This is a genomic window from Arhodomonas sp. KWT2 (genome assembly GCF_041949875.1).
Lineage (GTDB): Bacteria > Pseudomonadota > Gammaproteobacteria > Nitrococcales > Nitrococcaceae > Arhodomonas > Arhodomonas aquaeolei.
The window spans coordinates 1-55,659 of the sequence record NZ_JBHFPQ010000046.1; the positions used below are offsets into that span (position 1 = coordinate 1).

Below are 55,659 nucleotides of genomic sequence, written 5' to 3' on the forward strand. Positions count from 1 at the left end.
GGCCGAGCGCGGCGGGATGATCGGTCACGGCGGCGTCGTGGTCTTCGACGACACCGTGGACATGGCCGAGCAGGCGCGCTTCGCCATGGAGTTCTGCGCCATCGAGTCCTGCGGCAAGTGCACTCCGTGCCGGATCGGCTCCACCCGCGGGGTGGAGGTCATCGACCGCATCCGTGCCGGCACCGACGCCGACGCCAACCTGGCCCTGCTCGGCGATCTCTGCGACGTCATGGAGCAGGGCTCGCTCTGCGCCCTGGGCGGGCTGACCCCGTATCCCGTGCGCAGCGCGCTCGAACACTTTCCCGAGGACTTCGGGACCCCGGCCGCCGCTGCGGCGGGCTGATCCGGCAAAGAGGTAGCCATGGCTGTCGTACAGGAAACGGACTACGGAACCCCGGCGAGCACCGACGCCCGCACGGTCACCCTGGAGGTGGACGGCCACAGCGTGACCGTGCCCGCCGGCACCTCGGTGATGCGTGCGGCGATGACGGCGGACATCGCGATCCCCCGGCTGTGCGCCACCGACAGCCTGGAGCCGTTCGGCTCCTGCCGGCTGTGTACCGTGGAGATCGAGGGGCGCAAGGGCTACCCCGCCTCCTGCCACACCAACGTCGAGCCGGGGATGGTGGTGCGCACCCAGACGCCGGCGCTGGAGAAGCTGCGCCGCGGGGTCATGGAGCTGTACATCTCCGATCACCCCCTGGACTGCCTGACCTGCTCGGCCAACGGCAACTGCGAGCTCCAGGACATGGCCGGCGCGGTGGGCCTGCGCGAGGTGCGCTACGGCTACGACGGGGCGAACCACCTGGACGCCCCGGTGGACGACTCCAACCCGTATTTCAGCTTCGACCCGAGCAAGTGCATCGTGTGCTCGCGCTGCGTGCGCGCCTGCGAGGAGGTGCAGGGCACCTTCGCGCTGACCATCGACGGGCGCGGCTTCGACTCCGTGATCAGCGCCGGCACCGCCGAGGATGACTTCCTCGACTCCGAGTGCGTCTCCTGCGGCGCCTGCGTGCAGGCCTGCCCCACCGCGACCCTGCAGGAGAAGACCATCGTCGAGCATGGTCAGCCCGAGCGCAGCGTGATCACCACCTGCGGCTATTGCGGCGTGGGCTGTTCGTTCAAGGCGGAGCTGCGCGGTGACCAGGTCATCCGCATGGTGCCCTACAAGGACGGCCAGGCGAACCACGGCCACTCCTGCGTGAAGGGGCGTTTCGCCTGGGGCTACGCCACCCACCCGGACCGGATCACCACACCGATGATCCGCGAGCGCATCACCGACGCCTGGCGCGAGGTGAGCTGGGAGGAGGCCATCGATTTCGCCGCCGGGCGTATCCGCGGCATCCAGGCGGAGCACGGGCGCGGGGCGGCCGGGGCGATCACCTCCTCGCGCTGCACCAACGAGGAGACGTACCTGGTGCAGAAGCTCGCCCGGGCGGTGTTCGGCACCAACAACGTCGACACCTGCGCGCGGGTGTGCCATTCACCCACGGGCTACGGTCTGAAGACCGCCTTCGGCACCTCCGCCGGCACCCAGGACTTCGATTCGGTGGAGGACTCCGACGTCATCCTGGTCATCGGCGCCAATCCCACGGACGCCCATCCGGTGTTCGCCTCGCAGATGAAGCGCCGGCTGCGCGAGGGCGCGCGGCTCATCGTGGTGGACCCGCGCCGCATCGACCTGGTGCGTACGCCCCACGTCGAGGCCGACTACCACCTCCAGCTCCGCCCGGGCACCAATGTCGCGCTGGTTAACGCCCTGGCCCACGTGATCGTCACCGAGGGCCTGGCGGACGAGGCCTTCGTCGCCGAGCGCTGCGAGTCCGAGGCGTACGCCGACTGGCGGGAGTTCATCGTGCGCCCGGAGAACGCCCCGGAGGCGGTGGAAAGGGTTACCGGCGTGCCCGCGGAGGCACTGCGCGGTGCCGCCCGGCTCTACGCCACCGGGGGCAACGCCGCGATCTACTATGGCCTCGGGGTGACCGAGCACAGCCAGGGCTCGACCATGGTCATGGGCATGGCCAACCTGGCCATGCTCACCGGCAACCTGGGGCGGCGCGGTGTCGGTGTGAACCCGCTGCGCGGGCAGAACAACGTCCAGGGCTCCTGCGACATGGGTTCCTTCCCCCACGAGTTCCCGGGCTACCGGCATGTCGCCAACGACGAGGTGCGCGGGGTCTTCGAGCGCGAGTGGGGCCTGTCCCTGGACAACGAGCCGGGGCTGCGGATCCCCAACATGATCGACGCCGCCATCGCCGGCAGCTTCAAGGCGCTCTACATCCAGGGCGAGGACATCCTCCAGTCCGATCCGAACATCAAGCACATCGCCGCCGGGCTGGAGAACATGGACTGCGTCATCGTCCAGGATCTCTTCCTCAACGAGACGGCGAGCTATGCCCACGTCTTCCTGCCCGGCTCGACCTTCCTGGAGAAGGACGGCACCTTCACTAACGCCGAGCGCCGGATCAACCGGGTGCGCCGCGCGGTGGCGCCGCCGGGGGGCATGGCGGACTGGGAGATCACCCTGGCCCTGGCCAGGGCGCTGGGCTCGGAGATGGACTACGGCCATCCCTCGGAGATCATGGACGAGATCGCCCGCACCACGCCCACCTTCACCGGCGTGACCTACGAGAAGCTCGAACGCCTGGGCAGCATCCAGTGGCCGTGCAACGAGGCCCATCCGGAGGGTACACCGACCATGCACGTGGACACCTTCGTGCGTGGCCAGGGGCAGTTCATGCTCACGCCCTACATCCCCACGGAGGAGCGCAGCAACCGCAGATTCCCGCTGCTGCTCACCACCGGGCGGATCCTCTCGCAGTACAACGTTGGGGCCCAGACCCGGCGCACGGACAACCGGGTCTGGCACGCTGAGGACCGCCTGGAGATCCACCCCCACGACGCTGAGCAGCGCGGCATCGGCGACGGCACCCGGGTCGCGGTGCGCAGCCGGATCGGCGAGACCACGCTGCGGGCGCTGATCACCGACCGCGTGCCGCCGGGGGTGGTCTATACCACGTTCCACTTCCCCGAGACCGCGGCCAACGTGGTGACCACGGAGCAGTCCGACTGGGCGACCAACTGCCCCGAGTACAAGGTCACCGCGGTGGAGGTCACGCCCAGCGTCACCGACTCGGAGTGGCAGGCGCACTACCGCGAGCACCGTGAGCGGACCCTAGGCCTGCCCGCCGAGTCCGTGGAGACCGCGGACGGCGCCGTGGTCGCCGCGGCGGGGGCGGGCCGATGAGTGCCGGCCCGGTGACCGGACGGCCCGGCCGCGTCCCCGTGGACGTGCCGGTGGTCACCGACGACGCCGCGGCCGGGCCGCCCCGCGCGGCGCCGTATCGCGAGGTCCCCGTGGCCCGCTGGTCCGGCGGGGCCCCGGCCGAGGGCCGCCGGCGGGTCCCCGAGGAGGTGCCGGTGGCGGTGCGGGTGGACTGCGCGGACTACGCGGTGATGCTCGCCAGCCCCACGGACCTGGAGGACTTCGGCGTCGGTTTCCTCTACACCGAGGGCGTCATCGACGGCCCCGGGGATATCGCCGCGCTGTCGCACAGCGAGCACGACGAGGGCATCGTCCTGCGCGTCGAGCGGTGCGCCGGTGCCACACCGATCGCCGAGGTCCGCGAGGGCGGGCGCCGCATTGCCGGCGCCACCGGCTGCGGGCTCTGTGGGGTGGAGGCCCTGAGCGACGCGGTACGCCCGGTGCGGCGTGTGCCCGCCGCCGCGGCAGTGGACGCGGCGGCGGTGCATCGCGCGGTGGCCGGGCTGCGCGAATGGCAGCCCCTGAACGCGAGCACCGGCGCGTTGCACGCCGCGGCCTTCGCCGCCGCCGACGGCACGATCGTGATCGCGCGGGAGGACGTCGGCCGTCACAACGCGCTGGACAAGCTCGCCGGCGCGCTGCTGCGCGACGGCATCGACCCCGGTGACGGCTTCGTGGTGATGACCAGCCGCTGCAGTTACGAGCTGGTCCAGAAGGCCGCCCGGCTGGGTACCGGGACGCTGTGCACGGTCTCGGCGCCGACGGGGCTGGCCATTCGCCTCGCGGGCGAGGCCGGCATGACCCTAATCGCCCAGGCACGGGGCGATGGCTTCAGTGTGCTCACCGGCCGCGTCGCGGATGCCGCCACGGGTGGGCGGTGATCCGCCCGGGCAGAGACGGGACCACCAAAGGACGCCTTATGCATACCGACAAGCTCGTGCGCATGGCCAACGAGATCGCCGCCTACTTCGAGGCCTATCCGGAGGATCGGGCCCGGCGCGAGATCCTGGGCCACATCCGGGCCTTCTGGGAGCCGCGCATGCGCTCGGCGCTGGGCGAGCACGCCCGCGCGGGCGGTGACGGGCTCCGCCCGCTGGCGCACTGGGCGGCTGAGCAGTTGTAGCGGCGCCCCGCCGCAGGCCGGTCGTGGCAGCCCGGGCGGTCCCGCCGGGGCCGCCGCTGCCGGTCGTTCAGGGGGAGACAACAAACAGGCCACAGGCCAACCAACTGCCAAAAGCGCAGCGGAGGAGAGAGATCATGAGCGGCACCGACGCAGGGTTCCTGTCGAAGGAGCGCATCACCGCCCCACGCAACTTCAACCGATGGCTGATACCGCCCGCCGCCCTGGCGGTGCACCTGTCCATCGGCCAGGTCTATGCACTCAGTGTGTTCAATCTGCCGCTGACCCGGGTCGTCGGCGTTACCGAGCAGACCCCGGCGGACTGGCGTCTCACCAGCCTTGGATGGATATTCAGCATCGCCGTGCTGGTGCTCGGCCTGGCGGCGGCCTTCGGCGGTCACTGGGTCGAGCGGGTGGGCCCGCGCAAGGCCATGGCGGTGAGTGCCGTGACCTTCGGCGGCGGCTTCCTGGTCTCGGCGCTCGGCGTACAGACCCACCAGCTGTGGCTGCTGTATCTGGGCTACGGCGTGCTCGGCGGTATCGGCATCGGCTTCGGCTATGTCTCGCCGGTCTCCACCCTGATCAAGTGGTTCCCCGACCGGCGCGGCCTGGCCACCGGCATGGCGATCATGGGCTTCGGCGGCGGCGCGATGCTCGCCTCGCCCATGTCCGTGGCGCTGATGGACTACTTCTCCACGCCGGACTCGGTGGGCGTGGCGGGGACGTTCGTGGTCCTCGGCATCGTCTACTTCATCGCCATCGGTTTCGGCGCGCTGATCGTGCGTGTGCCGCCGGAGGGCTGGAAGCCCGAGGGCTGGGACGGCGAGGTCGCCGGCGGCTCCGGCAAGGCGAGCCTGGTCACCGACGGCCACGTGCACATCAACCAGGCGATGAAGACCCCGCAGTTCTACCTGATGTGGGCGGCGCTGTTCCTCAACGTCACCGCCGGCATCGGTGTGCTCGGCCAGGCCTCGGCGATGAGCCAGGAGATGTTCCCCGGGGTGATCACCGCCGGCGCGGCGGCGGGCTTCGTGGGCATGCTCAGCCTGTTCAACATGGCGGGCCGGTTCTTCTGGGCGTCGCTGTCCGACCGCATCGGCCGCAAGACCACCTTCAGCACGTTCTTCATCCTCGGCATGGTGCTGTTCGCGCTGGTGCCGCAAACCGGGCATCTCGGCGCGGTGACGCTGTTCGTGATCGGCTACATGGTGATCATCAGCATGTACGGTGGCGGCTTCTCCACGATCCCCGCCTACCTCGCCGATGTGTTCGGCACCCGGTTCGTCGGCGGCATCCATGGCCGCATCCTCACCGCCTGGTCGGCGGCGGGCGTGGTCGGCCCGACGCTGGTGAACTACATCCGCCAGTACCAGATCGACCAGGGCGTGGCCAAGGCGGACGCCTACACCATCACCATGTACATCATGGCGGGGCTGCTGTTCGTCGGCCTGCTGTGCAATCTCAAGATCCGCCAGATGGCGGACCATCACCTCATGGACGAGGAGGCCGAACCCGTTCGTCCGGCCCGTGGTGGCCCGACGGTTGCGGCGAGTGCCCAGAACTGAATAAATCCCCGGAGGAGGACTACCCATGGCCAACGGCAATGGTGAACACCGTGTACAGCTGACCGTCACCTGGCTGGTCGTGCTGATTCCGCTCGTCATCGGGGTCGCTTCGACCCTGTCCAAGGCGGTCAAGCTGTTCTGAGACGTCGCACACCCGGCGGGGCGGCACCGCCGCCCGCCGGGCCGTCATCACGAAGGCGCTCGCCTGCGGGCGATCGCCGCTTGGCATGCACAGGCGCCACCGGCGCCCGGAGGGGCCGACCAGGGCATCCATGGACATCCGACAGCTCGAATACCTCGCCGCACTGGCCCAGGAGAAGCACTTCACCCGCGCCGCGGAGCGGTGCAACGTCACACAGCCCACGCTCTCGGGGCGGATCCGCCAGCTCGAGCAGGAGCTCGGCGTGCCCATCGTCGAGCGTGGCCAGCGCTATCACGGGCTCACCGCCGAGGGTCAGCGGGTGCTCAAGTGGGCCCAGGTGATCCTGGAGTACCGTTCATCGATGATGCAGGACCTCAGCGAGCTCAAGGGCGGGCTGAGCGGGCGCCTGGTACTGGGGGTCATCCCGTCGGCGCTGCCCATGGCGACCTCGGTGACCCGCGCGGTGCGCCGCGAGCACCCGAGCGTGTCCTTCACCGTGCACTCGGCGACCTCCAACGAGATTCTGCGCGACGTCCAGGAGTTCCATATCGACGCCGGTATCACCTACCTGGACAACGAACCGGTGGAACGCGTGGAGACCCTGCCGCTGTACATGGAGCGCTACTGCCTGTTCCTGCCCGAGCACCATCCCTGGGCGGGACGGGAGCAGGTGACCTGGGCGGAGGCCGCGCAGCTGCCGCTGTGCCTTCTCACCCCGGACATGCAGAACCGCCGCATCATCGCCAAGGCGTTCCGCAGCGCGGACTGCAATCCGGAGGCGGAGATCGAGACCGACTCCGTGGTCCATCTCTGGGCCCAGGTCCGCTTCTCCGGCTGGGCCAGCGTGATGCCGGAGTACTTCAGCGAGCTGTTCGGGAGCGATAGCGGCATCCGCGGCATCCCGCTGCACCAGCCGGATGTCGAGTACGCCGTGGGTCTCGTGGCGCTTGCCAGGGAGCCGCTGTCACCGACCATCCACGCCCTGTTCGAGGCCTGCCGGGCCAACGAGCTGCTGCCGCTGGGGGAACCGGCGCCGCCGGTGGAGCCGGACGGCCCCGGCGGCCTGCCCGTGGGGGGCTGACCGCCGGGGATGCGTGGCGGGCCTGGCCGTGACCTTTCAGTAGGTTGTTCACTCGGGATCTACCCGGAAGACTGGCGGTGCGAGTCAAAACACTCCGCCAGGAGGTCCGCGTGAACGACCATGTGTGTTGATCCTGCTCCAGGGTAGAGAATGGAATTTCGGGTAGGTCGTGCGCCACGGGCGTGCGACATTCCGGGCCGGTCCCGGCGGCGTCGCACACGGCCTGCCCGCCCGGGATCCCGTCCGTGACGATGTCGGCTGTCGGGCGCAGCCCACCTTGTATGTCTCGGGGTTGAGGGGGTACACAGCCTAGCCGCCGAACGGTACGCGCAGCGTCAGGCGTATATCCCGCCCGGGGGAGAGGGCGTAGCCCTTGTAGGTGTCCAGGAAGGCGCGATAGTCCTCGTTGAGCAGGTTGCTCACGCTCAGGTCCAGGTGGATCACCCGGTTGCCGACGCGTGGCGAGAAGCCGGCGCTCATACCGACCAGCGTGTAGCTGTCCGTGGAGGCGCTGCCGAACGGGGCGTCGTCGAACTGCGAGAAGGGCTCGCCCGGGGCCGCGTCCTTGCTCGCATAGTGGCGGACGGTGACCGAGGCGTGCGGATTACGCAGCCAGCCCCGGCTCGCCGGCGTGAAACGGGCGCCAACGCTGATGTTATCCGCCGGGAGCAGCGGCAGGTCATCGCCGTTGTCGTCACGCTCGCCGTCCACCATCTCGGCGGCCGCGGTGAGCGTCAGCCACGGGGCCAGCGTTTTCTCCACGCTGAGCTCGACGCCATGGAGTGTCGCATCCGCCTGCTCGTAACGGAGCACCGGCAGGCCGCCGTGGGTGCCGCCGGTATCCTGGAGCATGATGTAGTCGTTGATCACGTTGCGATAGACGGTCGCTGTGGCCCTCAGTCCCGGGGACTGCCAGCGCAGCGAGAGGTCCGTGTTCAGCGAGGTCTCCTCGTCCAGGTCCGGATTGCCCTCCTGGTAGGCGGCCACGCCCCCGTGCTGGCCGGCGACGTAGAGCTCGAACAGCGACGGTGCCCGGAACCCGCGCTCCACGTTGGCGGCGAGCGAGAGCCTGTCGGTCATGCTGAGGACCCCGCCGAGCGAACCGGTGGCGACGCCGTAGCTGTTTTCTTCGGCATCGCGGACGCTTGCCGACGGCGCGCGTGTCCGGGAGGCGCGGGCCTCCGTGGTGTGGTGGTCATAGCGCACCCCGCTCTGCAGCAGCAGCGGGCCAAGGCGTTTCTCCTCGAAGGCGAATACCGCCGCGTTGTGCACGTCGCCGCCCGGCGAGAGCTGCGTGCTCCCGCGTGACTCCTGGGTCTTGTAGCGGTATTCCACGCCCACCGTGCCTCCGTCCAGTCCGGCAATGGCGCCGTGTTCGCCCTCCAGGCGGGCCGTGTACTGGTCGAACTCGATATCGATGGTGTGATCGAATCCGGCGGAACGCGGATAGCCTGCCGCGTTGGAGCGGCGCTCGTTGTTCTGCCAGAGCAGCTTGGGCTTCCAGGTGATGTTGCCGATACGGGTGCGCCCGGAGAGGCTGAGCTGTTCGTCGTCGATGTACTGGCCGATCCCCTCGGCGCCCGCTGACGGGGGCTTGATGCCGGCCGGTGGCGGCAGCAGGAAATTGTGCTCGTCGTTCCAGCGCGTGTAGCGCAGGCGCCACTCGCCGCCGCGGTCGTCACGTACGCCCACGGCGATATCGCCGGCCGCCTGTTCGAAGTCGGTGTAGTCGAGATCGCCGGTGTAGGCCGCCGCATCCTGGTGCTCCGGGCTCGGCGGCGGCGGGAAGTAGGTCGTCTCGTCGGGGGTTTCGATGTTGCCCGCGTCCCGCCGGATGACGCCCACGGAGATGCCGAACCGGCCGTTGCCGGCGCCGGCGCGCAGGCCCGTGTCCCACTGGCCGTTATTGCTGTAGTAGCGGGTCATCGCCTCGCCGTGGAAGTCGGTGTCGTAGTCGATTTCACGGGGGATCAGGTTGACCGCACCGCCGAGGGCGCTGGAGCCGTAGAGCACGCTGGAGGCGCCGCGAACGACCTCGACACGCTCGAGCAGGAATGGATCGTAGCTCGGCATGTGACGTACGCCGTACTGCTGGTGATCCAGTCCGACGCCGTTGGACAGCATCCGGATGCGTTCCCCCGACAGCCCGCGGATGACCGGCTTGCCGGCGCTGTTGCCGGTGGCGATGTTCTCCACGCCCGGCAGGTCCGCCAGCGCTTCCCCCAGGTTGGCGTCGCCGTCCGCCACGATCGAATCGGACGTGACGATGTCCAGGCTCGCGGCCTGTTCCGACACAGCCCCCGGCACCGGGGTGCCGGTGACTGTGAGGGGATCAAGCTCCAGGGCGGAGGTGCCTGCCTCCGCGGCCGTGCCCGGCAACGGTGCGCAGGCGGCCAGTGTCACGGTCGCGACCGCATGGTGTACGGGTTTGCGTAAAGGTAGCGGCATATCGCCTCCTTTTACGTTATATCGTATCGATAGTGGGTTTTTTGCCGCTTTGTCAGGCTTGGCGCGGGAGCGCGTCCAGGCACAGCAGGACGCGTGTCCGGCCGCTGCCCCGTAGCGGCGGCGATCGGTGAACCAGTCCGTTTCCCAAGTTCCCGGGGAAACGCTCGCCCTTCATGATGGCGACGTCCGGCGCTGACAGGCGCCGCGGGGCGTGCGTACGGCAGATCGCCTCGTTCGACGCCCCCGCGTAGAGCGCGCTGCGCGCGACCTCGTCGTTGCCCAGCCACTCCGTGCCCGGACCCCGGTAGGTGCACACCAGGCGCAGGCCGACCTGGTCCACGTGGAAGCGGCGGCAGCCGTCGCCGGTGCTTGTCTCGAGACGCAGCGCGATGGCGTCCGTATCGATCAGCCCGGAGAACAGCCGGGCTAGCAGGGCGATGTCCTCGACCCAGTTCGGACAGGCATCGGGGTCGAGTCCGCGCGCCGCGAGTACCCGGGCGATCTCGCCCTGACAGCCCGCCGTGCTGACGCGCCGGCGTACGTCCGGAAGGTCATCAGGGGCCAGGTGCGTGAGCTCGTCGTGGAGTGCCGCTGGCACCTGACGGTGCCAGACGCTCATGTTGACGTCATGGTGCCGTACGACCGCGAGGTCCGAGGCGTCCATGGCGGTCACGTGAGGCCGGCGCAGAGCGTTCTTCGCCGGCGGGACGATAGCGGAGGTCAACGGCGTCATTGGTGACGGTGCCCATGGTGATTTAAATACGTTATATCATAACATTTGGTGTTCGGTTAAGAGCCGGGACGTGGCGGCAGGAGCCGGGGGCGCGGCCGCCCGGCAGGGGCGTGCCCCCGACGGCGGCGACTATGTGAGCCCGATCCTTGCGGTGACCCGTGCCTCAGGCAATGGCGATCGGGCGCAGCATGGAGCCGGTCGCACCTTCGATCCGGGGCGGCAGGGCGATGAACAGGAACTCGTATACCCCGGCGGCGGCAAGCTCCTCAAGGTAGATATTCTCCATGATGTAGATGCCGGCCTCGATCAGCAGCCGCTGGTGCACCGGATGGGGGTTTCCGGGCTCGATGGAGGGCACGACCTCGCAGGATTCGGTGTCCACCCCCACCGCGGTCACGCCGAGGTCGGCGGCCATGTCCGCGATGGGACGGGTTATACCCGATCCCTGGGTCTCCGCCATGCGCTGCTGATCCGGCCACACCGACATCTGCCCGGTGCGGACGAGGACGACGTCCCCCTGTGCGGGCGGGGCGGTGCCCTGGCGCGCCATGGCGCCCTCGAACTCGTCCAGCGAGACCGGGTGCGAGCGGCCGAGACGGTGGACGCCCAGGTGGCCGGCGACGTCGGCGAGCACGGCGCGGGTGACGATGGGCGGCAGGGTGGAGGCATCGTGGTCGGTGGGCCCGAAGTCGCCGAGCGCGTCGGCGGCGCTGGAGCCGCCGTGCCAGTGGTCATCCGCGCCGCAGGTGATATGGGCGAGGGCGTCGATGTGGGCGCCGGAGTGACAGGTCGCCACCAGCATCTCCGAGACGATGCCGATGTTCTCGCGGTTGACCTCCGGCGCGAGCCAGTCCTGGTCCTGGCGGATGCGCAGGCCCTTCGGCGTGCGGTAGGTGACCACCTGGAACGGCGGGTGGCCCGCCCACATGGGCATGCCCGGGAAGCGTCCCGGGTCCAGGTCGAAGACCCGCCCCAGGGACGGGGCGCGGAGGTCGCCGAGCAGCTTGGCCGGCTCCGGGTGGCTGTCCGTGTTCATAGGGGCTCCGGGCGGTTCCGTCCCGCGGGGACGGGCGTGAAGGTGCCGCCGCCCGGGCGGTGTGCGCCGGGCGGTCCGGAACAGGGGGCCGGGATCAGGTGATCCGGCGGATGCTCTCGCGAATGGCCTCCGGCTCGAAGACCTGCTTCCAGTCGTCGCGGATGATCGCCGGCTTGCCGTTCTCGATGGCCTTGTTGGCGGCATCCGAGAACACCCCGTCGATCTCCTCGAAGAGTACGGCCAGCTCGATGTTGGCATGACCGAGAACGAAGTCCCGGGCCGCCTCCCGGGAGACACCGCGGGCGACGCACTCGTCCAGGGCCTCGCGCAGGGTGGCGAACAGCGTGGCGGCCACGGTCTCGGACAGCCCCGGCTCGAGGATCGCCATGTGCTCGACGCTCACGCGGTGGGAGCGGTCCACCGGCGCGTAGATGGTGCGCGCGATCTGTTCGCCCAGCGCCCAGCTCTCCTCGGGGCCCTGCATGAGCGCGGAGACGATGTTCTGCTTGGCGGCAAGTCCGCCGAAGAAGTCCCGCTGTGCCTCCTCGGTGGGCTCGTAGTTGAAGATCGAGGGGTGGCAGGGGTGGGTGACGAAGTAGACGAGATCGTCGCGCTCCGGCAGGTGCCCGGCGAACGGCGCGGCGGCGTCCAGTGTCACCACCATCGTACCCGCGGCCAGCTTGTCGTCGATAGCGTGGGAGACCTTGCCGATCAGGGTGTCCGGTACGGCCAGGATCACGGCGTCGCTGCCGGCCAGGGCCTCGTCGACGTCCATGCATTCCACGCCGAGGTCGGCCTTCAGCCGTTCGCGGGCCTGCGGGTTGTTCTCCACGTGGCGTGTCTCGAACTCGGAGTTCTTGAGGTTGCGGCTGAGCCGGTAGCCCATCTTGCCGCCGGCGCCGATGAGGGTGATTGCGGTCATGGGAAACTCCTCCAGGGATTCGTTGTGGATCGGTGGTGGATCGCTCAGGCGTGGCCGGCCCGAACGTGTGCGAAGTACGGTGCCTGCCCGACCTGACCGCCCTTGAGCGCGATCTGGAGACCGTCCAGGTCCGGGTCGTCGGCGTGGACGGTGCACAGCGGTGAGCCTGGGGCGATGGGGGTGAGCGTGGTCAGCGCATACGCCCCCATTTCGTTCATGGCGTGGCCGGAGGTGTCGCCGCCGGCGACAACGGCACGGCGCACCCCGGTTCGCCGGAGCGTCTCGGTGAGCAGGCGGCCCTGGGCCCGTCCGAGCCGGTGCGAGAAGCCCTCGGGATCGTCGTTGAACAGGGCCCGCGTGCGTTTGTCCGGCGCCCCCAGCGAGGAGAAGGCGACGACGCTGCGCCCCTGCTCCAGCGCCGCGCTGCAGTGCCCGATGGCCCGTTCCAGCGCGGCCTCGCCGGTCTGCGGCGCGAGCAGCGCCGCCGGGTCCAGCGTGTAGCCCTCGAATCCGTTCTCCAGGGCCCACCGGATCTGCCCGGCGGTGACCGGGGAGCAGCTGCCGGAGACCACCATGACCCGGTCGCTCGCCGTCGCGGCGCTGGCGCGGGGCGCCGCCGGCAGCGGGACGGCGCCGCTGGCCCGCCAATGGGCGATGAGGGCGTATTCGACACCGGAGGAGCCGACGCAGAAGCGGCTGTCCGCGCCGTCGGTGACGTCGCGCCAGAGCAGCTCGCCGGTCCGGCGCTGGGTGACGTCGTCGAGGACGTCGTAGAGCAGCACGCCGGCGTCGCCGTCGAGCAGGGCGCGGTGCCGGGCGGGGTAGTCCTCCGACCAGAGGGCCAGCACGTCCATCAGGGCGACGGGCTTGTCCGTCTGCCGCGCCAGGTGCCGCCGCAGGTCGCCCTCGGTCATGGGGGTTACCGGGTGACAGCTCATGGTCGGGTGGCGGTCTATGCGGTAGGTCTCGTCGCCGACCGTGGCGAAGAGGTTGCCGAACGCCTGGTAGCGGCGCAGCACCGGCGCGCCCACGACCACCGGTGTCTGGCGCGTGCCGAGGACACGGGCGCCGATGTCGATGGCGCGGCCGATGCTGCCGATCTCCGGTGCGCTGTCGAAGGTCGAGCAGATCTTGTAGTGCACCAGCGGGGCGCCGAGCGCGCGCAGGCCGGCGAATATGCCGGGCAGGTGCTCGTCCATCCAGGCGGGGGACTTGGCCCGGCTGATGCCGGCGATGCCGACGGCGCGGGCCTCCGGGAACCTCGCCAGCTCCGCGGCCGTCGGCCGTCGCAGGAACAGGACCGTGGGCACGCCGTTGACGCTGAGCGCCTCCATGACGTCGGTGGAGCCGGTGAAGTCGTCGCCGTAGTAGGCGAGCAGTGGTGCCTCGGTCATCGGGCGAACGTCTCCAGGGCCCGGGCCAGGGCCGGGTGTTCCCTGGCGTAGTCGGCGAGGGGGATGCCGGCTGCTGCCGCTTCCCAGCCCTCACGGACGCTGCGCACTCCCGCGGCGACGCCGTCCGGGTGGCCGACGATGCCGCCGCCGCAGCAGTAGATGAGGTCGCTGCTGCCGAGCGCCTCATAGGTGTCCGGTGCCTGCCAGGCGGACTGGCCGGAGGAGAACACCGGCATCGCCAGGCAGGCGGGCCGGGGGGCGTCGAACAGCGGGCTCAGGCAGGTGCGGGCGGAGGCGATCACGCTGTCGTCGGGCTCGCAGAACTTGTTGCGCAACCCGTTGACGTGCATGTGATCGGCGCCGGCCAGGCGCCAGAGCTTCTGCCAGGCGACGTAGCTGATGCCGACGGCCGGGGAGCGTGAGTACAGACCCCAGCCGTTGCGGTGGGCGTGGATCGGCAGCTCGCTGTGCCGGCGCAGTGCCGTGAGGCCGCTGAGCCCGACGCTGTGGAGGCTGACCATGATGCAGTTGCCCCCGAGCTCGCGGACGAGGTCGTGCCGGCGGCGCATCTCGTCGACCTCGCCGGTGAGGTTGAGCGCGTACATCACGCTGTGGCCGGTGCGCGCCTCGTGCTCGCGAATCACCTCGATCACCGCCCGGGCGCGCTCTTCGAAGGGGCAGTGCGGACCGTCCGCCTGCAGCTCGTCGTCCTTGATGAAATCGATTCCCGCGTCCACCAGAGTGCGGGTGGCGGCCGCGGTCTCGCCGGGGGAGAGCCCGACGGACGGCTTGATGATCGTGCCGATCAGGGGCCGGTCGTGGACGCCCACGAGCCGCCGCGTGCCCTCGACGCCGAAGGCGGGCCCTGCATACGCGTCGGCGAACGCGGCCGGCAGCTGCACGTCGAGCAGGCGCAGGCCGGAGAACTGCTTGAGCTCGAAGAGATTGCCGGCGATGGTCGCGAGCAGGTTGGGCAGTGACGGTCCCATGTTCGCCAGGGGCCAGGAGAGCGTCACCGTCGCGCGCCGCCAGCTCGCCGGTGCGTTGCCCCCCGGCGTGGCGGCCCCGGGCAGCGAGGGGCTGCCCACCGTCTCCTGCTCGGTGATCGCCTCGACCCTGGCACCGTTGCGGGCCTTGATCTCGTCGGTCTCGCCGGGGACGGCCAGGAACGTCCCCGACGACTGCTCGCCGGCCATGGCGGCGGCGGCATCCTCCAGCGGGAAGGCGGTCTCGATCCAGTAGGTCGCTTGGATTCTTTCCGGCATCCTGAAGGGCCTCTCCTCGTCGCGGGGTCGCGGGAACGGCTTTTCGTATCCCGCCTGTCGTTTTTCGCCCGTCACCACGCCTGCGTGGTGCATCCGGTCCGGGAGGGCCGGCCTAGGCATCATGTCAGGCTATGATTAGCTCATCATACCAGTTCGCGTCAAGAAACCACCGGTGAGGTTGCGGTGCGGTGCAGGCCGTACCGACGACGTGAAGCCGGTGGGTCGCGTCCGCGATGAGCCGGCAGGACTGCTGATGTCCCCGGTTAACTTATATAATCAGCACACATGGTATGATGACCTGCGCGCGCAGGGACGGCGGGCCGATGTATCCCGTTACGGACGGGAGACGCCGGCCATCCTGCTTGAAACGGCGCGGTCCGGTGAACAGGAGCGAGTGGATGAGCACGATCAAGTCGACCCCGATTGCCCGCAGGAAGCTCTCCGACGAGGTGCTGGAGCGGCTCGTGGATCTGATCGAGAGTGGCCAGCTCAAGGCCGGCGACCAGATGCCCTCGGAGCGTGAGCTCATGGAGACCTTCAACGTCGGCCGGCCGGCGGTGCGCGAGGCGCTCCAGAGCCTGGCCTCCATGGGTATGATCACCATTCAGCATGGTGAACGGGCGCGGGTGACCGCCGTCACCGCCCAGTCGATGATCAACCAGATCGACCGCTCGGCGCGGTATCTGCTCTCGACCTTCCCGAAGAACGTCGATCACCTCAAGGAGGCGCGGCTTTTCTTCGAGGTGGGGATGATCCGTGTCGCCGCCGAGCGGGCCGGGCCCGATGACGTCGCCCGGCTGGAGGAGGCGGTCCGCGAGATGGAGCGCAACCTCGGCAAGGGCCGGACGTTCATCGAGGCGGACATGCGCTTTCACCGCATCATCGCCGAGATCCCCGGCAATCCCATCTATGCGGCGGTGTCCCAGGCCATGCTGCAGTGGCTTTCCGAGTTCCATGTGGACATGGTCAGTTTCCCCGGCGCCGAGGACGTGACGCTCAAGGAGCACTACGAGCTCCTTGAGCGGGTCAAGGCGAACGACCCGGACGGCGCCGCCCAGGCGATGACGGACCATCTCACCCGCGCCAGCTCCCTGTACACGGCCCGCGCCCGGGGCGAGCGCTAGACCTCTTGCCCGGGTGCCGTGCCGATGACGCGGCGTACGCCGTAGGGCGGCAGGGTCGCCTCCGGCACTGCCATGGCGGCGGTGCGGTCCATCCAGTCCCGGGCCCCGCGGGCGCTCGCCGCCACCGTCGCGTCCAGACACTGCACCTCCTTCACGTCGAGCCCCTCGATCCGCACCAGGGTGGTCTCCGGCCGGCGGTTCGCGATCCAGAGCTCCGCGCGGCCGTCGGTCCGCGTCCAGGCGACGGCGTCGACGCGCTGCGGGTCCCCGGTTGCGGTGCCGACTCCCCGGTCCCGCGGTGCGCGGGCGAGCCCCCGGAGTACGTGGAACACCGGGTATAACCCCCGTGCGTCCATCGTCGGAAAAGGGGCGCCCAGCGACGACAGGGCCACCGCGTCGACCCCGGCGGCACGGGCACGGGCGTAGTAGCCGAGGTTCCAGGCCGCGGCGAACTGGGCGGTCTGGCGCGGGTCGTTGCGCGCCATCGGCACCCGCAGCCGGTCCCGGTTGTCGAAGGTGCGCACGCCGTAGGGGTTGCTCCACATGCCGATCGCGCTCATGCCGACCCGGTACGGCGTTCCCGTCGGCACCATGGCCCGGGCTGAACGGAACACGTGGGGCAGAGCCTCCAGGGTCTCCATCACCGAGACGTCGTCCGCGGCATGCACGATCGCCGCCGTGGCGTGGGTCAGGAAGTCGATCCGTCCGCGCGGCGGGCAGCGGTTCAGCTCGGTGAAGTAGGTGAGCATACCGCCGCCGGCGGCGGCGTGGGGAAACACCCCGCGCACCGCCTCGGTCACGGCGTCCGGCGTCGCCGTCCCCGGCCACTGGCCGTCGGGCTGGTGGCTCCTGAGATAGGCTGCCGGCAGTGCCAGCACCCCGGACGGCGCCATGCCGAGTTCCTCGAGGGTGTCCGCGAGCCACTGCAGGGCCGCCCGCGGTTCGGCGTCGTCCGGGAGGATCACGCCCAGGTTCACCCCGGTTCCGGTCCCCACGTCGTCCAGCATCGCGGCGGCCGCGCGCAGGTGGTCCGCCGCCGAGCGGCTGCGCAGGTCCACGCGCATCTGAAGGTGGTCCGGCCGGATACCGGCGAGGGTCTGCCGGACGGTCTCCGAGACCGGTTCCCCGAGGTCGTGGCCCATACCCAGCGCGGGCAGCGGAGAGCGTGCGTCGTGGTCCACGTGCACCGGCACGACGGCACGCTCCCCGGGCGTCGCCGGGGCGTCGCCCGAGGCCGGCCCGTCGATGCGCACGCGTACGCGCTGTACCACCGTCTCGCCCGCCTCGATGCGGTAGGGCGTCGGCCATGCCAGTGGACGGTTGTAGGTCTTGAACGAGGCGTCGGTCCAGTTGCGCTGGTCCTCCATTTCGAAGACATCGCCCTCGAAGGCGCACTCGACGGTGATCCCGGGCCGGGGCTGGTGGCGGATGGCGGCGATGTCGAAAAAGGGCTGGCCGGGGCTGATCCGGTCCGGGAAACGGCCGTCCTCGTCTCCGCCGTCCGTGTGCATGACGGTGGCCGGACTGCCCGCGACGCCCTCGATGGGATGCAGTACCACGAGCCCGCTGCGGCTGGTGGTGAAGCCGCCGGGCGAGCTGAGCCGGGCGGTCACCGTGAGCTCGCCGTCGCGGATCCGGGCCTCGAACGCCGCCGCCAGGGTGCCGGCCCCGGCGGTGGTGGCCTCGAAGCGGAACACCCAGGTGCCGTCGTCGCGGTGTGCGGACGTCTCCTCGCGCTGGAGCAGGCAGGTGCCCCACTGATCGTCGCGTATCGTCAGCCCGATGCCGCGGAGGATCTCGGTCCCGCCGACGTGGATATGCCTGAGCCAGCCGTCATCGACCGCGAGCTCGAATGCGCCGGCCCGGATGGCCATGGGGGATGGCGGGGCAGCATCGGTTCCGAACAGGGCCTCGGCGTCACTGGGGTTGGGGTGCATGGCTGCGCTCTCCTCCTGCGCCGGATGCATTGTCGTCGAATTCAGGCTAGAAATAACGTCATCACACCAGTCGGTCAAACGCCCGTCCGACCGCCGTAGCCTTGACGACCGGGAGATTACTGGTGTAATGAGTGTACGACATGATGATCGGACCGAGCGAGTCCGGCCAGATCGGCGCCCCGGTTGCGCCGTATCGAAGAGCAAAACAGGCCGCGGCCACGCGGCGACAGTCCTGAGGAGGAGAAAGCCCTATGTCGACGAATCTATTCAAGGTTACGCGCCGCGTCGCGCTCTCGCTGTGCGCCGTGGCCCTCACCGTCCCCGCCTTCGCCCCGGTCTCCGCCCGGGCGGCGGACAAGCCGGTCATCGCACTGTCGAACGCCTACTACGGTAATACCTGGCGCCGGCAGATGGTCGACTCCTTCGAGGCGGCGGCGAAGAAGGCCAAGGAGCAGGGGGTGATCGAGGACTACATCATCCTCAACGGCGACGGCTCGGTGAATCAGCAGATGTCCCAGATGGGCAGCCTGATACTCAAGGGCGTCGACGCGATCGCCATCGATGCCGCCTCCGAGTCAGCGCTCAACGGCGTTATCAAGAAGGCCTGCAGTGCCGGTGTGAAGGTGGTGGCCTTCGATTCGGTCGCCTCCGCACCATGCGCCTACAAGCTCAACTTCAGCTTCGTGAAGTACCAGGCGGATCTCGCCGAATACGTCGCGGACCGTCTCGACGGAGAAGGCAACGTCCTGGTCGTCCGCGGGGTGAAGGGTTCAGCCCCGGACCACGACATGTACAAGGGCCAGATGAGCGTGCTCAAGAAGTACCCGGACCTCAAGGTCGTGGGTACGGTGTACGGTCAGGCGACGGGCTCGGTGGCCCAGTCGGCGGTAGCAAACATCCTGCCGAGCCTCCCGCACGTCGATGCGGTGCTCACCCAGGGTGGCGGCGACGATTACGGTGTCGCCAAGGCCTTCGAGCAGTATGGCGGCGAGTACGCCGACGACATGCCGATCATCGTGGGCGGTGGCAGCTCGAACTTCATCCACTGGTGGGCCGATCGCCGCGAGAAGACCGGCTACAGCACGATCTCCAAGAACACCGCGCCCGGCATCGGCAGTGCCGCGTTCTGGCTCGCCTACGAGATCGAGCAGGGCGCAACGCCCCCGAAGACCATGCTCATGCCGGTGGCGACGGTCACCAACGACAACCTGGGCGAGTACAGGGACATGAAGCCTGGCGTCATCGTCAGTCCCGAGTACACGCACGACTGGGTCACCGGGCACCTGCTCGACAAGTGACCGGCTTGTGCCCGGTCACCCCGCGGGGTGACCGGGCCTACATGCATGCCCAGGAGCCGTTATGAGCCCCAGCGAGTCCCCACGCGATCCTTTCCCGGAAACAGCGACCGGGGAGACCGGTGCCGCGCATGCGGTATCGCCGTCCGGCCCCCCTGCGCCGAACGTCGTCGCCCTCGAGGGTGTTACCAAGGCCTACGGCCCGACGACGGCCAACCGCGACGTCGGCATCGTTCTCGCCGCCGGTGACGTCCTCGGCCTCGTCGGCGCCAACGGGGCCGGCAAGAGCACGCTGATGCGCATCCTCTGCGGCGTGACCGCGCCCGACCGGGGCAGTCTCGCGATTGCCGGCGTGCCGGTGGATTTCCAGCGCTTCTCGCCGCGGCACGCCCGGGTGCAGGGGATCCGGATCGTCCACCAGGAGCTGTCCCTGTGCACCAACCTGTCGGTCACGGAGAACTTCTTCCTCGAGGATGCCCGGATCGCCGGTGGCGGCCCCCTGTGGCACGCCCATTACGGGCGGCGCGCCCGCCGGAGCATCGACCGGGTCTTTCCGGACGCTGGCATCGATGTCCACGCGCGGGTCGGCGACCTGCCCATCGGGCAGCGGCAGATGGTGGAGATCGCCCGGGCCGCGAGTGATCCCAGCCTGCGGCTGCTCATCCTCGACGAGCCCACGTCGTCGCTGGACTCCGAGCGCAGCATGCAGCTGCGGCGGTACATGGAGGCGCGCTCCGGCGAGGGTGTGTCGTTCGTGTTCATCAGCCACAAGCTCGGCGAAGTCGTGGACATCGCCTCGCGGATCGCCGTGATGCGCAACGGCGAGAAGGTCTGGGAGGGCGATTCGGCGGAAACCTCGGTGGGTCAGCTCGTCGACTGGATGGGCGGTGACGCGGGCCGGGAGCTGGAGAGCCACCACGCCGATGCCGGGGCCCGCGGCCGGGACGGCGCGGCGGTGGCGCGCGAGCCGCTGGTGCGCATTGGCGGCGACCATGTCCGCGGTACCGGCGGGCAGACCCTGGCGCTTCACGCCGGCGAGATCGTCGGCTTTGCCGGGCTGGAGGGCAGCGGCCAGCGCGAGATGCTTCACGAGGTCTTCCGTCAGGCACGCCGGGGCAGCGTGCAGTGCCTCGGGTCCGTCGGTTTCGTCTCCGGGGACCGCCGCAGGGAGGGCGTCTTCCCCCTGTGGAGCGTGGAGGAGAACATCGCCGTGGGCCAGACCGGCAAGCGTGGCCCGCTGGCGCCGCTCGCCGGGCGCGGCGAACTCGGGCGCATCGACCGGTGGTTGGAGAAGCTGCGCCTGGATCGCGAGCGCCTGCCCTCGCCGATCCTGGAGCTCAGCGGCGGCAACCAGCAGAAGGCGCTGGTGGCACGGGCGCTGTTCGCCGATGCGGACGTGATCCTGCTCGATGATCCCACCCGCGGCGTGGACGTCTCGGTCAAGCGCGATTTCTACGACGTGGTCCGCGAGCTGGCCGAGGCCGGCAAGCTCATCATCTGGTACAGCAGCGAGGATATCGAGTTCCTGGAGTGCGACCGGGTCCTGGTCTTCAGCGAGGCCGCGATCGCGTGCGAGCTCCGCGGCGAGGACATCAGCGAGGAGGCGATCGTGAGCTCCGCGTTCAGCGAGATCGTGGAGGAGGCCACGCCTGCCGCCGCCGGTGCGGGCCGGGCGCGCCAGGGGCAATGGCGGCAGTGGCTGTTCCGGGTCGCGCCGTTCCTGAGCACGATGGTGATCTTCGCCATCATCGGCTCGATGAACCCGATGGCGGTCAGCGCGTTCGGCCTCGACCTGCTTTTGGGGCCGGCGGTGCCGCTGGTGCTGGTGGCCGCCGCGCAGATGTTCGTGGTCGGGGGCAGTCATATCGACCTGGGCGTCGGGGCCTTCGCCGGGCTGGTCAACGTGGTCAGCGCCACGGTGCTGGTCGCCCATCCCGGCCCGGGGGCGCTGGCCCTGCTCGCGCTGGTTGCGGGCTACGGGAGCCTGGGCGCCCTGATCGAGGGGCGCAAGCTGCCCGCCATCGTCGTGACCCTGGGTGCCTCGTTCATCTGGCTCGGGATCGGCTATACGCTGCAGGAAAGCCCGGGCGGGAGCAGCCCGGCGTGGCTCAGCGCGCTGTTCTCGTGGTCGCTCGCCGGTGTCCCCGCCTCGGTGGTCATGATCGCCGGCGCGGGGGTGCTCGCCTGGGCGGTCAACCGCTCGCGGCTGGGCGTGGTCCTGCGGGGCTTCGGCAACAACGCCCAGGCCCTCAGCCACATGGGCTGGTCGGCGTTCACCTACACCGTCGCGCGCTACGTCGTCGCCGGCGTGTTCGGCCTGTTCGCCGGGCTCTCCCTCACGGCGGTGAACACGGCCTCGGATATCAACGCCAGCGGCTCGTTCACGCTGCTCAGCGTCGCCGCGGTGGTAATCGGCGGTTGCCGGCTGGTCGGCGGCTCGGTCACCCCGGTTGGGGTCGTCTTCGGCGCGCTCACGCTCTCGCTGATCGGGGCGCTGCTGGGCTTCATCGGGATCAGTACGGATTACAACGCCTCGGTCCAGGGGGCGCTGCTGATCGGCATTCTGGCGTTGCGGACGCTGGTCGGGCAGAAGGAGACGGCGGAATGAGCGGGTTTTTCAGCTGGGCGGCCGGGAATCGCTGGATCTGGTCGGCGATCGGTGTGGTGGTGCTGTGGGGGATCCTCAGCGTGTTCGCCGAGAGCTTCAGCCTCCAGAGTCTCAGCGGCGTCCTGACCTCGACGGCGTTCCTGACCATGGTGGCCATCGGTCAGATGTTCGTGGTCTCCACTGGCCGGGGCAACATCGACCTGTCCATCCCCAGCGTGGTCACCTTCAGCGCCTTCGTCGGCATGAGCATCATCCAGGGCTCGGCGGCGATGGTGCCCGTCGGGGTGCTGGCGGTGGTCGCCATCGGGGCCGTGGTCGGCTCGGTCAATGCCTTCCTGGTCCTGCGCCTCGGCATCCCGGCCATCATTGCGACACTCGCCACCGGCTACATCATGGCGACGGCGGTTCTGCTCGCCAACCAGCACTTCTCGACGTTCGCCGTCGATCCGGTGCTGAAGACGCTCACCACCGGCAAGCTGCTCGGCTTTCCGGTGATAACGCTGGTCAGTCTGGTGATCGTGGCCTTCGCCGCCTGGGTGCTGCGCACGCGGGCGTACGGGCGCAGCCTGATGGCGGTGGGGCAGAATCTCCGCGCGGCGGGGCTCGCCGGTATCCGGACCGATCGCACCATCTTCCTGGCGTTCTTCACCAGCAGCGTGCTCGCGGCGGTGACCGGCGTGCTGCTCTCGGCCTACGTCGGCGGCGCCTTCCTGGAGATGGGCAAGCCCTACCTGCTCCAGTCCGTGGGCGCGGTCGTGGTCGGCGGGACGCTCATCTACGGCGGCAGCTCGACGGCGCTGGGGACGTTCTTCGGGGCACTGCTGCTGGTCCTCATCGTCACGACCATGCAGATCGCCGGCCTGCCCGCCGGCATGCAGGACATCGTCCAGGGGGCGGTGATCATCGGCGTGCTGGCACTGGCCGGGGACCTCAAGGCCGCCGGGCGTCCCCGCAGGCGGACCACTGGCAAAGAGGCCGCCGGTGGCTGACGCCGTGCCGGGAGGCCCGCCACCGTAGCGGCGGGCCACGGCCCGGTCATGCCAGGCGCGTCATCCAGCCGCGCTCATCGTGGCGGTGGCCGTACTGCAGGTCGAGGAGGGCGCGGCGCAGCATCGGGCCGACGGTGCCGCCGTCACTGTCGCCGCAGGCGATGGTGCGCTCCTCGGTGACCAGCTCGCCGATGGGGGTCACCACCGCCGCGGTCCCGCAGGCGAAGACCTCCGTAAGCGAGCCGGAATCCGCCGCCTCGATCCATTCGTTGATGCTCACCGGGCGCTCCTCGACGCTCAGGCCGGCGTCCGCCGCGAGCTCCAGCAGCGAGGCGCGGGTGACGCCCTCGAGAATGGTCCCGGAGACCGGCGGGGTCACCAGCCGCTCGTTGTCGAACACGAAGCACACGTTCATGCCGCCGAGCTCCTCGACCCAGCGGTGCTCGCTGGCATCGAGGAAGACCACCTGCTCGCAGTCGTGCGCCGACGCCTCCTGCTGGGCGGCAAGGGAGGCGGCGTAGTTGCCGCCGCACTTGGCCGCGCCGGTGCCGCCGGGGGCGGCCCGGGTGTAACGGCGCGACAGCCAGATGCGGACCGGCTTCACGCCCCCGGAGAAGTAGGCGGCGGTGGGGCAGGCGATCACGTGGAAATCCACCGTGTGTGAGGGCCGCACGCCGAGAAAGGGCTCGCTGGCGATCATGAACGGACGCAGGTACAGGCTGGACTCCGCGCCGTGATGCTGCGGTGTGGGCACCCAGTCGACGTCCTGGCGGACCAGTGACTCGAGTGCGCCGAGGAAGGTCCCGGTGTCCGGCTCCGGCAGCGCCAGACGGCGCGCCGATGCGCGCAGGCGCTCGGCGTTGCGTTCCGGGCGGAAGGTCCACACGGAGCCGTCGGGATGGCGGTAGGCCTTGATCCCCTCGAACACGGTCTGGCCGTAGTGCAGGGCGGCGGTGGCCGGGTCCAGGCTCAGCGGCCCGTAGGGACGAACCTCGCCGGCTTCCCACCCCCCGGCGGCGGTCCAGCGTACGTGGACCATATGATCGGTGAAGAAACGCCCGAAACCGGGATCCGCGAGAATGGCCGCCCTGTCGTCGGCGCTGGTCGGTTCGGTGTTGGGGGTGATCCGGAAGCTGGTGACGGACAATTTGACCTCCCGTGTTGTCGTGGTCGGATCCCGGTGCGCCGCCCGCGCACCTTTTTACGGGCCTTCGCCGCGGGGCGTGAGCCATCTTCCCAGGCCCCAATATCCCGTGAAATGACGCTGCCTGTCACGTCCGGTGTGTCACGTGCAGGTGAACGCCCGCCGGACGGTTTCCCCCTCGGCGGCGTGACGGTGGGGATCCGGTGCCGCGGCGGGAGATCCGTTGCGGTTGCCCATGCACCATTCGTTGTTGCACAAAAAGAAATATTTATTATACTTTTTATGGGTGGCCCCAACGGCCGCCGGCGATTTCCATAATCTCCCGGAGTGACCCCGGGGAGTACATGCGGCCCCGGAGCGGGGGGCCGGTTTTTAACGGTGGCTGAGTGGTGAGCCCATGGACGTGGCCCGGCTTCTCGTGGCGAGCATGGAATGCGAGCGCGATCGGCTGCGGTATCTGGAGACAGAGCGCGGTGACGATGCGGCGCGGTGTTTCGCCGAGCGCACCATGGCGTGTTACCGGAGTGCGGTGGTGCGGCGTTCGGCCCCCGCCGGTGAGCCGGCCCATCGCGTTCGCCTGATCGGCGCCTACTATTACCTCAAACGCTATCTCTGTGCCCGCCGGCGCGACGCCGGAGCCGGGCAGTCAACACCCGCTAGCCTTTCGGGAGGCATCATGAAACGCAACGCAACCGCGGTCTGGCAGGGCGGACTCAAGGAGGGGGGCGGTACCGTCTCCACGCAGAGCGGCACCGTGGCGGGTGCCGGCTATTCGTTCGGTACCCGTTTCGAGCAGGGCGAGGGGACCAACCCCGAGGAGCTCCTGGCGGCCGCTCACGCGGGCTGCTATTCGATGGCCCTGTCGATGGTGCTGGGGCAGGACGACCTCACGCCGGAACGAATCGATACCACGGCGACCGTGACCATCGAGCCGGACGACAGTGGCTTTACCATCACCACGGTCCATCTGGACGTCCGGGCGCGTATCCCGGGTGCGGACCGGGAGCGTTTCAGCGCCGCGGCCGAGGCCGCGAAGGCGGGCTGTCCCGTCTCGAAGCTGTTCAACGCGGAGATCACGATGGACGCGCGGCTGCAGGAGTGACGGCGTTCCCCGCCGGAAGCGGGGCTGCCGGCTGTCAGGGGGTAACCATGCAATTTCCCGTGTTCTTTGACCGGGCGCCGGTCGTGCGGGTCCGGGATCCGCTGGCCGGGCTGCTCGGTGCCAGCGAGGACGGTGTTCTCGAGTACCGCTACGCGGACGCGGTCCGTCTCGCGGGGCATTCCTGTCCCACGGTGGCCGGTGCCTTTCTCACCGGCCGCGCGGCCCTGACGGCGCTGTACCCGGACACGTTACCGGAGCGCGGCGGGGTCGCCGTGGACATGCCGGCACGCGCCGACGACGGCACTACCGGGGTGGTCGCCCAGGTGCTGACCCTGCTCACCGGTGCCGCAGCGGAGGGCGGCTTCAAGGGGATCGGCGGGCGGTTCGCCCGCAACGGCCTGCTCCGCTTTGATGCGTCCGTCGAGGGGGCCGGCGGGGGCGTGTGCCTCCGGCGCCTCGACAGCGGCGAAGCCGTCGCCGTGCGCTTCGACGCCGGCGTGGTACCGGCCGACGGACAGCAGAAAGGGCGTCTGATGGCCATGCTGCAGGGGCGCGCCGATACGGCGGAGAACGCCGCCTTCGCCGCGGCCTGGCAGGACCGGGTGCGCCGCATCCTCGTGGACCATGCCGACGATCCGGCGATGGTAAGGGTGACGCGGCTGAGGCCGGACCCCGGCGGATGACCGGCACCGGTCGGCTGAGTCCGCGCCGCCGGCCGTACACGGCATGCCGGGCGAAGCCTGCGCGGCACGGCGTAGCGTCGCCGGCCATGGTCTCCCGCTCACGGCTCCGGGCTCCCGCCGGTTATCCCGGCGTCCGCCCTTCCCCGGGCCGTGCCGTGACGCACCGGCCGGGGCATCATCCCCGGCCCATGGGTCATTCGCTGGTGACGCGCCGGCGCACGAGTCGCCGCAACCGCTCCATCACGTCGAGGTTGTTCGCCTCCATGCGCTCCAGGGCGGTAACGGCGGCCTCGATGTCACCGCGCCAGTACGCGGCGACCGCCGCCCTGGCCTGGATGTGCACCTCGCGGTGGGGTGCCTCGATCGCCCCGAAGTCCGGGTCGTCGCCGAACAGGGCGCGTCCCTCGCCGGCATAGTACCACTGGCCAAGCGGGCATTGCGTCTCGTCCGGCAGATCGTCCGCTCCCTGCCCGGACGCGCCGCCGAGGACCTGGTAGACGGTGAGCTTGATCTCCAGCTCTTCAAGGTTGGCCAGTTCCACCTCCGCGAGCAACCCGGCCCAGCCGAGGGTCGTGCTGGTGCCCCGCGCCAGTTCCAGCAGGTGGGCCAGGCGGTCGCGCACCTGCTGTGCCTCGTCGCTGAGCGCGGCGACCTGTTCCGCATTGTCGCGGGTCACGGTCGTGGTCGTCGTCACCCGATCCTGTACCCGCGCCACGGCGGTGCCGATCTGTTCGGTTGCCTCGCCGGCCCGGGAGGCCAGGTTGCGTACCTCCTCGGCGACGACGCTGAACCCCCGGCCGTGGGCACCGGCGCGGGCGGCCTCGATGCTCGCGTTGAGGGCCAGCAGATTGGTCTGGCGGGAGACACCGTCAACGATATCGACGAGCTCCCGGATCGCACCAGCCTCGCGGTCGAGGGTCTCCACGTGCTCCGAGGTCTGGCCGATCGTTTCGCTGACGTGGGTGAGACGGGCGACCAGGTCCGCGACTGCCGTGCCGCTGGTGGTCGATTCCCCGGCGGTGGTCTCCGCGTCCGCACGCCGGCTGTTCAGCATGGAGGAAAGCTGCTGGAACGAGCCGCGCAGGGCGCTGAGGGACTGGCCGAACTGGTCGAATCCGCGTACGACGCGACCGCGTAGCTGCAGTGCGTCGTCGAGCTCGCGGCAACGCCGCAGGGCCGTGTCCCGCTCCTGTTCGAGCGCGGCGATCCGTTGGTGCAGCGTATCGCCATCGTCCTCGTGGATCGGGGGCGGTGTTTCCGGCCGGTTCCGCCGGCGTCTGATTGCCTGGAGCATGTCGTCGCCTTAAAATAAGTATTTTGTATGAATCTTAAAGTGGCCAGGGGAAAGTTTCAATGGCAAACAAGGTGTCTCCGGCCGTTCAGCACGGTCCTCGGTGGATCGTCTGCTCCTGGTGGCCGACATCACGTCGTATGCCGGCTGAAAACGTCGGTGCCGATAGGCTCGCCGGCCTTCATGCGTAGCCGGGCCGTGTTTCCGGCCTGTGGCTACGCCCCGGTGTTGGCAAAGGTGTGGGAAGCCGCTCGGATAACCCAAAGCGTCGGCCGCCGGTCGGCGACATGTTCAAGGAAGCTGCGATGAGTGAGTGCTGCGAGCAGGACTGGGATCCCACGATCCCGGATACGTCCCGGGATCCGGTCGGGCGCTACGACGACATGCGCGAGCGCTGCCCGGTGGCGTTCAGCGATTTCGCTGCCTGGAGTGTCTTCCGTCACGAGGATGTCGAGCGTGTCCTCCACGATACCGCGGTGTTCAGCAATCGCGTCTCGCGGCACCTGTCCGTGCCGAACGGTATGGACCCGCCGGAGCACACGGCCTACAGACGGCTCGTCGAGCGGCTCCTCTCCCCCGGCCGGGTCGCGACGTTCGAGGCGCGGTGTGCCGCGGTGGCCCGTTCGTGTATCGGGGCGGTGCCGGCGCAGGGCGCCGTGGAGATCATGGAAGACGTCGCCGGACCCTTCGCCGCGCGCGCCCAGTGCGCCTTTCTAGGCTGGCCGGAGTCCATGGCCCCGTCGCTGCTGCGATGGACCGCGCGCAATCATGCCGCGACCCTCGCGCGCGACCGTATCGCCATGGCCGGGATCGCCGAAGAGTTCGAGGACTACGTCGACGACATGATCGGCCGGCGCCGCCGCGGGGAAATCCCGGGCGGCGACGTGACCGGTGAGCTCATGGCCGCGCGTGTCGCCGGCCGGCCCCTCGGACGCGACGAGCTGGTGAGCGTGCTGCGCAACTGGACGATGGGCGAGGTGGGCACGCTATCCGCCGCCGTGGGCATTCTCGTCCACCACCTGGCGGCGGACGAGGCGCTGCAGGCGCTGCTGCGGCGTGATCACACCCAGGTGCCGGCGGCCGTCGAGGAGATCCTGCGCGTGGATGGCCCGCTGGTGTCCAACCGGCGCCGCACCACTCGCGGGGTCACGCTGGGTGGCCGGACCATCCCCGCCGGGGCTACCGTGTCGATCAACTGGATCGCGGCGAATCGCGACGAGGCGGCGTTCGAGCAGGCCCACCGGATCGACCTCACCCGCCGTCAGGACGGTAACCTGCTCTACGGTGGCGGCATCCACGTCTGCCCGGGGGCGGCGCTCGCGAGGATGGAGCTTCGGGTCATGCTGGAGGCGCTGCTGGAGGGAACGGCCTGGTTCCGTCCCGATCCGCAGCGTTTGTCCGAACGGGCCGGATTCCCCGCGGCCGGATTCGCCACGCTGCCCGTGTGCGTGGAATGAGCGTGGGCGGCCGAGGCGGCCCGTCCGGGCAGCGTGTCGGGGCGCAGGTGCTGTTTTTTCCCCTGGCCGCCGCCCATGCCCTGCTCGTGGTGCCGTTGTCGGTTCATGCGCTGACCGGCGGCAGCGCCCTGCTGCCGGGGCTCGCCACGAGCACGGGCCATGCCCACGAGATGCTGTTCGGCTTCGCCCTCGCCGTCGTTGCCGGTTTCACCATCAACCGTATCCGGCGGCCGGTGCTCGCCGCGCTACTGACGTTCTGGCTGGCGGGGCGTCTCGCCTTCCTGGCTGCACCCGGGGGTACGGTGGCGCTGCTCGCCAACGGACTGTTCGCCTCGGCCGTGGTCGTGCTCGCGGCACCGCCGTTCATGCGGGCGGCGAAGAAATGGCGGAACCGCGCAACCGGGCCGCTTCTGATCGCCATCGCCCTGGCCGCGGTGCTGACGCAGGTGAGCGATGTCGCAGAACTGTCCGGCCCCGAGCACGTTGTCCTGAGAGAGGCGGTGGTGCTGCTCGCCGTACTCATGCTCTTCATGGGAGGGCGCCTGATCGCGCCGGCCGCAGCCGGACACCTGCGGCTGCAGGGGGCTGTACTGTCGGCCCGGGTACAGCCCCGGCTGGAGGGGGCGTTGCTGCTGCTCGGCGGCATCGCTGTGCTGCTCCGGGCGGTTCCCGGTGCCCACGTGGCCGCCGGTGGTGTCCTGCTGCTGGTGGCCGCGACTGCCGGGCTGCGGCTCGGCCGCTGGCGGCTGTGGCGCTGCCTCGACCGGCATGACCTGATCCTGCTCGGTGCCGGGTATGCCTGGCTGGCGCTCGGCCTGGCGCTGCTCGGGGCGGCCTGGGTGACCGGCAGCCCGATGCCGACGACCGCGCTGCATGCCGTCACCGTGGGGGCGCTGGGCACGCTCACGATCACGGTCATGGCGAGGGCGCGCCGAATCGCCATGAAACGCCAGACCGCTTTCATGCCCGATATCGTGCTCGCGGTGCTGCTGGTGGGTGTCGCCGCGGTCTTGAGGCTGACGCTACCGGCGTGGTGGACGGCCGCCTCGCTGCTGTGGTCGCTCGCCTACACCATTGCGCTGGTGCATCTGCTGCGCCTGAACGGGCCCGCGCCCGGCGCCCGGCGCCCGGCAGTCGGGTTGAACCACCCGCCCCCCGTTCGGCTTTTGCCGATTCCCGTACAAGCGCGCGTTTGCAGCGGGTTGAATGTAGTGGCCGGCGTGCCGGGAGACCCTGAAGCGTCCGGACAAGCCCCCGGCCCTCCCCACGCCAATCCCCCCTTTGTTCCGCGTATTGACCGTCGTCAACCCCGGTGTGCTGAATCCGGCGCTATTCTGAAATCCGGTCAACCGCAGAAACGCCCGGATATCGCCCCGGCCGGAGGAGTGGCAATGGAACCGAGCAAGGACCAGCTGCTGTGGATGTACGCCGCCATGGCAAAGGCGCGCCATTACGAGGACACGATGGCCAGGGCCTACATGGAGGGAAAGACCCCGAAGTTCGACATCGGTGCCGGGCTGGTGCCCGGCGAGATGCACCTGGCCGCCGGCCAGGAGCCTTGCGCCGCCGGCGTGTGCGTGCACCTGCGTGCCGGCGACACGGTGACGGCGACCCACCGCCCCCACCACGTGGCCATCGCCAAGGGCGTGGACCTCAACCGGATGACCGCCGAGATCTACGGCCGGCGAGACGGCCTGGCGGGCGGGCGCGGCGGGCACATGCACCTGTTCGATCCGGCCGTGAACTTCGCCTGCAGCGGCATCATCGGCGAGAGCGCCGGTCCCGCCACCGGCGCGGCCCTGGCCGCCAGGCTGCAGGGTAGCGACGCGGTCGCGGTGGCCTACCTGGGCGACGGCGCTGCCAACCAGGGCGCCTTCCACGAGGCGCTCAACCTGGCGTCGCTGTGGCGCCTGCCGGTCGTGTTCGTCATCGAGGACAACGCCTGGGGGATCTCGGTGCCGAAGAGCCGGTCCACCGCGGTGCCGGACAACAGCGTGCGCGCCCGGGGCTACGACATGCCCGGCGTGCACGTGGCCGACAACGACACGCTGGCCGTGTTCGATGCCGCCGGCGAGGCCGTGGCACGGGCACGCCGGGGCGAGGGTCCGACCCTGATCGAGGTCCAGACCTACCGCTACTACGGCCATTTCCAGGGCGACCCGGAGGTCTACCGGCCGAAGGACGAGGTGGCGCGGCTCAAGGCCCGGGACCCCATCGATCGGCTGCGCGGGCACATGCTCGACAACGCCGGCGTCACCGAGGCCGAGGCGGACGAGGCGCTGACCCGGGTCCGGGCCGAGGTAGACGCGGCGTTCGAGTTCGCGCGCCAGAGCGGGGAGCCGGCGCCCGAGGACGCGCTGGAGCACGTGTTCGCGTAACCCGAGGAGGTGGGTCAGATGTCCAGGAATCGAGTACTGACAGGTTCGCGCGCGATGGTGGAAGCGATCGCGCAGGAGATGCGCGTCGACCCCACGGTCTTCGTCATGGGCGAGGACGTGGGGCCTTACGGGGGGATATTCAGTTCCACCACGGGGCTGCTCGACGAGTTCGGCGAGGAACGGGTGCGCGACACCCCGATCTCGGAGACGGCCTTCATCGGGGCGGGCGTGGGCGCGGCCATGGCCGGCATGCGCCCCATCGTCGAGCTCATGTTCGTCGACTTCTTCGGCGTCTGCATGGACGCCATCTACAACCTGGCGGCCAAGAACACCTATTTCTCAGGCGGCAACAGCAAGGTGCCGATGGTGCTGATGACCGCGACCGGAGGCGGCTACAGCGACGCCGGCCAGCACTCGCAGACGCTGCACGCCACGTTCGCCCATCTGCCGGGGATGAAGGTGGTGGCACCGTCGAACGCCTACGACGCCAAGGGACTGATGACCTCGGCGATCCGCGATGACGCTCCGGTGCTCTACATGTTCCACAAGGGGCTGCAGGGCCTGGCCTGGATGGCCGCGCCGGAAGGGGCGTCCACCGAGGTGCCCGAGGATCCCTACGCCATCCCCTTCGGCGAGGCCAGGGTGGTGCGCGAGGGGGGCGACGTCACCATCGTCGCGATCAGCATGACGGTGCACCACGCACTCGCCGCCGCCGAGGCACTGGCGAAGGACGGCGTCGACGCGGAGGTCATCGACCTGCGCAGCCTGGTGCCCCTGGACCGGGAGGCGGTACTGGCGTCGGTGCGCAAGACCGGGCGCCTGGTGGTGGCCGACGAGGACTACCGCAGCTTCGGCCTGACCGCCGAGATCATCGCCTCGGTGGCGGAGACCGACCCGGGCCTGCTCAAGAGCGCGCCCCGCCGCGTGGCCTGCCCGGATATCCCCATCCCCTACAGCCGGCCGATGGAACGGTTCGCGCTGCCCGACGCCGACAAGATCCGGGCTGCCGTGCAGCAGACCCTGAACCGGGCGGTGGCCTGAACGATGGCGGACGTACGCATACCGGAGGGGCTCTGGGACGCCGACATAACGCCGGAGGGGGTGGTGGCCAACTGGCTCTACCGGGACGGCAGCGAGGTCGACGCCGGTGAGACGGTCGCGGAGATCATGGTGGAGAAGGCCACCATGGAGATCACCGCGCCGGCGGCCGGGCGGCTGGCGATCACGGTGGCGAAGGACGGTGTGGTCCGTCCGGGCACGGTGATCGGCCGCATCGATGAGCAGTGACGCGGTACTTGGCGGCGCCGGTCGGGACCGGCCGGGGTCGCCAAGTACCGGGCCGTTCCGGCGCGACGGACTCACGGCCGCGGCGGGCCTCGACTGGCAGCGCGACGTGGCCGCGGCGGTGGGGGCCGGGCACCGGCCGCCGGCGACCCTGATCTGGCGCTGTGCACCGGCACTGGTCGTCGGTGGGGCGGAGCGCGGACTGCCGGGCTTCGGCGATGCCTGCGAGCGGCTGGCGGCCGAAGGCTGGCCGGTGTGCGGGCGCGACAGTGGCGGCAGCGCGTTTCCCGTGGGGCTGCACAGCGTTCAGCTCGCCCGCATCCTGCCGCGGCGCTCGGGGGCGTCGCTGGAGCGGTTCTACCGTTGCATGGCCGAGCCGGTGGTTGCCGTGCTTGCGCGGCTCGGCCTGGGCGCGGCGACGGGGACGGTGCCGGACGCCTTCTGTGCCGGGAGCCGGGATATCGCCGTGGGCGGGCGCAAGCTCGCCGGTCTGGCCCAGGTGTGGCGGGGCCCGGTGGACAGGGGCGGCTACGTGATGATCACCGCCTCCGTGCTCCTGGACGGCGAACCGGAGGCCCTGTGCCATGCGGTGAACCGGTTCCACGAGCTGGCCGGCGGTACCCTGCGGTGCCGGCCGCAGGCGGTGACCTCGGTGTGCCGGGAGCTCGGGGGGGTACCGGACGGTTCCGGTCTTGCCGCGGCCTTCGACGCCGCGCTGGCGGAGGCGCTGTCCCCGGAGGCAGGGGACACAGTCCCGCGGGCTTTGCCGGAACAGGCCGTCGGGTCGCCGTAACGGATAGACCGGTCTGATTGCCGTTGGCCAAACGCGCCCCGCGCGTGTAGCCCACGATGTGCTCACGAAAGCGGCCACGCCTGCTGGGACCCGTCTGCCCCCTCGGATTGCGGATCGGCGGCAGGCGCGATGCCGGCCTCAGCGCGGCGTGATCCTGACCGTTGCCGGGCGGACACGATCCCCGATCATCGCTGCGAGGTAGGGGCTGGCCCCGTACTTCGCCCGGTAGGCGTCGTCGATGCGGTCGTTGACGGCCCCGGTGACGGGCTCGAACGCGACCTCCAGCGTCATGTCCGCGGCGGCGATCCGTCCCGCTTTCTGCGCGACAGCGGCCTGGTACCAGCGGGAGTTCCGGCCGTTGTAGGCGCGGACATAGAGGGCGCCGTCGACGGTCACCGACCAGATCCAGGTCGGGGTCCCGTACGTCCTGCCGTCGTCGCGGAAGGGGGCGATGTGCAGATCGTCGGCCCCGACGATCCGGTGAAGGACATCTTCTGACCATGCCGTCATTGCAGTAACCTCCGGTGGGTTTCACGTCCGGGATCGCCGGCTTCGGCCGGCGTCGTGCCGCCGAAGCCGGCGACCCCGGTTCCTCGTTCCGCGTCGCCGCTCAGTCGAACTCGAGCACGAACCGCCCGCGTGCCCCGCCGGCGTCGAGTCGCCGATGGGCCTCGCTCGCCTCGGCGGCGGGAAACGTCCCTGCCACCCGCGGGGGCAGCAGACCGCTTTCGACCTGCCGGGCGATCCGGGCGATCGCCTCGTGGTCGGTGGCGCGCTCGCGCACGTTGACGAACGTCACGGTCATGCCGCGGCCGAAGCTCGTCTGCTCCGCCGGACGCAGGATGATGAACATGCCGCCGTCACGAACGGCGGGGGCGATCCGCCCGCCGAGGCTCGCCGCGTCGACGACGGCGTCGACGCCGTCGGGGAACGCCTCGCGCACACGCTCCGCGGCGTCTTCACCCCGCGGGACGAAGTCCGTGGCCCCCCGGTCGCGCAGATAGGCCTCGTCCTGCGGCGAGGCGATGGCCACGATACGGAGGCCGTCGTCGTTCGCCAGGGCCGTGGTGTAGGTGCCGACCGCCCCCGCCGCGCCGGTGACCAGCAGGGTCGAGCCCGGTGCCAGGTCCAGCGTGTCCAGGGCGTTGCGGGCGGTGAGGGCGTTCATCAGGAATGCCGCCGCAGCGGGGATGTCCGTGCCCGCCGGCACCGGAGTGACGGAGGCCGCGGGCAGGCACACGTACTCGCTGTATCCGCCGTAACGGCCGTGGTTGTCGACTATCCCCACGACCTTCTCCCCGACCGCGGGAACGGACCCCGCCTCGACCCCGTCGCCGACGGCGTCGATGACACCGGCGATATCCATGCCGGGCACGAAGGGTGGATCGACTCCCGCGTAGAGGTCGGCGAGATCACCCTGGCGCAGCATTACGTCGGCGGGATTGATACCGGCCGCCTGCACCCTCACGCGGACCTCGCCGGGGGCGGGCTCCGGGTCGGGGAGTTCCACCAGGTGAAGCACGTCCGGACCGCCGTACTCGTTCAAACCTACTGCACGCATCTCGTTGCTCCATGTTGCCAGGAAGCCGGGGCCGGGGGCTGGCGCAGGCAGCCTCCCGGTCCCGGGAAATGAGTACCGCCGGGTGGCGGGGGCCACACGGTCTCGCCACGGGACCCCGCGGCGTGCCCCGCCAGCGCCGGTCATGCCCTGTGCCTCAAGGGCGAAGCAGGACCTTGATCGCACGCCGCTCGTCCATGGCCTTGTAGGCCTCGGCGACCTGGTCCAGCGGCATCGTCACGTCGAAGACCTTGCCCGGGTCGATCTTCCGGTCCCAGATGAGCGGGATCAGCTCGTCCAGGAAGTTGCGCACCGGTGCCGGCCCGCCGTGGAGATGGGCGTGGGTGAAGAACAGCTTCTCGCCCTCGAGCGAGACGCCGTGCGGCATGCCGACGTAGCCGACGAATCCGCCGGGACGCATCGCGCCGATGGCCTGCGACATGGACTCCTGGGTGCCGACGCACTCCAGCACCGAGTCGGCGCCGACGCCGTCGGTCATGTCCTTGATGCGGGCGATGCCCTCTTCACCGCGCTCGGTCACGATATCGGTCGCGCCGAACTCCTTCGCCAGCTGCTGGCGCTTTTCGTGACGGCTCATCGCGATGATCCGCTCGGCGCCCTTGAGCCTGGCCGAGAGCACGCCGAGCAGGCCGACCGCGCCGTCGCCGACCACTGCGGCGGTGGAGCCGGGCTGCACGTTCGCCGCCTCCGCCGCGAACCAGCCGGTGCCGAAGACGTCGGAGACCGCCTGCAGGCTCGGCAGCAGATCGTCGGCGGGCGTTTCCGGCGTGGCGACGAGCGTGCCGTCGGCGAGGGGAACGCGCAGCAGCTCCGCCTGCGCGCCGCCGACGAACTCCGCGTGCTCACAGGAGGGCTGGTAGCCGTGGCGGCAGTGGGGACAGGTGTTGTCCGAGGCGAAGAACGAGCCGATGACGAACTGGCCGGGCTTCACCGAGGTCACGGCGCTGCCGACCTCCTCGACGACCCCGCAGTACTCGTGACCCATCGGCGACGGTCCGTCGAGGGGCTGGAGGCCGCGATAGGGCCAGAGGTCCGAGCCGCACACGGACGTGACGGCCAGGCGCACGACGGCATCCGTGGGGTGGACGATCCTGGGGGATTCCATGTCCTCGAAACGAACGTCACGAGGGCCATAGAGCATTGTTCCCTTCATGATGATTACTCCCTGAGAGCGTTGATGGTGTATCGGGGGTCTGCCCGTTGAGGCCGGGGCGTCGCGTTGCCCCCGTCCTGGTGTCGCAGGACGGGCCACTCCATCTCGTAACCGGGTTTCCTGTAGACCTGGTCCCACTTGTCCCGGATCTCCGGGCGATAGACCCGCTCGGCCCAGTCGCCGGGCGTTATCTCCTCGAAGGCGACTGACACCTCCTCTTCGGCGGCGTCGAGATGGTTCACGACATCCCGGGTAATGGCCTCGGCGAGTTCGGTCTTCTGCCGTTCCGACTTGCCTGGTCGGTGCTTGACGACGACGTGCGGCATTGCCTTCTCCTGTGCCTGTCAGCCGCGAAGCTCATGCGCTTCCCGGCGGTGTGTTTTCCCTTGCGGGCGCGGTTTCCGGTGCCGGGCGTTCGTGGGCGAAGAACACGACGAGCGCACCGAGGAGCGAGAATCCCGCGGTCACCAGCACCGCGACATTCCAGCCGGCGAGCAGGCCCGCGGGCCCGGACCCGGGACCCGCGTGGGTGACGAGTACGGTGACCAGCGCCAGCCCCGCGGCGGAGCCGAGGTAACGCGCGGTGTTATTGGCGCCGCTGCCCATGGCGGTCCTGCCGGCGGGCACGCTCGCCACCGCCTGACGGCCGAGGGCGGCGTTGAGTACGCCGTAGGCGGCCCCGGCGATCAGCAGTGCCGGCAGCAGGCGCGTGAGCGTCCCGTCCAGGGAGAGCCCGATCAGGCCGAGCTGTCCCGCGGCGGAGCCGAGGAGGCCGGCGATGAGCTGGGTCCGGGGCGTCACCCCCGTGGGCAGCCACCGGACCCCGAAGGCGGTCACGACGCTGGTCGCCGACCAGGCGAGCAGCATCAGGGCCGACAGTAGCGTGCTGGTGCCCAGGGCCCGTTCGAGCAGCATCGGCAGGGATGACACCAGGGAGAGCACGCCGGCGCCGGCGGCGAACGCCGCCGTCGTCGCGCCGAGGAAATCGGGGCAGCGGAAGAGCGCGATATCGAGCATCGGCCCCTCGATCCGGCGTTCGACCGCCACGAATCCGGCCAGCAGGACCAGTCCCAGGACCAGCAGGGCAACCACCAGCGGGCGGTCCCAGCCCATGCGCCCCTCGACCAGCGCGGACAGCAGCGCCGCGATCCCGCCCCCGAGCAGCAGGGTGCCGGCCAGGTCGATGCGGCGGGGCACCGGCGCACGGGACTCCGGCAGAACCCGCCGGGCCGTCCCGGCGAGCGCGGTCGCCGCCAGCGCGGTGAACACGTAGGGGAGGCGCCAGCCGCCCAGGTGGTCGAGACCCGCCGACAGCAGCGGCCCGATCGCCACACCGGCCCCGAGCGCGGCGGCCCAGACCCCGGTCGCCCGGGCACGGGGCGCGCCGGAGGGAAAGGTGTGACCGATCAGGCCAAGGCCGCACGCGAGGATGGCGGCGCCGCCCAGTCCCCCCAGGACACGGGCGATGACGAGCACCAGCGCCGTCGGCGCGAGGGCGCCGAGGATCGATGCGATGGCCAGTAGCAGGGCCCCGCCGACGAATACCCGGCGCCGTCCGTAGTCGTCGCCGATGGCGCCGCTGCTCAGCAGGCCGGCGGCGGCCCCGACGCTCATGCCGCTCATGATCCAGGCCTGGATGCCGGGGCCCACGCCCAGGGCGCCGGCCGTGCTCATCAGCGTGGTCAGGGGGAGCGTGAACGCCACGAGCACCAGCAGGGGGCCGGCGGCCGCGACGGCCAGGATCGAGCCGGGGCTCGGGGCGTCTGTGTTCGTTGCTGCGTTCATGCACCACTCCGCGCCGGCGGGCCGGGGCCATGGGGCCATCGGTCCCGCGCGCGCTGCGTTCGTGTGTTGGTCAGGGGCTCGGTGACGGGTGGGTCGACGGCGTGCCCCGGTGTCGGGGGGCTGCCCCGCAGGGCCGAAGACCCGGCGCCGCCGTTCGGGGGACGTCCCGGGTCGCGGTGTCCCCCGAGCGGGGAAGGGCGGAGCGCGTCACCGGCCGGAGAGCTTCATGAGGTCGTCCGGATAGCGTGCCCCCTGGACCGTGAAGTCGGCGTCCTCGATCTCGCGGAGATCGTCGTCGGTCAGTGTCACCGTCGTCGCCTCGACGTTCTCTTCCACGCGTGCCGGCCTGGTGGTGCCCGGTATGGGGACGATCCACGGCCGGCGGGTCAGCAACCAGGCCAGCGCGATCTGGGCGGGCGTGGCGTTCCGGCGCTCGGCGATCCGGCGGAGGACGTCGACCAGCGCCAGGTTGGCCTCCAGGTTCTGCTGCTCGAAGCGCGGGATGCGGGCACGCAGGTCCGAGCCGTCGAACCGCGTCCCCCGGCCGATGCCGCCCGTGAGGAAGCCCTTGCCCAGCGGGCTGTACGGCACGAGTCCGATCCCGAGTTCTTCCAGCAGGGGGAGGATCTCGGCCTCCGGGTCCCGCGTCCACAGCGAGTATTCGCTCTGCAGCGCGGTGACGGGCTGAACCGCATGCGCCTCGCGGATCGAACGCACGCCGGCCTCGGACAGGCCGAAGTGCCTGACCTTGCCCTCGTCGATCAGCTCTTTCACCGTGCCTGCGACCTCCGGCATGGGCACCTCGGGGTCGACCCGGTGCTGGTAGAGGAGGTCGATGCACTCCGTTCCCAGACGTTTCAGCATCCCCTCGGTGGCCCGCCGGATCTGCTGCGGGCGGCTGTTGAGGCCGCCGAGGACATCGCCGGTGTCGGGGTCGATGTTCCAGCCGAACTTGGTCGCGATCACCACCTGGTCACGGAACGGCGCCAGCGCCTCGCCGACGATCTCCTCACTGCGGAAGGGGCCGTAGATTTCCGCGGTATCGAAGAAGGTGACGCCGCGCTCCACGGCCGTGCGGATGAGGCGGACCATGTCCTGCCTGTCCGGCGTTTCGCCATAGGCGCCGGATACGCTCATGCAGCCCAGCCCGATGGCCGAGACCTCCGGTCCCCTGCTTCCAAGTCTGCGTTTGTGCATGGTCGTGCCACTCCGTTGCGTGAAGAGAATGTCCCGGTGTGACGGCCATCCCGGGGCCGCCAATAACCCTGTCCGTTCCCCCGCGGCCGGGGGGGCGGCGCGGGGCACCCGCGTCACTGCGGGGCCCTGCGGTCACCCGGGTGTCGCCCGTCAGGGCCCGGATCAGTCCCCGCTGCCGAACGTCTCCGGCGTGACCTCGGCGGGGTCGGGGCCGCCTCTCTCGCCCCGGTCGAGGGCCTCGATCGCGGCGACCTCGTCACGTGTCAGCGAGAAGTCGAAGATGTCGCCGTTCTCGTGGATGCGGCCGGCACGGACCGACTTCGGGATGACCGAGTTGCCGAGCTCGATGTGCCAGCGCAGCACGATCTGGGCCGGGGTCTTGCCGTACCGCTCGGCCAGCGAGACGACGACGGGGTCCCGAAGCGGGTCGCCCGTCGCCGCCGCCTCACCCAGGTAGCGTTTGATGCCGCCGATCGGCGACCACGCCTGGGTGACGACCCCCATCTCGCGGTTCGCCTTCCGGAGTTCCGGCTGGGCCAGATACGGATGCAGCTCGACCTGGTTGACCGCCGGTGTGACGCCGCTCGCCTCGGTGAGCCGCCGGATATCGTCGGGCGAGGCATTGCATACGCCGATCGCCCTGACCCGGCCCTCCTCCAGCAGCCTCACTGCCGCTTTCCAGCTTTCGAGGGTGCGCTCGAAGTGTTTCGGCACCGGCCAGTGCAGGAAATAGAGATCGAGCGTCTCCAGGCCGAGCTCCTCCATCGAGCGGTCGAACGACCGCAGGGCCCGGTCGTAGTCGTAGTCGCTGATCCAGAGCTTCGTCTGGACGAAGAGGTCGTCCCGGGGCACGCCGCTCTCGCGGATGCCCTGGCCGACCTGCGCCTCGTTCATGTACCGGGTGGCGGTGTCGATCAGGCGGTAGCCGTCCGCCAGTGCGGTCCTGACCGCCTCGACGGTCTCCGCCGGGCCGGACTGGAAGACGCCGAGCCCGAAGGCCGGCATCCCGAGTCCATTGCCCAGTGTCAGCATCGGTCCCTTCATGGGAGGTGTCCTCGGTTGAAATGGGGGCCGAGCGACAAGGCCCTTACTCCGCCGACGCGACCGCGGCGTCGTAGTCCTCGTCGGTGACCTTCTCCAGCCAGTGGACGGGCGTGCCGTCGAGCGACTCCTGGATAGCGATATGGGTCATGGCGGTGCCGGGCATGGCGCCGTGCCAGTGCTTCTCGTTCGGCGGGCACTGGATCACGTCACCGGGACGGATGATCCTTGCCGGTTCTCCCTCGCACTTCACGACGCCGCAGCCGGACGTGACGATCAGGTTCTGGCCGAGGGGGTGGGTATGCCACGCGGTGCGCGCGCCGGGCTCGAAGGTCACGCTTGCACCGGAGGCGCGTGCCGGCTCGGCCGACTGGAAGAGCGGGTCGATGCGCACGGTGCCACTGAAGTAGTCGGCGGGGCCGGCGCTGGAGGGCCGTGATCCGGCTCGATGGATGTCGTGCATGGTATTTGCTCCTCTGGTAGGGGGCCCCCGATGGGGGCAGGGTTACGGGGTGCCGTCATCAGGACGGCGCCGTGCGAACCGGGTTCCGCTGCCGGGTGTCCCGGTAATCGGACGGGAAGGCCGTACCGCGCGGGTCGGCCGCGTTCACTGCGGGGGATCGATCAGCTCGATGCGGGTCCGCAGCGCTCCCCTGGCCTCGAGCGCGCTCACGTCCCCCTCGATCCGGCCGAGCCGGACCAGTCCGTTCGCGTAGCCGAAATCGCGGTAGAACAGGGCCAGGTTGCCCCACGGGGCGTAGTAGGTGACGTCGCCCACGTCGGGGTCCACCCCCTTGGGGGCGCCCTCCGTCGACAGCCGGGACGGCAGGTCCGCGATCTTCTCGGTCGCATGGAAGTCCTCGAGGGTGAGCTCGAGGGGCAGCATGGCGGCGAAGTCGCGGGCCGCCGGCGTGTCTTCCAGGCGTGCCACCAGCTCCGTGTCCTCCACCGTGATGCGTATCCTCATGGTGTCCTCCGTCGGTTCGGATCGCGTGTTCCCGGCGTACGCAACGCACGCCCCGAGCAGGGCGACGCCGCCGATCGCGGTGCGCAGGAATCGTCGGTCCAGGGCCCTCAACATGCCGAATGGCCGCCATCACCGATCAGGGCGGGGCGGGCCGACCCGCCGTTGTATCTGCCCCGGGGGACGGGCACGCCCGTTCCCCGGGGGGCGGACCGGATGCGGCGTCCCTAGATGGTCGTCGCATCGATCACGTAGCGGTATCGCGCCGCCTTGTCCAGGACGTCCGACCACGCGTCGTTCACCTTGTTCGCCTGGATGACCTCGATCTCCGGGTGAATCCCGTTCTCGGCGCAGTAGTCCACGAGCGCCTGGGTCTGGGGGATGCCCCCGGTGAGCGAGCCCTCGTAAGTGACCCTGTTGAAGAGGAACACCATCTGATCGAAGGACAGTGCCTCGCCGGGTGCGCCCACCTGCGTGTACGTGCCGTGCGCGCGCACCAGGGGAATGTAGGCGCCGACTTCGTAGGCGGCCGGGATCGTCGAGATCATGGTGTCCAGCGTGTTGTAGTAGGGGCGGAGCGATTCGGCTGATTCCACGACCACCGCCTCCTTCGCGCCGAAGGCACGGATGTCCTCGACCTTGCTCTCGGAGGTGGTGAATGCGTAGACCTCCGCGCCCCTGGAGACGGCCAGCTTCACGGCCAGGTGGCCGAGGCCGCCGATGCCGGCAACACCCACCCGGTCCCCCTTGCGCACGGAATAGTTGAGGAGGGGGGTGTACGTGGTGATCCCGGCACACAGCAGCGGGGCCGCGTGCTGGAGACTGATCCCCTCGGGAATCCGGATCGCGTAGTCTTCCTCGACGATGATGTTGTTGGCGTAGCCGCCCTGGGTGATCCCCGTCGGGGCGAGCGGGTCGGGGTAGCCGTACGTGTACAGCGTGTCCGGGCAGTACTGCTCTTCGCCGTACTTGCACGCCCCGTCGCCGCGGTGGCCGACCATCGTGCCGACGCCGATACGGTCCCCCACCTGGAAGCGGGTGACCCGTTCGCCGACGGCCGCGACCGTGCCGGTCATCTCGTGGCCGGGGACCTGGGGATACTGCTGGGGACCCCAGTCGCCCCGGATCTGGTGGATATCCGAGTGGCACACCCCGCAGTACTGGATGTCGACCAGGATGTCGCGCGCCCGCAGCGCCCTGCGCTGGAACGTCCAGGGGCTCAGCGGGCCCGATTCGTCGCGGGCGGCGTACCCCTTGGCGCCGACGGGCTGCGCCTGATCGCCGTGCCGTTCGCCGCCGCCCGTGCCGTTCTGGGCGAGGACGGCGCCCGAACCGGTCAGTAGCGCACCGCCGCCGGCGAGTGCGGAGTTCCGGAGAAAATCCCTTCTCGATATGTGCTTGAAATGATCCATGTCGATCTCCTTTCTCCCGCGGGGGTCCCGCGTGCTCATGGACTGTGGGTGCGTCGCGGACCTTGACCGTTCAGCGCCGGCGCGTCTCCCGTGCCCCGTTCACCGGGCGGTATAGCCGCCGTCGACTGCCAGGGCGTGGCCGACGACGAAGCTCGATCCCGGACCGCAGAGCCAGAGCACCGGCTCGGCGATCTCGTCCGCCGTGCCCAGGCGCCGGGCCGGGACCTGTTCCATCAGGGTGTCCATGGCCTCGGTCTCCGTGTCTTTCATGCCGGCGACCATGGGCGTGTCGATAATGCCGGGGCATACCGCGTTGATGCGGATCCCGCGGTCCGCGTATTCCAGCGCCGCGCTCTTGGTGAGTCCGAGCACGCCGTGCTTCGCGGCGTGGTAGGCGCCGCGGCCGGGGACACCGACCAGGCCGCCGAGCGAGGAGCAGTTGACGATGGCGCCGCTGCCCTGGCTGCGCATCTGGGTCAGCTCGTACTTCATGCACGACCACAGGCCGCGCAGGTTGATGCCGAGTACCCGGTCGAACTCCTCGCCTTCCAGATCGGCGGTCTCGGTGGCGATGGATTGCACGCCGGCGTTGTTGAAGGCGGCATCCAGGCGGCCGAAGGTCGCGACGGTCCGCTCAACCATTTCCCGGACGGCGCTCTCCCGGGTCACGTCGCAGGTCACCGCGAGCGTCCGTGCGCCGCCTTCGGCGAGCTCCTCGGCCGCGGCGCTCACGCCCGCGCCGTCGATATCCGCCAGCGTGACCGAGGCCCCCGCATTCGCGAATGCCCTGGCCGTCGCCAGCCCCATGCCGGACGCGGCGCCGGTGACCAGCGCGACTTTTCCGGTGAAATCGTGGTTCATTCGGAACCTCCGCGTTGCTGTTCGAGACCGGCCCCCAACGGCGGGGCCGGGAAGGGCTATTCCGTGCCGCCGGCGTACTGTTCGTCGCTGACCGGCTCGCCCCAGATGACGTTCTCGCCGTCCTTGAACTGCTGGACGGCGATGTGCGTGACCGCGGTCGTGTCGGTCGCGCCGTGCCAGTGCCTCACGCCCGGTGGTGTCCAGATGACGTCTCCCGCCTGCATGACGACCTTTCTGCCGCCTTCCTCCTGGACCCAGCCGGTACCGCCGGTCACGATGATCACCTGCCCGGCGGGGTGGGTGTGCCAGTTCGAACGGGCGCCGGGCAGGAAGGTGACCTCGCCGCCGTTGGACCGGAACGGATCGTTGGCCGCGAACAGCGGTTCCACGTAGGCGGTCCCGGTGAAGTGCTCGCCCGAGCCGATAAAGCCCTCGCGGCTACCGTTCCTGGAGACCTGCATGCCCTCGGCGAGGGCGCGCCCGGCACAGGCCAGGGTCAGGATCGCGGTCAGCGTCAGGGTGGAGGTCTTCATGGACAGGCTCCCTTGTCACTCCGAGTGTCGGTGCGTGTACACCCGTGCGGATCGCGATACGCCCGTGGCACGGTCGTCGCCGAGGCGGTGGCCGCCGCCCGGTGCGGTGCCGTTCCGGGTCAGCCGTGCGCGATCTCGTGTCGCAGCCAGATCACGCCGCCCGACAGGGTCTGGCAGGAGAGCAGGCGCAGGTGTTGCCCCTCCGACGGCGCCCTGCCCGACGGGTCCGAGTGTTCGAATATGGCCGGAATGCCGGCGAGCCCGTCGATCGCCGGGCAGATCAGCGTGCTCACCTCGTCGATGAGGCCAGCCGACAGGAACGCGCCGTTGGTCGCCCCGCCGCCTTCGAGGACGAGATGGCCGATTCCGAAGGCGTCACCCAGTATCTCCATCGCCTCGGCGAGGTCGTCGCCGTGGGGGCCGGCGAACACATAGGAGACGCCCGCTTCCCGGAGCCGCTCGAGGTGCTCGTCCGGGACCCGCTGCGAGAGCACCACCACCGCGTGATCCCCGTCGACCTCGCCCTGGTCGAAGCGCAGGCGTCCCGAGGGATCGATGGCCACCGCGACGTCCCGGCCGGCGCGTTCCTGGAAGTAAGCCGGGCGCTCCCTGGGGGGCTCCAGGAGCGGGGGGCTCTGGTTCTGATCGACGTAGTCGGTCATCGTCCGGCGCCCGACGATCCAGCCCTCGCCACCAAGCCGCTTGGCGGCGGTGTCGTAATGCGCGTCGATGAGGTCCATGACGCGACTGCCCACCGGATCGCTCCATCGCTCCGGGCAGAGACGGCCGTCGAGAGAGGTAATCATGTGGCAGGTAATCTTCGGGCGCATGGATCCTTGCTGTCTCGGGTTGCTCATCGCCCGGGTTGCGGGCAGGGTTATTCACGTCGGCAGCGATTCAGTGGCCTTGCGAATCCACGTCAGGCGCTATGACTACGAGGGAAACCGTAGTCCGCCGGGTGATGCGAATAAACGGGGGTACGTTTCTTGGAGTCATGAGCACCACTCATTAGCTCATTCGCTGTGCCGGTGAATCCGGTCGAAGCGGTACACGAGTTCCGGGCCGCCCGGCTGGGCGTAGGCGAGCTCGGCGGTGACCATCGCGAAGGGCTCGACGAAGCGTGCGGTTCGGAGCGGGCCGGCATCCAGCGGCTCGTAGCCGACGTCCGCGATGAGCCGCCCGGCTACCGCTTTGGCGTCCGCGTCGTCGCCGTAGTAGAGAAGATGGGGGCGGGGTGACTCGTCACGGGCGCTGAAGACGTTGAACAACGCCTCGCTCGGGCTGGTGTTGAACGTGGAAACGAAGCGCACGTCGGGTCGCAGGCGTGCCAGTTCCTCCGCCCCCGACGTCGTCGTCCCGACCACGAGGTCGCGGTTCTGGCGGTCGAGGGGGACACAGCAGTTGAGTACGATGGTGTTATCCATGTCCCCGGCCCGGGAGACCACGTCCTCCACCCGCGACCAGTGCACCGCGAGCAGGACCGCATCGGCGGTCTGCACGGCCTCCGCCGGTGTTCCGGTCCGCGCACCGGCCCCCCGGGCAAGGCGATCGAGCTTCCCCGGGGTTCGCGCGTAGCTGAACGTCACCTCGTGCCCCGCCATTGCCCAGATGGTCCCGAGCGTCCCGCCCATCAAACCCGAGCCGAGTATCCCGATCTTCATGGGTGCCTCCGATCGCCGATTTGCCTGGCCGGGAAAGTAGCACCCCGCGGTCCCGGGAAAACCCCCTATAATCAGAAAGGATTAATGAGGAAGGTTCATCAATGCTGAGAGAGAATGTTGTCGACCTGATGTCCTTCGTCGTCGTGGCTCGCGTGGGAAGCTTCACCCGTGCCGCGGCGCAGATCGGCGTCTCGCAGTCTGCCCTGAGCCACGCCGTGCGGGGCCTGGAGGAGCGCCTCGGCATCCGCCTGCTGATGCGCACCACGCGCCGGGTCAGCCCCACGACGGAAGGCGAGCGTGTACTCGAGCGCATCGCCCCCCACTTCGCGGAGATCGAGAACGAGCTGGAGGCCCTGGTCGAGATGCGGGACCGACCGGCCGGGACGATACGGATCACCGCGACCGATCACGCGGCGGACACCGTCATCTGGCCGAAGCTGGCGCCGGTGCTGAAGCACTATCCGGATATCAATGTCGAGGTGGTCACGGACTACGCCCTCACCGACGTCGTGGCGGAGAAGTTCGACGCGGGCGTGCGCCTCGGGGAGCAGGTGTCGGAAGGGATGATCGCCGTGCGGGTTGGACCGGATTTCCGCATGCTCGCCGTGGGGGCGCCGTCCTATTTCGAGGGGCGGGAGCTGCCCCGGGTGCCGCGGGACCTCACGGACCACTGCTGCATCAACCTGCGTTTGCCCACGCACGGTTCCATCTATGCCTGGGAGTTCGAGAAGGACGGGCGGGAGCTCCATGTCCGGGTGAACGGGCAGCTGACCTTTAATACCATCGGCCCGATTGTTGACGCGGCGCTCGAGGGTTACGGGATCGGCTACGTACCCGAGGGCCTCGTGCGCGAGCATATCGACGAGGGTAGGCTGGTGCCGGTGCTGGAGGACTGGAGTCCGCCGTTCCCCGGTTACTACCTCTACTATCCACACCGCCGGCGGTCCTCGCCGGCCTTCAACGTCATCCTCGAGGCGATGCGTCACGGGGAATGAGCCCGTCGCTGGACGGCCCCGCAATGGGGGCCGTACCGACCCGGGTGAATCCGGCGGTTCGCTGACGCGGCTCTCACCCCGCCGGCAAGAGGGGGAGCGCTTCCCCGTATTGATGAGTGCGACTCATGGCTCCTATGGAGCCGGGCTGGTTAATCCAACGGCGGCAGGCAGTTACGGTCCTCGGACGGTGTGATTGCCACCGGGTTTCCCAACCGCGGTATTCAGTAGCCACTGAGGAACGAGCCATGCGAGCAGCCGTATTCGCCGCGTTCACCCTGTCTCTCGCCGCACCGGCCGCCATGGCGCAGCCGGGCGTCGACGTCGATACCGGGAAGCTCTCCAGTGTTGCCCCGGCCCTGGAGCGCTATACCAGGGACGACCTGCTCGGGCGTGAGTGGCAGGACGATGCGCTATCGAAACGGGACCGGTCCCTCGTCACGGTGGCGGCGCTCATCGCCCGTAACCAGGGCGAGGACCTGCCGAACTACATCCGTGTCGCCCTCGACAACGGCGTCAGCCCCGCGGCGATCTCCGAGACCATCACGCATCTCGCCTTTTATGCGGGGTGGCAGAACGCCATGACCGCCGTCGATGCGGCGGCGGCGGTGTACGAGCAGCGCGGTATCTCCCGTGACGAGCTCCCGGCTGCGGCGCCGCAGGAGATGCTCCCCCTCGACAAGGAGGCGGAGGCGGAACGCCAGGCCTACGTGCAGAAGCGTTATGGCGATGTGTCCCAGGGCGTGGTGGACAATACCGAGGAGCTCCTCTTCCGTGACCTGTGGCTGCGCCCGGCGCTCGAGCCACGCGAGCGCAGTCTCGTCACGGTGTCCGCGCTGATCGCCGCCGGCCATGTGGAGCAGATCCCGTTCCATCTCAACCGCGCGATGGATAACGGCCTCACCAAGGACGAGGCCTCGGCGATGCTCTCGCACCTGGCGTTCTACGCCGGTTGGCCCAATGTCTTCTCGGCGCTGCCCGTTGCCCGGGACGTTTTCGAATCGCGGAAAGGGGAATGAAAGACGTCCGGTAGCGCCTTCTATGCAATCTGCACGGTGTCCGGTTCCCGGGCACCGTGCCTATGGCGACTTTTGCAGGGCCGTCCTCCGGGGCCCGGCCGGGGACACGCCGTGCATCCGCCGCCGGGTGGGCGGGAGCGTGACCACTGGCTCGGCCGCGCGCGATGGTCCGTTTCGCGCGTCTCCCATATCCACACTCGATCAAAGGCAAACACGGTTAGCGGGGCCGGCATGACATGCCCGCACTGAATCGTGAGGAACGACCATGAGTACCTTTACCGTCAATGGAAAGACCCACCGCTTCGACGGTGACCCCCAGACCCCGCTGCTCTGGTATCTGCGTGACGTCAGTCGCCTGACGGGCACGAAGTACGGCTGCGGGATGTCGCTGTGCGGCACCTGCACCGTCCATCTCGACGGCGAACCGGTTCGCTCCTGTGTCACACCGGTCTCCCAGGCCGAAGGCAAGGCCGTCACGACCATCGAGGCCATGAGCGAGGATGCGGTGGGCCGGCGTGTCCAGCAGGCCTGGCTCGATCTCGGCGTCGCCCAGTGCGGCTACTGCCAGGCCGGCCAGATCATGAGTGCCACCGCACTTCTCCGGGACAACCCGGCACCGGATGACGAGCAGATCAACCAGGCCATGAGCGGCAACATCTGCCGTTGTGGCACCTACGCCCGCATCCGCCAGGCCATCCACAGGGCCGCGGCAACGCAGGAGGACGAGGCATGAACACCCCGGTGGACGATCTGCTGCTCGCCAACGTCAGCCGCCGTCACTTTCTCAAGGGATTGGCCGCCGGGAGCGCCCTGGTGCTCGCGGCCCGCTGGGACCTCGCGCTCGGCGAGGAGGAGAAGGAGTATGGCGCCGACGCCATGCCCCATGGCTGGGTCGACGACCCGAACGTGTTCATCCGCATCGACGCGGACGGCACGGTCACGGTCACCAACCATCGTGCCGAAATGGGGCAGGGCATACGCACCAGCCTCGTGATGGTGGCCGCCGACGAGCTCGGTGCCGACTGGGACCGCGTGCGTGTCGAGCAGGCACCGGCGGACCAGGAGAAGTACGGTAACCAGAACACGGACGGCTCGCGCAGCATGCGCCACTGGTTCGCGCCGATACGTCGCGCCGGCGCGGCCGCGAGGATGATGCTGGAGCGCGCCGCTGCCGAGCGCTGGGGCGTGCCGGCCTCCGAGTGCCATGCCCGGGTGCACGCCGTGGTCCACGCTGCCAGTGGCCGGGAGCTCGGTTTCGGGGATCTGGCCGCCGCGGCCCGGGAGCTGTCGGTGCCGCCGCGGGAGCGTCTCGAGCTCAAGCCGCAGTCCGAGTGGCGCTACATCGGCGAGGATGCCGGTCCCGCCTACGACGTGAAGCGGGGCAGTGTCGTGCGCCCGAAGGCGATCGACGGCGAGGATATCGTCACCGGGCAGGCCGTCTACGGCGCCGATGTCGTGTTCGAGGACATGCTGTATGCCGTCGTGGCGCGGCCGCCGGTCTACGGCGCCATGCTGCGCAGCGTCGACGACGGCGAGGCGCTAAAGGTCCCCGGCGTCTTGCGGACGGTGGAGATCGACGGCACCGGTCAGCCGGCGGGCTTCAAGCCATTGGGCGGTGTCGCCGTGGTCGCCGAGAACACCTGGGCGGCGATCCAGGGGCGCAAGGCGCTGAAGATCGACTGGAACCTCGAGAGCGCCGGCGATAACGCCGCCTATGACTCGGAGGCCTACCGCAAGCAGCTGCAGCAGACCGCCCGCGCGCCGGGCAAGGTGATCCGTGACGAGGGGGATATCGAAAGCGCCCTGGCGGATGCCGCGGAGCGCGTGAGCGCCACCTACTACATGCCGCACATGGCACAGGCGCCGATGGAGCCGCCGGTGGCGGTGGCGCGCATCGTGAACGGCCGCGCCGAGGTCTGGGCCCCGGTACAGAACCCGGGCGCCACCCGCTCCGGGGTGGCCAAGCGGCTCGGGCTCGAGCCGGAGGACGTCACGGTCAACGTGACGCTGCTCGGCGGTGGTTTCGGGCGCAAATCCAAGCCGGACTTCGCCCAGGAGGCCGCCAGCCTGACAAAGGCGTTCGACGGCCGACCGGTACGCGTGCAGTGGACACGGGACGACGACCTCCACCACACGTATTTCCACGCGGTCTCCGTCGACCGCCTGGAGGCGGGCCTGGATGCGGACGGTCGGGCACTCGGCTGGCGCCACCGAACCCTGTCGCCGAGCATCGGCTCGCTGTTCGCCCCCGACCCGGAGCACATCGCCCCGTTCGAGCTGGGGCAGGGGTTCAACACCATGCCCTTCGATATCCCGGCCATCCGCCTGGAGAATCCCGAGGCGCCGGCACACGTGCGAATCGGCTGGTTCCGGTCCGTCTACAACCTGCCCCACGCCTTTGCCATCCAGAGCTTCGCCGCGGAGCTCGCCGAGGCCGCCGGGCGTGATCACCGGGACTATCTGCTCGAGCTGCTGGGGCCCTCCCGCGAGATCGACCCCCGGACCTTCGGCGATCCGTGGAACTACGGCGAGAACCCCGAGCGTTACCCCATCGATATCGGCCGGATGCGCGCCGTCATCGAGAAGGCCACGGCCGAGGCCGGGTGGGGGCGCGACCTGCCGAAGGGCAGGGGACTGGGACTGGCCGTGCACAACAGCTTCGTCTCGTACACGGCGGTAGTGTTCGACGTGGAGCTCGGCGACGGCGGCGGCCTCATCATCCACAGTGCCGACATCGCCTTCGACTGCGGTCCCCAGGTCAATCCCGAGCGCATACGGGCACAGCTCGAGGGGGCCTGCGTCATGGGTATCGGTATCGCGATGCAGAGCGAGATCACCTTCAGCGAGGGACGGGTCCAGCAGGACAACTTCCACCAGTACCTGGTCCCCCGCATCGACAGGGCGCCTCGCGAGACGCGTGTGCATCTGATCAACCCCGACAGCGAGGCCGCGATCGGCGGCGTCGGAGAGCCCGGGCTCCCGCCGGTGGCGCCGGCACTGTGCAATGCGATCCACGCCGCGACAGGCAGGCGCATCCGCCGGCTGCCGGTCGGCGACCAGCTGTCCGCCTGATGGGCGGTCTTCCCGTGACCCGCCACGGACCGTGCCTGCGCCGGCCCCACGGCAGGCGCCTTTCTGGAGCGGATCCGCGGCGGGCACGGCCCCGCGAGCCCGGGGTGCCGGGGCGGAGGTCACGGCTTCAGCCTGCACATCATCCAGAACGGATCGGAATTCGACATGACTAGCCGGAAAACACTCTGCGTGGCGGGAGCCAGCGGCCTGGTCGGCTCCAATATCGTCAAGGCGGCACTCGAACGGGGCTATCACGTCAACGGCACGATGCGCGATGCCGGCGACGACGATAAACGCCGCTATCTCATGGCATTGCCGGGGGCCGGGGAGCGGCTTACGCTGTTCTCCGCGGACGCCGGGGACAGCACGAGCTTCGATGCCGCGCTCGAGGGGGCCGATGCGGTGTTCATCGCCTGCCTCCCGCCGATCTATCGGGCGCAGGACGGCACGCCGGCGAGCGGGCTCGACCGCCAGCGGGGCTACGACGAGATCGTCCGACCCGTCGAGGAGGGATGCCTTAACGTCCTGCGCGCCACCGACCGCCAGGGGGTCGGCAACGTCATCCTGTGCTCCTCGACCTCGAGCACCAACCCGCCCGAACCCGTCGCGGTGAAGACCGAGGCGAACGCCGTCTCGGATCCGGAGCGGCAGATCGCGGCGGGAAAGTTCACCGCCGCCGAGAAGATCGTGATGGAGCGCGCGGTCCGCGAGTTCTGCGAGGGCCACGGCCAGCGGCTGTGCATCCTCCTGCCGACCATGATGCTCGGGCCGGTGGTCCTGCCCCGGCACCTCGAGAACGGCAGTCACAGCCTCCTCGTGCGGCTGAGCCGCGGTGAGCAGGGCTGGCATCAGTCCGTGCCGGCGGGGTCCATGTCCGTTTCCCACGTGGCCGACGTGGCCGCGCTGTTCCTCGCCGCTTACGAGGATCCGCGGGCGCAGGGCCGCTATTTCGCCGTGTACGACAGCTGGTCGTGGCGTGACCTCTATGCGGAGTTCGCCCGGCATGTGCCGGCGTCCGGGCTGCCTGCGCCGCTCGACGGCGAGCCCGAAGCGCCGACACGCTTCGATTTCACCCGCCGCGACAGCCTGGGTGTGGCCATGCGCGATATCCCCACGACCATCGCCGAGACCTGCGAGTGGCTGAAGGGCCATCCCTTCGGCGGTGCCGTCGGGCAGGGGTAGGGGCACCGGCCGCAGGGACGTTCCCACGGCATTGATCGCGTCATCTTCGTCGTACACAGGCGGCACGCCCTTTCTGGCCACGATCGATAGAGGCCCCGGTCCATGGTGTCGGGGTTGCCTCTGCGGCGGCCGATGGCCCTTCATCCGGGCGTCGCCCTGATCGTGATGCGCCATGACCGCCGTTCCCATGGCAGCGGCCGTGTCTACCCCGGGCAGGGCGCATATCCTCGCATCCGGTGATGGTGTCTTCTCGTTTTCGTGCGCTCCGGCGGTGCGGCGGTACCGGTGAGGGCGGGTGCAACCGAATTGACATAGTGTTGATTCGACACTAAGTTGGAGGCTCCTGTACGTGGAGGGACACGACGGTGCGCGAGGCGGAGGCGGTGTGCCCGGCCGGCTGGCTGGGGGTGTCCGCGGATGTGGTGGTCTTCAGTGTCGGCGACGACGCGTTGCGGGTGCGCCTGCAGCGCCGGCACCGCACGCCGTTTGCCGGCAGCCTGGCGCTGCCCGGCACGCTGCTTCGCGACGATGAGTCCCCGGAGGAGGGGGCCCAGCGGGTGCTCGGCGGCGACGTGGGACTGGACCGTGTCTACCGCGAGCAGCTCTACACCTTCGGCCGTCCCGGACGCGATCCCCGCGGGCGGGTGGTGGCGGTGGCGTACTTCGCGCTGGTGCCGGCGAGCGTGGCGGCGGGGCTGCCGGACGGGCCGGACGCCGCCTGGCACGCGGTGGACGCGCTCCCGCCGCTCGCCTTCGATCACGCGGAGATGGTGGCCATGGCGCACCGCCGGCTGTCGGCCAAGCTCGCCTATTCCACCATCGCCCTGGAGCTGATGCCGGAGCGTTTTACCCTCAGCCACCTGCAGGGCGTTTACGAGGTCATCGGCGGCGAACCGCTGGACAAGCGCAACTTTCGCAAGCGCATTGGTGCGCTGGAGTGCGTCGAGCCCACCGGCGAGACCTACCGCGCGGGCAATCACCGCCCTGCGCGGCTGTACCGGCGCCGGACACCGGGCCGGGTCGAGATCATCAAGTGACACCGGGTGCGTCCCGGTGTGGGGAGGACTGGCGATGAACAACGCCGAGCCGGCACGCACCGGCACACACCTGCGGGCCGAGGCCTTCAGCGCGGACGAGACCCTGCGCGCCGGTGAGGCCGATACCCTGCGGGCACGCATTCGCGAGCTGCTCGAGGCCCGCGACGCGGTGCTCGTGGCGCACTACTACACGGCCCCGGAGATCCAGGCCCTGGCGGACGAGACCGGCGGCCACGTCTCGGACTCCCTGGACATGGCGCGCTTCGGCGCGGATCACCCTGCCTCGACCCTGGTGGTGGCGGGCGTGCGCTTCATGGGTGAGACCGCCAAGATCCTCACCCCGGACAAGCGCGTGATCATGCCCGAGCTGGAGGCGACCTGTTCGCTGGACGAGGGCTGCCCGCCGGACGAGTTCGCCGCCTTCTGCGACGCCCACCCGGAGCGCACGGTGGTGGTCTACGCCAACACCAGCGCGGCGGTGAAGGCGCGTGCGGACTGGGTCGTGACCTCCAGCATTGCGGTGGACGTCATCCGGCACCTCCACGCGCGCGGCGAGCCGATCCTCTGGGGGCCGGACCGCCACCTCGGCGATTACATCCGCCGCGAGACCGGCGCGGACATGCTCCTGTGGGACGGGGCTTGCATCGTCCACGAGGAGTTCAAGGGTAGCGAGCTCGAACAGCTGCGCGCGCGCTACCCCGATGCGCCGGTGCTGGTACACCCGGAATCGCCGCGCTCGGTGGTGGAGCAGGCGGACGTCGTCGGCTCGACCTCGCAGCTGCTGCAGGCGCTCACGACCTCGTCGGCATCGCGGTTCATCGTTGCCACCGACAACGGCATCTTTCACAAGATGCGCGAGGCCGCGCCGGACAAGGAGCTCATGGAGGCGCCCACGGCGGGGCGCAGCGCCACCTGCCAGAGCTGTGCCCACTGCCCGTGGATGGCGATGAACGGCCTGCGCAACCTCGCTGGTGCGCTGGAGCGCCTGGACAACGAGATCTTCGTGGACGAGGCCGTGGCCGAGCAGGCCCGGATCTCGCTCGGGCGGATGATGACCTTCGGCCGCGAGCGCCGCCAGGCCGTTCTGGGCAACGGCGACGCCTGAAGGCGGCGGCGATGGCGGGGTTGCCCGTCTAAACTGTCCATAAAGGCATCGTCCGGAGACAGTGCTATGGGCAGGGGCAGCGCGTTGGTCGTCGGGGTTGGCCCCGGGCTCGGTGCGGCGCTGGTACAGCGTTTCGCCGCCGGTGGTCTGAACGTCGCGATGATCGCCCGCGGCGCCGAGCGGCTGGCCGATATCGCCGCCGGTATGGACGCCGACGAAGGGCAGGTCCTTCCCTATCCCTGCGATGCCACCGACGAGGCCCAGGTGGCAGCCGTGTTCGACGCCGCCGACGCCGAGCTCGGTCCGGTGGAGGCGGTGGTGTACAACGCCGGGACTTTCGAGCCCGGCGGTATCCGCGACATTTCCGTGGCCACCTTCGAGCGGTGCTGGCGGGTGGGGTGTCTGGGTGGTTTCATCGTCGCGCGCGAGGCCGCGCGTCACATGGCACCGCGGGGACGGGGCAGCCTGCTGTTCACCGGGGCCACGGCGGCATGGCGCGGCGGTGCCGGGTTCGCCACCCTCGCGGTCCCCAAGTTCGGCATCCGTGCGCTCTCCCAGAGCCTGGCCCGGGAGCTCGGGCCCGAGGGTGTGCACGTGGCCCATGTCGTCATCGACGGGCGCATCGGACCGCCCGACGGGGCCGCCGACAACGACCGGCTCGAGCCCGCTGCGATCGCCGAGAGCTACTGGCAGCTCCACTGCCAGCCCCCCAATGCGTGGACCCAGGAGCTCGACCTGCGGCCCGCCACGGAACGTTTCTGACCGGCCCACCGAGTGACGGCACCGGTGCCAGCGGTTATGGTGCGGGGCACCGTGGGTGTCCGGCACCCGTTTCCGGCCTGGTTGGCGACGACAGGGATAACGGCATGCAAGCAGTACCGATCATTCAGGTGGATGCCTTCACCGCGACGGCCTTCGGCGGCGTGGCCTGCGCCGTGGTACTCGACGCGGATGGCCTCGACGACGAGATGATGAGCACGCTCTCCGACGAGCTGGGCGTCTCCGCGACCGTGTTCGCCATGGATCCGGAGGACCAGACAGTGGCCGAGGTGGGGGCACGCTCGTTCGTCGGGCGCGAGGAGGTGCCGCTGTTCGGCCACCTCGCGGTGGCGCTCACCCATGCGCTGCTGACCAAGGGACGCCTGGCGCGGGGCGACGGGCACATCCAGCGCCTGGGCATCGAGACCAACCACGGCGTGGTCGAGATGGACGTGACCCATTCCGGCGGGGATATGCCGCTGCTGTCGGTCACGCAGCCGCCGCCGGATTTCTTCGAGGCCCAGGATCCGGCAGAGATCGCGACGGTATTCGGCCTGGAGCTCTCGGACCTGCGGGATGACGCGCCGGTGCAGACGGTGAATACCGTGATCCCGCACCTGATGGTGCCCGTGGTGAGCGAGGACGCGCTGCGGCGCGCCCGTGTCCGGCTCGACGCCTATGCCGAGCTCCACCGTTTCGGCGGTTTCGTGGGGGCCCATCTGTTCGCCCTCGGGGGCGCCACCGACAGCGGTGACGTGTTCTCCCGCCATTTCGGCGCACCACCGAACGCCTTCGAGCACAGCTTCAATGGCTCGGCAAGCGGCGGCCTGGCGGCCTACCTCTGGCACCACGGACTCATTCCGCACGCCCGTTTCTCCGTGGAGCAGGGGCACTGGCTGGGCCGGCCGGGTGAGGCCTGGGTCGAGGTCCAGGGTGAGCCCGAGGCGATCCGCGGTGTCCGCGTTGCCGGGCGTGCGGTGCAGGTGATGGAGGGGCTGATGCTGGTCCCCGACACCGGGGATGGCGACGACGGGTGAGCGAGTGGCTGATTGACGGGCCGGGGGGCGCGGCGGTCACGGTCGTCCTCGCCCACGGCGCCGGTGCCGCCATGGACACACCGTTCATGACGCACATCGCCGGAGGGCTCGCCGCGGCGGGCCACCGCGTGGTGCGTTTCGAGTTCCCGTACATGGCGAGGCGGCGCGAGGACGGTAAGCGACGTGGCCCGGACCGGCAGGAGACGTTGCTCGG

General features: G+C 69.8%; 50 protein-coding genes (1 of these 50 only partly in view). 27 read left to right on the plus strand and 23 right to left on the minus strand.

Features of this window, described 5'->3' with window-relative positions:
- The 6 genes from ACEZHJ_RS11070 to ACEZHJ_RS11095 form a co-directional block, all read left to right on the plus strand.
- Positions 1 to 343, plus strand: a 343-nt coding sequence (locus ACEZHJ_RS11070) for an NADH-ubiquinone oxidoreductase-F iron-sulfur binding region domain-containing protein (protein ID WP_375036502.1), incomplete at its 5' end; no start/stop codon positions are given.
- An 18-nt stretch (positions 344 to 361) separates the two neighbouring features.
- A complete protein-coding gene (fdhF, locus tag ACEZHJ_RS11075) occupies positions 362 to 3,247 on the plus strand; it encodes a formate dehydrogenase subunit alpha (RefSeq protein ID WP_375036503.1) in 2,886 nt (961 codons plus the stop codon).
- Positions 3,244 to 4,146 (plus strand): formate dehydrogenase accessory sulfurtransferase FdhD, encoded by a 903-nt coding sequence (gene fdhD / locus ACEZHJ_RS11080; protein ID WP_375036504.1) that lies wholly within the window; start codon positions 3,244 to 3,246, stop codon positions 4,144 to 4,146. The genes fdhF and fdhD overlap by 4 nt, the downstream gene beginning before the upstream one ends.
- A 38-nt stretch (positions 4,147 to 4,184) precedes the next feature.
- Positions 4,185 to 4,388: a formate dehydrogenase subunit delta gene (locus tag ACEZHJ_RS11085; protein ID WP_163140091.1), complete on the plus strand. Its 204-nt coding sequence runs from the start codon at positions 4,185 to 4,187 to the stop codon at positions 4,386 to 4,388.
- A gap of 134 nt (positions 4,389 to 4,522) precedes the next feature.
- Complete coding sequence (locus ACEZHJ_RS11090; protein ID WP_163140093.1) at positions 4,523 to 5,950, plus strand: OFA family MFS transporter; 1,428 nt, start codon at positions 4,523 to 4,525, stop codon at positions 5,948 to 5,950.
- Between the two features lie 272 nt (positions 5,951 to 6,222).
- Positions 6,223 to 7,173, plus strand: a complete 951-nt coding sequence (locus ACEZHJ_RS11095) for a LysR family transcriptional regulator (protein WP_375036505.1) — start codon at positions 6,223 to 6,225, stop codon at positions 7,171 to 7,173.
- A gap of 309 nt (positions 7,174 to 7,482) precedes the next feature.
- Here the strand turns inward: ACEZHJ_RS11095 and ACEZHJ_RS11100 are convergent, their stop codons facing one another.
- From ACEZHJ_RS11100 to ACEZHJ_RS11125, 6 genes are all read right to left on the minus strand, one after another.
- On the minus strand, positions 7,483 to 9,621 hold the full coding sequence (locus ACEZHJ_RS11100; protein WP_259202013.1) for a TonB-dependent siderophore receptor: 2,139 nt from the start codon (positions 9,619 to 9,621) through the stop codon (positions 7,483 to 7,485).
- 52 nt (positions 9,622 to 9,673) lie between these two features.
- Positions 9,674 to 10,285 carry a DUF1826 domain-containing protein gene (locus ACEZHJ_RS11105; RefSeq protein WP_259202012.1) on the minus strand — a complete coding sequence of 204 codons (612 nt, stop codon included), beginning with the start codon at positions 10,283 to 10,285 and terminating at the stop codon, positions 9,674 to 9,676.
- A 232-nt stretch (positions 10,286 to 10,517) separates the two neighbouring features.
- Entirely contained in the window at positions 10,518 to 11,390 is an 873-nt protein-coding gene (locus ACEZHJ_RS11110; protein WP_375036506.1) for a cyclase family protein, read from the minus strand.
- Between the two features lie 94 nt (positions 11,391 to 11,484).
- On the minus strand, positions 11,485 to 12,312 hold the full coding sequence (locus ACEZHJ_RS11115) for a phosphogluconate dehydrogenase C-terminal domain-containing protein (protein WP_163140101.1): 828 nt from the start codon (positions 12,310 to 12,312) through the stop codon (positions 11,485 to 11,487).
- A gap of 44 nt (positions 12,313 to 12,356) precedes the next feature.
- Complete coding sequence (locus ACEZHJ_RS11120; protein WP_375036507.1) at positions 12,357 to 13,706, minus strand: four-carbon acid sugar kinase family protein; 1,350 nt, start codon at positions 13,704 to 13,706, stop codon at positions 12,357 to 12,359.
- On the minus strand, positions 13,703 to 14,971 hold the full coding sequence (locus ACEZHJ_RS11125) for a ribulose-bisphosphate carboxylase large subunit family protein (RefSeq protein WP_259202009.1): 1,269 nt from the start codon (positions 14,969 to 14,971) through the stop codon (positions 13,703 to 13,705). The genes ACEZHJ_RS11120 and ACEZHJ_RS11125 overlap by 4 nt, the downstream gene beginning before the upstream one ends.
- A gap of 398 nt (positions 14,972 to 15,369) precedes the next feature.
- Here ACEZHJ_RS11125 and ACEZHJ_RS11130 point away from each other — a divergent pair, with 398 nt between their 5' ends.
- On the plus strand, positions 15,370 to 16,095 hold the full coding sequence (locus ACEZHJ_RS11130) for a transcriptional regulator NanR (protein WP_163140105.1): 726 nt from the start codon (positions 15,370 to 15,372) through the stop codon (positions 16,093 to 16,095).
- Here ACEZHJ_RS11130 and ACEZHJ_RS11135 read toward each other — a convergent pair.
- Positions 16,092 to 18,032 (minus strand): hypothetical protein, encoded by a 1,941-nt coding sequence (locus tag ACEZHJ_RS11135; RefSeq protein WP_375036508.1) that lies wholly within the window; start codon positions 18,030 to 18,032, stop codon positions 16,092 to 16,094. The genes ACEZHJ_RS11130 and ACEZHJ_RS11135 overlap by 4 nt on opposite strands.
- 251 nt (positions 18,033 to 18,283) lie before the next feature.
- On the opposite strand from ACEZHJ_RS11135, the gene ACEZHJ_RS11140 reads away from it, so the two are divergent.
- From ACEZHJ_RS11140 to ACEZHJ_RS11150, 3 genes are all read left to right on the plus strand, one after another.
- Positions 18,284 to 19,330 carry an ABC transporter substrate-binding protein gene (locus ACEZHJ_RS11140; RefSeq protein ID WP_163140686.1) on the plus strand — a complete coding sequence of 349 codons (1,047 nt, stop codon included), beginning with the start codon at positions 18,284 to 18,286 and terminating at the stop codon, positions 19,328 to 19,330.
- 61 nt (positions 19,331 to 19,391) lie between these two features.
- Entirely contained in the window at positions 19,392 to 21,935 is a 2,544-nt protein-coding gene (locus ACEZHJ_RS11145; protein WP_375036509.1) for an ATP-binding cassette domain-containing protein, read from the plus strand.
- Positions 21,932 to 22,924, plus strand: coding sequence for an ABC transporter permease (locus ACEZHJ_RS11150; protein WP_163140684.1), 993 nt, complete (start codon positions 21,932 to 21,934; stop codon positions 22,922 to 22,924). The genes ACEZHJ_RS11145 and ACEZHJ_RS11150 overlap by 4 nt, the downstream gene beginning before the upstream one ends.
- A gap of 46 nt (positions 22,925 to 22,970) precedes the next feature.
- Here ACEZHJ_RS11150 and ACEZHJ_RS11155 read toward each other — a convergent pair whose 3' ends face one another.
- Positions 22,971 to 24,071: a branched-chain amino acid aminotransferase gene (locus ACEZHJ_RS11155; RefSeq protein WP_163140682.1), complete on the minus strand. Its 1,101-nt coding sequence runs from the start codon at positions 24,069 to 24,071 to the stop codon at positions 22,971 to 22,973.
- 673 nt (positions 24,072 to 24,744) lie between these two features.
- Between ACEZHJ_RS11155 and ACEZHJ_RS11160 the strand changes: the two genes are divergently transcribed.
- Together ACEZHJ_RS11160 and ACEZHJ_RS11165 are read left to right on the plus strand one after the other, a co-directional pair.
- Positions 24,745 to 25,170 (plus strand): OsmC family protein, encoded by a 426-nt coding sequence (locus tag ACEZHJ_RS11160; protein WP_163140680.1) that lies wholly within the window; start codon positions 24,745 to 24,747, stop codon positions 25,168 to 25,170.
- Between the two features lie 47 nt (positions 25,171 to 25,217).
- Positions 25,218 to 25,853, plus strand: coding sequence for a hypothetical protein (locus ACEZHJ_RS11165; protein ID WP_163140678.1), 636 nt, complete (start codon positions 25,218 to 25,220; stop codon positions 25,851 to 25,853).
- A 193-nt stretch (positions 25,854 to 26,046) separates the two neighbouring features.
- On the opposite strand, the gene ACEZHJ_RS11170 is transcribed toward ACEZHJ_RS11165, so the two are convergent.
- A complete protein-coding gene (locus ACEZHJ_RS11170; RefSeq protein ID WP_163140676.1) occupies positions 26,047 to 27,147 on the minus strand; it encodes a methyl-accepting chemotaxis protein in 1,101 nt (366 codons plus the stop codon).
- A 302-nt stretch (positions 27,148 to 27,449) separates the two neighbouring features.
- Between ACEZHJ_RS11170 and ACEZHJ_RS11175 the strand changes: the two genes are divergently transcribed.
- The 5 genes from ACEZHJ_RS11175 to ACEZHJ_RS11195 are packed head-to-tail and all read left to right on the plus strand — an operon-like array spanning position 27,450 to position 33,056.
- Positions 27,450 to 28,601, plus strand: a complete 1,152-nt coding sequence (locus ACEZHJ_RS11175; RefSeq protein ID WP_163140674.1) for a cytochrome P450 — start codon at positions 27,450 to 27,452, stop codon at positions 28,599 to 28,601.
- 47 nt (positions 28,602 to 28,648) lie between these two features.
- Positions 28,649 to 30,979, plus strand: coding sequence for a thiamine pyrophosphate-dependent enzyme (locus ACEZHJ_RS11180; protein ID WP_375036510.1), 2,331 nt, complete (start codon positions 28,649 to 28,651; stop codon positions 30,977 to 30,979).
- Positions 30,980 to 30,997: 18 nt separating this feature from the next.
- Positions 30,998 to 32,020: an alpha-ketoacid dehydrogenase subunit beta gene (locus tag ACEZHJ_RS11185; RefSeq protein ID WP_163140305.1), complete on the plus strand. Its 1,023-nt coding sequence runs from the start codon at positions 30,998 to 31,000 to the stop codon at positions 32,018 to 32,020.
- Between the two features lie 3 nt (positions 32,021 to 32,023).
- Complete coding sequence (locus tag ACEZHJ_RS11190) at positions 32,024 to 32,266, plus strand: biotin/lipoyl-containing protein (protein ID WP_018717750.1); 243 nt, start codon at positions 32,024 to 32,026, stop codon at positions 32,264 to 32,266.
- Entirely contained in the window at positions 32,256 to 33,056 is an 801-nt protein-coding gene (locus ACEZHJ_RS11195) for a hypothetical protein (protein WP_163140303.1), read from the plus strand. Before ACEZHJ_RS11190 ends, ACEZHJ_RS11195 begins: the two co-directional genes overlap by 11 nt.
- Positions 33,057 to 33,194: 138 nt before the next feature.
- On the opposite strand, the gene ACEZHJ_RS11200 is transcribed toward ACEZHJ_RS11195, so the two are convergent.
- From ACEZHJ_RS11200 to ACEZHJ_RS11265, 14 genes are all read right to left on the minus strand, one after another.
- Positions 33,195 to 33,566 carry a DUF2255 family protein gene (locus ACEZHJ_RS11200; protein WP_163140301.1) on the minus strand — a complete coding sequence of 124 codons (372 nt, stop codon included), beginning with the start codon at positions 33,564 to 33,566 and terminating at the stop codon, positions 33,195 to 33,197.
- A 100-nt stretch (positions 33,567 to 33,666) separates the two neighbouring features.
- Positions 33,667 to 34,617, minus strand: coding sequence for an NADP-dependent oxidoreductase (locus ACEZHJ_RS11205; RefSeq protein ID WP_163140299.1), 951 nt, complete (start codon positions 34,615 to 34,617; stop codon positions 33,667 to 33,669).
- A gap of 154 nt (positions 34,618 to 34,771) precedes the next feature.
- Positions 34,772 to 35,788 carry a zinc-dependent alcohol dehydrogenase family protein gene (locus ACEZHJ_RS11210; RefSeq protein ID WP_163140297.1) on the minus strand — a complete coding sequence of 339 codons (1,017 nt, stop codon included), beginning with the start codon at positions 35,786 to 35,788 and terminating at the stop codon, positions 34,772 to 34,774.
- A 5-nt stretch (positions 35,789 to 35,793) separates the two neighbouring features.
- Positions 35,794 to 36,114: a tautomerase family protein gene (locus ACEZHJ_RS11215; RefSeq protein WP_163140296.1), complete on the minus strand. Its 321-nt coding sequence runs from the start codon at positions 36,112 to 36,114 to the stop codon at positions 35,794 to 35,796.
- Positions 36,115 to 36,145: 31 nt separating this feature from the next.
- Positions 36,146 to 37,573, minus strand: coding sequence for an MFS transporter (locus ACEZHJ_RS11220; RefSeq protein ID WP_018717756.1), 1,428 nt, complete (start codon positions 37,571 to 37,573; stop codon positions 36,146 to 36,148).
- A gap of 207 nt (positions 37,574 to 37,780) precedes the next feature.
- Positions 37,781 to 38,770, minus strand: a complete 990-nt coding sequence (locus tag ACEZHJ_RS11225) for an aldo/keto reductase (protein ID WP_026321015.1) — start codon at positions 38,768 to 38,770, stop codon at positions 37,781 to 37,783.
- A gap of 162 nt (positions 38,771 to 38,932) precedes the next feature.
- Complete coding sequence (locus ACEZHJ_RS11230; RefSeq protein WP_018717758.1) at positions 38,933 to 39,814, minus strand: aldo/keto reductase; 882 nt, start codon at positions 39,812 to 39,814, stop codon at positions 38,933 to 38,935.
- A gap of 43 nt (positions 39,815 to 39,857) precedes the next feature.
- The gene (locus ACEZHJ_RS11235; protein WP_163140294.1) at positions 39,858 to 40,274 is read right to left on the minus strand and encodes a cupin domain-containing protein; all 417 of its coding nucleotides are present in this window, start codon (positions 40,272 to 40,274) and stop codon (positions 39,858 to 39,860) included.
- A gap of 144 nt (positions 40,275 to 40,418) precedes the next feature.
- A complete protein-coding gene (locus ACEZHJ_RS11240) occupies positions 40,419 to 40,778 on the minus strand; it encodes a cyclophilin-like fold protein (RefSeq protein ID WP_018717760.1) in 360 nt (119 codons plus the stop codon).
- A 224-nt stretch (positions 40,779 to 41,002) separates the two neighbouring features.
- Complete coding sequence (locus tag ACEZHJ_RS11245) at positions 41,003 to 42,187, minus strand: alcohol dehydrogenase catalytic domain-containing protein (protein WP_163140292.1); 1,185 nt, start codon at positions 42,185 to 42,187, stop codon at positions 41,003 to 41,005.
- A 99-nt stretch (positions 42,188 to 42,286) separates the two neighbouring features.
- Positions 42,287 to 43,048, minus strand: a complete 762-nt coding sequence (locus tag ACEZHJ_RS11250) for an SDR family oxidoreductase (RefSeq protein ID WP_018717762.1) — start codon at positions 43,046 to 43,048, stop codon at positions 42,287 to 42,289.
- Positions 43,049 to 43,104: 56 nt separating this feature from the next.
- Positions 43,105 to 43,581, minus strand: coding sequence for a cupin domain-containing protein (locus tag ACEZHJ_RS11255; protein WP_018717763.1), 477 nt, complete (start codon positions 43,579 to 43,581; stop codon positions 43,105 to 43,107).
- A 119-nt stretch (positions 43,582 to 43,700) separates the two neighbouring features.
- A complete protein-coding gene (locus ACEZHJ_RS11260; protein WP_375036511.1) occupies positions 43,701 to 44,411 on the minus strand; it encodes a dihydrofolate reductase family protein in 711 nt (236 codons plus the stop codon).
- 183 nt (positions 44,412 to 44,594) lie between these two features.
- Positions 44,595 to 45,242, minus strand: coding sequence for an NADPH-dependent F420 reductase (locus tag ACEZHJ_RS11265; protein ID WP_018717765.1), 648 nt, complete (start codon positions 45,240 to 45,242; stop codon positions 44,595 to 44,597).
- Positions 45,243 to 45,343: 101 nt separating this feature from the next.
- Here ACEZHJ_RS11265 and ACEZHJ_RS11270 point away from each other — a divergent pair, with 101 nt between their 5' ends.
- From ACEZHJ_RS11270 to ACEZHJ_RS11315, 10 genes are all read left to right on the plus strand, one after another.
- The gene (locus ACEZHJ_RS11270) at positions 45,344 to 46,237 is read left to right on the plus strand and encodes a LysR family transcriptional regulator (RefSeq protein ID WP_018717766.1); all 894 of its coding nucleotides are present in this window, start codon (positions 45,344 to 45,346) and stop codon (positions 46,235 to 46,237) included.
- Positions 46,238 to 46,482: 245 nt separating this feature from the next.
- Positions 46,483 to 47,253: a carboxymuconolactone decarboxylase family protein gene (locus ACEZHJ_RS11275; RefSeq protein WP_018717767.1), complete on the plus strand. Its 771-nt coding sequence runs from the start codon at positions 46,483 to 46,485 to the stop codon at positions 47,251 to 47,253.
- Positions 47,254 to 47,518: 265 nt separating this feature from the next.
- Positions 47,519 to 47,986, plus strand: coding sequence for a (2Fe-2S)-binding protein (locus ACEZHJ_RS11280; protein ID WP_018717768.1), 468 nt, complete (start codon positions 47,519 to 47,521; stop codon positions 47,984 to 47,986).
- Entirely contained in the window at positions 47,983 to 50,325 is a 2,343-nt protein-coding gene (locus tag ACEZHJ_RS11285; protein WP_163141769.1) for a xanthine dehydrogenase family protein molybdopterin-binding subunit, read from the plus strand. The genes ACEZHJ_RS11280 and ACEZHJ_RS11285 overlap by 4 nt, the downstream gene beginning before the upstream one ends.
- A 165-nt stretch (positions 50,326 to 50,490) precedes the next feature.
- On the plus strand, positions 50,491 to 51,507 hold the full coding sequence (locus tag ACEZHJ_RS11290; RefSeq protein ID WP_040409329.1) for an NAD-dependent epimerase/dehydratase family protein: 1,017 nt from the start codon (positions 50,491 to 50,493) through the stop codon (positions 51,505 to 51,507).
- Between the two features lie 365 nt (positions 51,508 to 51,872).
- The gene (locus ACEZHJ_RS11295) at positions 51,873 to 52,544 is read left to right on the plus strand and encodes an NUDIX domain-containing protein (RefSeq protein WP_018717771.1); all 672 of its coding nucleotides are present in this window, start codon (positions 51,873 to 51,875) and stop codon (positions 52,542 to 52,544) included.
- A gap of 34 nt (positions 52,545 to 52,578) precedes the next feature.
- The gene (gene nadA / locus ACEZHJ_RS11300) at positions 52,579 to 53,649 is read left to right on the plus strand and encodes a quinolinate synthase (protein WP_375036512.1); all 1,071 of its coding nucleotides are present in this window, start codon (positions 52,579 to 52,581) and stop codon (positions 53,647 to 53,649) included.
- 66 nt (positions 53,650 to 53,715) lie between these two features.
- Complete coding sequence (locus ACEZHJ_RS11305; RefSeq protein ID WP_163141604.1) at positions 53,716 to 54,411, plus strand: SDR family NAD(P)-dependent oxidoreductase; 696 nt, start codon at positions 53,716 to 53,718, stop codon at positions 54,409 to 54,411.
- 104 nt (positions 54,412 to 54,515) lie between these two features.
- Positions 54,516 to 55,445, plus strand: a complete 930-nt coding sequence (locus ACEZHJ_RS11310; RefSeq protein WP_018717774.1) for a PhzF family phenazine biosynthesis protein — start codon at positions 54,516 to 54,518, stop codon at positions 55,443 to 55,445.
- On the plus strand, positions 55,442 to 55,659 hold the beginning of the coding sequence (locus tag ACEZHJ_RS11315; RefSeq protein WP_018717775.1) for an alpha/beta family hydrolase. Its footprint extends 409 nt past the window's final position; the window shows 218 of its 627 coding nt (coding positions 1–218); it begins with the start codon at positions 55,442 to 55,444; its stop codon lies off the right edge, out of view. The genes ACEZHJ_RS11310 and ACEZHJ_RS11315 overlap by 4 nt, the downstream gene beginning before the upstream one ends.

What these genes read in the sequence shown, in the direction of transcription:
- fdhF (WP_375036503.1), top strand. Translation starts at nt 362, where the DNA reads ATGGCTGTCGTACAGGAAACGGACTACGGAACCCCGGCGAGCACCGAC.
- fdhD (WP_375036504.1), top strand. Translation starts at nt 3,244, where the DNA reads ATGAGTGCCGGCCCGGTGACCGGACGGCCCGGCCGCGTCCCCGTGGAC.
- ACEZHJ_RS11085 (WP_163140091.1), top strand. Translation starts at nt 4,185, where the DNA reads ATGCATACCGACAAGCTCGTGCGCATGGCCAACGAGATCGCCGCCTAC.
- ACEZHJ_RS11090 (WP_163140093.1), top strand. Translation starts at nt 4,523, where the DNA reads ATGAGCGGCACCGACGCAGGGTTCCTGTCGAAGGAGCGCATCACCGCC.
- ACEZHJ_RS11095 (WP_375036505.1), top strand. Translation starts at nt 6,223, where the DNA reads ATGGACATCCGACAGCTCGAATACCTCGCCGCACTGGCCCAGGAGAAG.
- ACEZHJ_RS11100 (WP_259202013.1), bottom strand. Translation starts at nt 9,621, where the DNA reads ATGCCGCTACCTTTACGCAAACCCGTACACCATGCGGTCGCGACCGTG.
- ACEZHJ_RS11105 (WP_259202012.1), bottom strand. Translation starts at nt 10,285, where the DNA reads ATGGACGCCTCGGACCTCGCGGTCGTACGGCACCATGACGTCAACATG.
- ACEZHJ_RS11110 (WP_375036506.1), bottom strand. Translation starts at nt 11,390, where the DNA reads ATGAACACGGACAGCCACCCGGAGCCGGCCAAGCTGCTCGGCGACCTC.
- ACEZHJ_RS11115 (WP_163140101.1), bottom strand. Translation starts at nt 12,312, where the DNA reads ATGACCGCAATCACCCTCATCGGCGCCGGCGGCAAGATGGGCTACCGG.
- ACEZHJ_RS11120 (WP_375036507.1), bottom strand. Translation starts at nt 13,706, where the DNA reads ATGACCGAGGCACCACTGCTCGCCTACTACGGCGACGACTTCACCGGC.
- ACEZHJ_RS11125 (WP_259202009.1), bottom strand. Translation starts at nt 14,971, where the DNA reads ATGCCGGAAAGAATCCAAGCGACCTACTGGATCGAGACCGCCTTCCCG.
- ACEZHJ_RS11130 (WP_163140105.1), top strand. Translation starts at nt 15,370, where the DNA reads ATGAGCACGATCAAGTCGACCCCGATTGCCCGCAGGAAGCTCTCCGAC.
- ACEZHJ_RS11135 (WP_375036508.1), bottom strand. Translation starts at nt 18,032, where the DNA reads ATGCACCCCAACCCCAGTGACGCCGAGGCCCTGTTCGGAACCGATGCT.
- ACEZHJ_RS11140 (WP_163140686.1), top strand. Translation starts at nt 18,284, where the DNA reads ATGTCGACGAATCTATTCAAGGTTACGCGCCGCGTCGCGCTCTCGCTG.
- ACEZHJ_RS11145 (WP_375036509.1), top strand. Translation starts at nt 19,392, where the DNA reads ATGAGCCCCAGCGAGTCCCCACGCGATCCTTTCCCGGAAACAGCGACC.
- ACEZHJ_RS11150 (WP_163140684.1), top strand. Translation starts at nt 21,932, where the DNA reads ATGAGCGGGTTTTTCAGCTGGGCGGCCGGGAATCGCTGGATCTGGTCG.
- ACEZHJ_RS11160 (WP_163140680.1), top strand. Translation starts at nt 24,745, where the DNA reads ATGAAACGCAACGCAACCGCGGTCTGGCAGGGCGGACTCAAGGAGGGG.
- ACEZHJ_RS11165 (WP_163140678.1), top strand. Translation starts at nt 25,218, where the DNA reads ATGCAATTTCCCGTGTTCTTTGACCGGGCGCCGGTCGTGCGGGTCCGG.
- ACEZHJ_RS11170 (WP_163140676.1), bottom strand. Translation starts at nt 27,147, where the DNA reads ATGCTCCAGGCAATCAGACGCCGGCGGAACCGGCCGGAAACACCGCCC.
- ACEZHJ_RS11175 (WP_163140674.1), top strand. Translation starts at nt 27,450, where the DNA reads ATGAGTGAGTGCTGCGAGCAGGACTGGGATCCCACGATCCCGGATACG.
- ACEZHJ_RS11185 (WP_163140305.1), top strand. Translation starts at nt 30,998, where the DNA reads ATGTCCAGGAATCGAGTACTGACAGGTTCGCGCGCGATGGTGGAAGCG.
- ACEZHJ_RS11190 (WP_018717750.1), top strand. Translation starts at nt 32,024, where the DNA reads ATGGCGGACGTACGCATACCGGAGGGGCTCTGGGACGCCGACATAACG.
- ACEZHJ_RS11195 (WP_163140303.1), top strand. Translation starts at nt 32,256, where the DNA reads ATGAGCAGTGACGCGGTACTTGGCGGCGCCGGTCGGGACCGGCCGGGG.
- ACEZHJ_RS11200 (WP_163140301.1), bottom strand. Translation starts at nt 33,566, where the DNA reads ATGACGGCATGGTCAGAAGATGTCCTTCACCGGATCGTCGGGGCCGAC.
- ACEZHJ_RS11205 (WP_163140299.1), bottom strand. Translation starts at nt 34,617, where the DNA reads ATGCGTGCAGTAGGTTTGAACGAGTACGGCGGTCCGGACGTGCTTCAC.
- ACEZHJ_RS11210 (WP_163140297.1), bottom strand. Translation starts at nt 35,788, where the DNA reads ATGAAGGGAACAATGCTCTATGGCCCTCGTGACGTTCGTTTCGAGGAC.
- ACEZHJ_RS11215 (WP_163140296.1), bottom strand. Translation starts at nt 36,114, where the DNA reads ATGCCGCACGTCGTCGTCAAGCACCGACCAGGCAAGTCGGAACGGCAG.
- ACEZHJ_RS11220 (WP_018717756.1), bottom strand. Translation starts at nt 37,573, where the DNA reads ATGAACGCAGCAACGAACACAGACGCCCCGAGCCCCGGCTCGATCCTG.
- ACEZHJ_RS11225 (WP_026321015.1), bottom strand. Translation starts at nt 38,770, where the DNA reads ATGCACAAACGCAGACTTGGAAGCAGGGGACCGGAGGTCTCGGCCATC.
- ACEZHJ_RS11230 (WP_018717758.1), bottom strand. Translation starts at nt 39,814, where the DNA reads ATGAAGGGACCGATGCTGACACTGGGCAATGGACTCGGGATGCCGGCC.
- ACEZHJ_RS11235 (WP_163140294.1), bottom strand. Translation starts at nt 40,274, where the DNA reads ATGCACGACATCCATCGAGCCGGATCACGGCCCTCCAGCGCCGGCCCC.
- ACEZHJ_RS11240 (WP_018717760.1), bottom strand. Translation starts at nt 40,778, where the DNA reads ATGAGGATACGCATCACGGTGGAGGACACGGAGCTGGTGGCACGCCTG.
- ACEZHJ_RS11245 (WP_163140292.1), bottom strand. Translation starts at nt 42,187, where the DNA reads ATGGATCATTTCAAGCACATATCGAGAAGGGATTTTCTCCGGAACTCC.
- ACEZHJ_RS11250 (WP_018717762.1), bottom strand. Translation starts at nt 43,048, where the DNA reads ATGAACCACGATTTCACCGGAAAAGTCGCGCTGGTCACCGGCGCCGCG.
- ACEZHJ_RS11255 (WP_018717763.1), bottom strand. Translation starts at nt 43,581, where the DNA reads ATGAAGACCTCCACCCTGACGCTGACCGCGATCCTGACCCTGGCCTGT.
- ACEZHJ_RS11260 (WP_375036511.1), bottom strand. Translation starts at nt 44,411, where the DNA reads ATGCGCCCGAAGATTACCTGCCACATGATTACCTCTCTCGACGGCCGT.
- ACEZHJ_RS11265 (WP_018717765.1), bottom strand. Translation starts at nt 45,242, where the DNA reads ATGAAGATCGGGATACTCGGCTCGGGTTTGATGGGCGGGACGCTCGGG.
- ACEZHJ_RS11270 (WP_018717766.1), top strand. Translation starts at nt 45,344, where the DNA reads ATGCTGAGAGAGAATGTTGTCGACCTGATGTCCTTCGTCGTCGTGGCT.
- ACEZHJ_RS11275 (WP_018717767.1), top strand. Translation starts at nt 46,483, where the DNA reads ATGCGAGCAGCCGTATTCGCCGCGTTCACCCTGTCTCTCGCCGCACCG.
- ACEZHJ_RS11280 (WP_018717768.1), top strand. Translation starts at nt 47,519, where the DNA reads ATGAGTACCTTTACCGTCAATGGAAAGACCCACCGCTTCGACGGTGAC.
- ACEZHJ_RS11285 (WP_163141769.1), top strand. Translation starts at nt 47,983, where the DNA reads ATGAACACCCCGGTGGACGATCTGCTGCTCGCCAACGTCAGCCGCCGT.
- ACEZHJ_RS11290 (WP_040409329.1), top strand. Translation starts at nt 50,491, where the DNA reads ATGACTAGCCGGAAAACACTCTGCGTGGCGGGAGCCAGCGGCCTGGTC.
- nadA (WP_375036512.1), top strand. Translation starts at nt 52,579, where the DNA reads ATGAACAACGCCGAGCCGGCACGCACCGGCACACACCTGCGGGCCGAG.
- ACEZHJ_RS11305 (WP_163141604.1), top strand. Translation starts at nt 53,716, where the DNA reads ATGGGCAGGGGCAGCGCGTTGGTCGTCGGGGTTGGCCCCGGGCTCGGT.
- ACEZHJ_RS11310 (WP_018717774.1), top strand. Translation starts at nt 54,516, where the DNA reads ATGCAAGCAGTACCGATCATTCAGGTGGATGCCTTCACCGCGACGGCC.